This is a genomic window from Halobacterium noricense (genome assembly GCF_021233435.1).
GTDB classification, from domain to species: domain Archaea; phylum Halobacteriota; class Halobacteria; order Halobacteriales; family Halobacteriaceae; genus Halobacterium; species Halobacterium noricense.
Map to the genome: position 1 here is coordinate 1 of NZ_CP089468.1, position 54,414 is coordinate 54,414.

The window sequence follows — 54,414 nt, forward strand, 5'->3', positions numbered from 1 at the left end:
GCCCCGTGGCGGTTACTGACCGGTAATGGACGAGCCGCTGTGGATAGACGCGCACGCGCCGTCGCTGGCCGACCTCCCACAGGCGGAACTTCGGGACCGCCTGCGGGACGCCACCGACGAGCCCGTGAATCTGGTCGTCTACGGCCCCGAGGGCGCGGGGAAGACGGCGGCGGTGCGCGCGCTCGCCGAGCACGCCCACGAGGCCCCCGAGAACGACCTCGTGGAGCTGAACGTGCAGGACTTCTTCGGGATGACGAAAAAGGAGGTCAGCGAGGACCCGCGGTTCTCGCAGTTCATCTCCTCGAAGCGCCGCCGGAACTCCTCGAAGGCGGACCTCATCAACCACGTGCTCAAGGAGTCCGCGAGCTACCCGCCGGTCTCCGGGGAGTACAACACGATTCTGCTCGACAACGCCGAGGCGATTCGGGAGGACTTCCAGCAGGCGCTGCGCCGCGTGATGGAACGCCACCACGAGGCGACCCAGTTCATCATCGCGACCCGCCAGCCGTCGAAGCTCATCCCGCCGATTCGCTCGCGCTGCTTCCCGGTGTCCGTGCGCGCGCCGACGCCCGACGAAATCACCGCCGTGCTCCGCGACATCGTGGACGCCGAGGGCGTGGAGTCCGACGCGGACGGCATCGAGTTCGTCGCGGGGTACGCCGACGGCGACCTCCGGAAGGCCATCCTGGGCGCGCAGACGACCGCCGAGCAGGAGGGCGAAATCACGATGAACACGGCCTACGAGACGCTCCAGGACGTCGGTCCCGACGACCAGATCACGTCGATGCTGGACGACGCGGAGGCCGGCGAGTTCACGGACGCGCGCTCGACGCTCGACGACCTGCTCGTCGACGACGGGCTGAGCGGCGAGGAGGTGCTCGAAGAGATTCTGCGCGTCGGGCGGTCGCGCTACGACGGCGAGGAGCTCGCAGAGATCCACCGGCTCGCGGGCGACGTGGAGTTCGACCTGCACGCGGGGAACAGCGACCGGATTCAGGTCGGGCGGCTGCTCGCGGAACTCGGTCGAGAGACGTAATCGCCGCCCGCCGCGTGTGGTTTCGTGTTCGCCTCGCGGCCGTCAGGCGAACACGAGCAGCCCGACGAACAGGCCGAAGACGAGAACGACCGGGAGCAGCATCCAGAACACGTCGGCCAGGCTCGTCCCGTCGGTCGAGGGGTTATTCGGGGGCGAGCCCAGCCCGATACCTAGGTCGTCACCGTCCTGCACGAATGACTGTTCGAAGCGAGTCGGTAAGTACTCTGTGTCGGTTCTGGAGGCGCGAGCGCGCCGTGGCCGCGGGCACTCCGAAGGAGTAGTTTTTCTACGCGCGGCCACCGAGAGCCACTGTGTCTCTCGCCGACCAGTTCGAGCGCGTCGGAATCGTCGCCGGTGCCGTCCTGTTGGTGGCGCTGCCGCTGTCACTGGCCGTGGACGCACTCGTCGGCCCGGAAACGCCGTGGTGGCAGCTACTCGTCGTGCTCGGCCCCGGGTTCGTCGTCGGGTGGGCGGCGGCCGCCGACGACCTGCCGGTGGCGTACGGGAGCGTCTGGTTCGTCTGCTTCGTCGGCTACCTGCTCTCGGTCGCGACGATTCGCCTGCTCGAACTGGTGCCCGTCCACGAACACACGACGAGCGTGCTGGTCGTGCTCGCGGCGTCGTTCGCGGTTGCCGTCGTCGCCGACAGTTACCGGTAGGCACGACGCGCGTAGACGAGCGCCGGCAAACCCAGCGGGAGCGCGAGGACGCCGAACACGGCTGCGAGGCGGCGGCCGCTCCGTCCGTCCGAGCGCGTGAGTAGGAACGCCACGACGCCGAGCACGGCGACGGCGTACGCGAGGTTGCTCCAGGTGGGAACGTACGACGAACAGTACCCCCAGCAGACGAGGGTGTACGACGGGGCGTTCCACGTCGGTGGGTAGAGTTTCGGCCAGAAGAACCGGCAGTACGTGGTGAGCGCCACCATCAGGTAGGCGGGGAGGCCGACCAGCCACGCGTTCGGCCCGAGTGGCGTTCGGGCGGCGTAGCGGCGGTACACGGCGAGTAACGCGAACGGAAGCGCGGCCACCCACGTCCAGACAGCGAGCGTGTACGTGACCGGCCAGTGCTCGATGCGGGGTTGCGTGACTGGGAGGCGCAGCGACGCGGGCAGCGTCGCCCACGGGAACGACGGGTCCGGGACGGGGTTGGTGAGGAACGCGACCAGCCCGAGGAGTGTGCCAACCGCGAGTGCAGCGACGCCGAGGTCAGCGGCGGCGTCGAAGCAGTCGGGTAGCGGGTCCGGGGCACGCTCCGACATACGTCCCCCTTACGCGGCGGGGATTGATTGCAGTTTCTGCTTCGAATCCGAACTCACCGGCAGTGTGAGCCAGCGGTTTCCGGTCCTCGAACGGGTCTCGGAGTGACGAATCGAAGGTTAGCCCGATGGTTCTCGGTGCTTCCGCGCAGCGACGGCGCCGAGGAACGCCAGCGAGACGAGCGCGCGCTTCGGGCTGATGCCGAGCGCGAGCGGTGAATCGTCGTTCTGTTCGCTGTCGGAGCCGCCGGCGAACGTGACGAGTGCGGAATCTTCCGTCGTGACTGTCGACTCGCTGCTCGCGGCGACAGATTGGACGCCGGCACCCACCAGCAGGCAGACGACGGCAGCGACGGCACAGAGACGCACGGCAGTTTCGGCGTTGATATCGTAGGTTAGCCGATACGTAGCCAAAAAGGTTATCTGATAATCGTTGTCGTGCTAGGCACCACCAGAGCGCGTATATATCGAAATAGTAGGATACGGGGGCTATCTACTCGTCCTGATTGTTACCTTTCGTTGTCACGTCGCTCATGTCAGTCGAGTACGAGGACGTAGCGTGTCAGGGAGCGGTGGACGCGGCGCTCGAAGCGCTCGGCGACCGTCCAGTCGGCGTCGCGCGCGGCGGGCCGCCAGTCGCGGTCGGCGACGAGCACGCAGCGGTCGGTGACGCGCCGGGCTTCTGCGAGCGCGCCGGCGACGAGGTCCGCGAGTTCGTGCGTCTCGACTTTCGACTGGCGGCCGTACGGCGCGTCGAAGATGACCGCGTCGGCGGTGTCGTCCCGGAGTGGGAGCCGGGTGGCGTCGGCACGCGCGACGTCGAAGTCCGGGACGTACGCGGCGAGGTTCCGACGAGCGCCCGCGACCATCTTCTGCTGGGCGTCGGTGCCGACCGGGCGCGCGCCGAGCAAGCCGGCTTCGATGAGCACGCCGCCGGTGCCACACATCGGATCGAGGACGACGTCGCCCGACTTGACGCGCGCGAGGTTGCAGAGCGCGCGTGCCAACAACGGGTCCATGCTGCCCGGCTGGAAGAACGGGCGGTCGGTGGGCTTGCGCTCGCCGAAGTCGCGGACGGACTCGGCGGCGAGCCACGCGAGGAAGCAGGAGTCGTCAGCGAAGAGTGCCCGGAGCTCGTGGTCTGGGTCGTCCAAGTCCACGTCGAAGCCGGCGTCGACGAGCACGCCGCCGAGGTCGCGCTCGGCCTGCTGGGTGTCGACGTCGGTCGTGTTGCGGACGTTGCGCGCACGGACCGCGACCGAGCGCGCGCGCGCGACGTCGGCGTCTCGGAGCGCGTCGACGGCGGCGGCGACGCTGGCGTCGGTTGTGGCGACGTGGTCGCCGGCGCGGTGCGTGTACGCGAGGCTGCGGAAGCGCTCGCGGTCGACGTCGCTGGCGAGACCGATACCGGGGGCCGCGACGCGGACGTCGGTCGCGGCGGCGCGGGCTTCGGCGGCGGCGAAGTCGTCGTCGGCACCGCCGAGTTCGAGGACGTACACGTCGGCAACTGGACGCCCGCGGGCAATCAGCCTGCCGGCATCGCGGGGTACTTGAGGCGTTACTCCCCGGACTACCAACCTTTATAAACCTTAAATACGTGATTTAAACCGTACGATGACCGACCCCAAGGAAACCATCAATATTGAAAACGTGGTCGCCTCCACCGGCATCGGCCAGGAGCTCGACCTCCAGAGCGTCGCGATGGACTTGGAGGGGGCCGACTACGACCCCGAGCAGTTCCCCGGCCTCGTCTACCGCACGCAGGACCCCAAGAGCGCCGCGCTCATCTTCCGGTCCGGCAAAATCGTCTGCACCGGCGCGAAATCGACCGACGACGTCCACGAGAGCCTCCGAATCGTCTTCGACAAGCTCCGCGAACTCTCCATCGAAGTCGAGGAGGAGCCCGAAATCGTCGTCCAGAACATCGTCACCTCCGCGGACCTCGGCCGCCAGCTCAACCTCAACGCCATCGCCATCGGCCTCGGCCTCGAGAACATCGAGTACGAGCCCGAGCAGTTCCCCGGCCTCGTCTACCGCCTCGACGAACCGGAAGTCGTCGCGCTGCTGTTCGGCTCCGGGAAGCTCGTCATCACCGGCGGGAAGAAGCCCGAGGACGCCGAACACGCCGTCGACAAGATCGTCTCCCGGCTCGAAGAGCTCGGCCTCCTCGAATAAGGCGACGTGGTCGTCCTCCAGGTCCAGCCCGCGCCCGGCACGCTCGGCCAGTACGTCGGCACGCTCGTCGGCGGCTGGCTGCTGTTCGCGTTCACCGCGCACGTCGCCGCGACGTACATACTCGGCGACGTCCCGTGGAAGCGCGCGCTGCTCGTCGGCGTCGCGCCCGCGGTCGTCACGGTCGCGCTCGTCCGGTACAATCCGGCCATCATCATCGCCGTCAGCCTCGCCGCCGACTTCGCGGCCGTCCACGCGGTCTACCGCGTGAAGTACCGGACCGCCGCGCTCGTCGTCGTGATGCACTACGTCGTCTCGGTGGCGTTGGTGTTGCTCGCCGCGAACCTGCTGGCGCTGTTGAGCACCGCGCCGGCCTGAGTTGCACGCGCAGAGAACGGCCGTCTCGCTTTTTGGCCCGTCCCGAGTACTCGCAGCCATGAACGGCTACGAGCGGCGCGCCCTCCACGCGAGCGCCCTCGCGCTCGCCGCCGCTGCGCTCGCGTACGCCGCGTCCTACGTCCACGAACCCGGGGCCGACGTCGCCGCCGTCTTCGGCATCGCCGCCGTCCTCCTCGGCGCGTACCACGCGCTCGGCGACCCCGACGCGGCCGCGGGCGCGTGGCTCTCTCCGACCGGCGCTGCGGTCCTCGCAGTCGTCGCGGACGCCGCCCAAGACCTCCGCCTCGCGGCGCTCGCGCTCGCGGGCCTGAGCGTGCTCGGGTTCGTCCTCTACCCGCTCACGGCAGCCGCTGCGCGAGCCGTCGCAGGCGGCGACTTCCTCGGATAGTTACTCGACGAGGCGCTCGATTTCGGTGACGAGGATACCGGTCGCGCCCTCGCGCTTGAGGTCGTTGACCGCCTCGAAGACGTCGCGCTCCTCGACGACCGCGTGCACCGCCACGATGCCGGGTTCGTCGACGTCCAGCACGGTCGGCCCGCCGAGCCCCGGAATCACGCCCTCGATGGCGTCGAGGTTCTCCTCGGGCGCGTTCAACATCAGGTAGCGCTTGCCCGCCGCGGAAAGTACGGACTGCAGCGCGGTCTCGACCTGCTCGACTTTCGGGTCGTCGGTGACGTCCTCGCGGGCGAACAGCCGCACGGAACTCTGGAGCACCTCGTCGACGATTTTCAGGCGGTTCACGCGCAGCGTCGTCCCTGTCGACGTGATGTCCACGATGGCGTCGGCCATCTCCACGTGCGGCGTCAGCTCGGTCGCACCAGACACCTCCACGATGTCCGGGCTAACGGCCTTCCCGTCGAAGTACGCGCGCGTAATCGTCGGGAACTCCGTCGCGACCGTCTTCCCCGCCAAATCATCGGCGGCGTCGATGCTGCCGTCCTCCGGCGCTGCGAGCACCAGCCGGCACGTCCCGTAATCGAGGTCCAGCAATTCTTCGACGTTGTCCGCGCCGGATTCGTGCACCTGGTCGAGGCCCGTGATGCCGAGGTCCGCCGCGCCGTCCGCGACGTACTCCGGGATGTCCGCCGCCCGCGCGTACAACACGGTAATCTCGGGGTCGACGGTGTCGGCGTACAACTGGCGTTCCGCACCGCTCTCCACGCCGATCCCGGCTCTGTCGAGGAGGTCCAGCGTCGGATCGTGGATACGGCCCTTGTTGGGCACGGCAATTCGCATGTGGTCTGCGTAGGTGTGGCACGGGGAACTAGGTTTTCCTTGTGGCAGTGCGAGAATCGCGTTCGATTCTGCGTCGAGGGACGGCGATACGTACTACGACACCCCGAAAGCCCCGGCGGGCTACGGTCGCGCGGCTCGCGGTGCTCGCGTGCTTGCTTCGCCGTGCTTCCCGTAGCCCGCCGCCCCTTTCAGTCCGCCCACTTACCGGCTGACCAACTGGCTACGGGTGGACTGAAAGGGGCGGGCCGGTCGGCTGCTCCCGGACGAAGTAAGCACCGCAGGCCGGCGGCCGAGGAGCACAACGAGTCCCGGAGCACCGAGCGGCCCGGGGCTTTCGAGGTGTTCCCGTCGAGATGACGGCGAGCAGCCGAGGCAACAGCGAATCTACGCGGGAAGAGAGAGCGTGTCGACGCGTTCGCCGTATTCGGCGTCGTAGAGGTAGAGTTCCTCGATGTTCCACGTGACGGGGCCGACGCGGCGGCCGTCGACGTTCTCGACGGCGCGGCGGCCGCGGAAGCCGTCTGCGTCGCGGGCGAGCGTGACGTGGGGGTCGTAGTCGTCACCGCCCTCCATCACGGGCACGGGGTCGAAGACCTCACAGAGGCGCTGGTGGAGGCCGTGGAGGCCGGGGCTCTCGACAGCGAGGTAGACGACGGGACTGGAGCCGTTCGGCGGATTCTCGAACGTGTCGACTTCGGCGACGCGGGCTTCGACGACGGGCGCGCCGGCGAGGGCGTCCTGAGCGGTCTGCCACGCCGTGCGGAGTTGTTTGCGGTCGGCGGCGGGGACGCGTTTGACGAGCAGCGTCTGCTCGCGGCGCTCGCGGACGCGAGCGAACTCCGACAGCGCCGGGCGGAGGTCCGCGGCGACCGCCTTGACCGCGTCCGGCACTGGAGCGTTCACGCTGTACACACGCTCTCGTGGGGGCTGGAGCGGGAAAGCGCTGACGTTACGCTAGATTCGGTCGAGCAGCCACAGCACGAGGAGGACGAGGACGATAGTGCCGACGAGCGGCGGCGCGAGGCCGAGGAGGCCGCTGAGCACGCCGAGAATCCCCTCGAGGATTTCGAGGGCGAGCCAAACGACGACGAGCACCAGCACGATTTTCAGCAGGTCTTCGACGTCGAGTTTGCCGCGGGCCATGGGCACACGTGGGTCGTTCGGGGAGCACGCAGATAAGGATTCAGGAAGTCGTGTGGCGTGTTACCATTAATGGCAAGACCACGGGATGGGAGCAACGTTTAAGCACTCGGGACTGTTCGAGACTGGTAATGACGCAGTCGTCGGCTCACGCCCGCTGCTCGCCCTCGGTGAGCCGCGGGGCCGTCGGCTGTCCGGCGTCCTCCCGTCGCGTGCCGCGACGACCGGGGTCCTTCTGACCCCACTACAGCTACATCCCTCGTTTTCGGTCTCGCACCACTTCCCGACTACCGCGGCACACAACACACACGGAACACAGAATGACAGGAGGAACGGTCGCGCTCGCCTTCTCCGGCGGGCTCGACACGACGGTTTGCGTACCGCTGCTGAAAGAAGAGTACGGCTACGACGACGTCATCGGCGTGACAGTCGACGTCGGCCAGCCCGAGTCAGAGTTCGCCGAAGCCCACGAGACGGCCGACGCGCTCGGCGTCGACCACTACGTCGTGGACGCGAAAGCCGAGTTCGCCGACCTCTGCTTCGAGGCGGTGCAGGCGAACGCCAGCTACCAGGGCTACCCGCTCGGCACGGCGCTCGCGCGCCCGGTCATCGCCGAGGCGATTCTCGGCGTCGCCGAGGAACAAGGCTGCACGGCGCTCGCACACGGCTGCACCGGGAAGGGCAACGACCAACTGCGCTTCGAGGCCGTCTGGCGCGCCAGCGACCTCGACGTCATCGCCCCCGTCCGCGAACTCGGCCTCACGCGCGAGTGGGAAATCGACTACGCCGACGAGAAAGGCCTGCCAGTCGAGGCAGGCAACGAGGGCGAGTGGAGCATCGACACGAACCTCTGGAGCCGCTCCGTGGAGGGCGGCCAGCTCGAAGACCCCGGCTACGAGCCGCCGGCGGACATCTACAACTGGACGGACGCCCCCAGCGACGAGACCGAAACCATCGACATCGAGTTCGAGCAGGGCGTCCCGGTTGCCGTCGACGGCGACGAGATGGAGCCGGTCCCGCTCATCGAGCACCTCAACGACCTCGCCGGGAGCTACGGCGTCGGCCGCACGGACATGATGGAGGACCGCATGCTCGGCCTGAAGGTCCGCGAGAACTACGAGCACCCGGCGGCGACGACGCTGCTGACGGCCCACGAGGCGCTCGAACAGCTCGTCCTGACGAAAGACGAGCGCGACTTCAGCCAGCAGGTCAGCCAGCAGTGGTCCCAGAAGGCCTACGAGGGCCTCGTCGACCACCCGCTGATGGACGCGCTCAACGGCTTCTTCGAGGGCACCCAGCAGAAGGTCACGGGCACGGTCACCATCAAATTCGAGGGCGGGCAGGCCCGTCCGGTCGCCCGCGAGAGCGAGTACGCGGTGTACTCCGCGGACGCCGCGAGCTTCGACACCGAGACCGTCAACGGCATCGAGCAGGGCGACGCGACCGGCGTCGCGAAGTACCACGGCTTCCAGTCCCGCCTCGCGAACGCGAGCAAGCCCGAACTCAAGCCCGACGGCGGCGACGAGGCGCAGAACGCCTCGGGAAGTACGAGCAACGACGGAGCGATCGACGAATGAGCGGGGAGAACGACGGCACGGTGGTGCGCCGCGACCGCTTCAGCGGCGGCCCCGCGCGGTCGTTCCTCTCCTCGATGGACGCCGACCACCGCATCTTCGCGGCGGACCTCGCGGTCGACCGCGCGCACGTCGTGATGCTCGCCGAACAGGGCGTCGTCGACGACGACGAGGCGGCGACGATTCTTTCCGCGCTCGACAGCGTCGAGGACGCCGGCTTCGACGCGCTCCCCGACGGCGAGGACGTCCACGAAGCAATCGAGACCGCGGTCGTCGAACGCGTCGGCCCGGTCGGCGGGAAGATGCACACGGCGCGCTCGCGCAACGACGAGGTCGCCACCTGCATCCGGTGTCGCCTCCGCGAGGACGTGCTGGACGCGCTGAACGTCGTCCTGACGCTCCGCACGGCGCTGGCGGACGTCGCCGAGGCCGAAGCGGAGACCGTGATGCCGGGGTACACGCACCTCCAGCCCGCGCAGCCGACGACGGTCGCGCACTGGGCGCTCTCCTACGAGGAGACGCTCGCGCGCGACACCGGCCGGCTGCTGGACGCGTTCGACCGCACGAACCAGTCGCCACTTGGCGCGGCGGCGTTCGCGGGCACCACGTTCGACGTGGACCGCGAGCGCACCGCCGACCTCCTCGGGTTCGACGGCATCGTGACGAACTCGATGGACGCGTCGGCGAGCCGCGACTTCCTCCTCGAAACGGTGGCGGCGCTGTCCTCGGTCGCGGTGACGTGCTCGGGGCTCGCGGAGGATATTGTCCTGTTCGCCAACCGCGGGTTCGTGGAGTTGAGCGACGACTACTCCTCGACGTCCTCGATTATGCCCCAGAAGAAGAACCCGGACACGCTGGAACTCGTGCGCGCGACCGCGGGCGACGCGGTGGGCGCGTACACGAGTCTCGCGACGACGCTGAAGGGGCTGCCGCGGGCGTACAACCGCGACCTCCAGCGCGCCACGCCGCACGCGTGGGAGGTCGTCGACGACGTGACGGACGCCGTGGAGGTGGCCGCGGGCGCAGTCGCAACGGCCGAGTGGCCCGCCGAGGAACTCGAGGCCGCAGCAGGCGAGCGGTTCTCGACGGCGACCGGCGTGGCGGACGCGCTCGCGGCGGCGGGGATGCCGTTCCGCACCGCCCACGAAATCGTCGCGCTCGCGGCCGAACACGGCGAGGCGGCGGACGCGACGAACTCGGTTCCGGAGAGCCACGCCAGCGACGGCGTCAGCGGCATCGCCGGCGAGCACAGCGCGGATCTCGTCGCGGTGGACGCGGCGGCCCGCGAAGTGACCGGGAAGCCGCTGTCGGAACTCGCGGACCCGGAGGTCGTGGCCGCGGCGCTGGACCCCGTGACGAACGTCGCACAGCGCGACTCCACGGGCGGTCCCGCGCCCGAGGCCGTCCGGGACGCGCTCGACGACGTGCGGGTCGCGCTCGCAGCGGACGAGGCAGCGGTCGCGGACCACGAGGAAGCGCTGGCCGCGGCGGCCGACGACCTCGCCGCGGAGGTGGCGACGTATGAGTGAGGCGGCCGCTGCCACAGCCGGCGACGAGCAGCCGGCGAGCACGCCAGCCGGCCTGCGACGAGAGCGACCGCCCCTCCGTGGGCAAATAGACAACATACTTACTACGTATCTGGTTCCGATTGCTCGCTCGGTTCGCGCGCTTTCGCGCCGTTAGCTGCTTCTCCAGCTAGTAAAAGAAGTTTGACAAGTCCGATTAGCTTAAGTGCTATCAGTGAGAACGTGGGAGTGCTATGAGCACATGTCCCGAATGCGGGTCCGACGTGGCCCTGCACGACGACCTCGAAGTCGGCGAAATCGTCGACTGCGACACCTGTGGCACCGAACTGGAAGTCGTCGACACCGCCCCGCCGGTCCTCGATCGAGCGCCCGAGCTCTCCGAGGATTGGGGGGAGTAAGTTGCGCGTCGGCATCCTGTACTCCCGGATTCGGAAGGACGAGAAACTGCTGCTCGCCGAGCTGCGCGAGCGCGGCCACGCCGTCGAGAAAATCGACGTCCGCAAGCACGGGTTCGGCCTCGACGGCACCGACGCCGCCCTCGCGGACTGCGACCTCGTGGTGGACCGCTGCCTGGCGACCAGCCGCAGCAAGTACGCCACGGAGTTCTGCGAGCACTACGACGTCCCCGTCGTGAACAGCCCCGACACCGCGGCCGTCTGCGCGGACAAAGTGCGGACGAGCCTCGCGCTCGACGACGCGGGACTCCCCACGCCCGACACCACGGTCGCGTTCACCACCGAGAGCGCGCTGGAGGCCGTCGAGTCGTACGGCTACCCCTGCGTGCTGAAGCCCGTCGTGGGCTCGTGGGGGCGCTTGATGGCGAAGCTGGACTCGCGGAACGCCGCGGAGGCGGTCCTCGAACACAAGGCGACGCTGGGGCACTACGAGCACAAGGTGTTCTACATCCAGGACTTCGTCGAGAAGCCGGGGCGCGACATCCGCGTGCTGGCGACCGACGGCGAGCCCGTCGCCGCGATGACGCGCTCGGGCGACCACTGGCTGACCAACGCCGCGAAGGGCGCGGAGACGAACTCCTTCGAGGTCGACGAGGAGGTCGCCGACCTCGTCGAGACCGCCAGCGACGCGGTCGGCGGCGGCCTGCTGGGTGTGGACCTGATGGAGACCGGCGACGGCTACACCGTGCACGAAGTCAACCACACCGTGGAGTTCAAGGCGCTGAACGATGCCAGCGATGTCGACGTCCCGGCTGCGGTCGTCGACTGGCTGGAGGACCGCGCGGCCGCGGAAGTGGAGGTGACGCCCTGATGGCGGCCACCGGCGGCACGACCGCGACGGTCGTCGGCGGGAGCGGGTTCGCGGGCGGCGAACTCCTCCGCCTGCTCGCCGGCCACCCCGGCTTCGAGGTGGCGCAGGCGACCAGCCGCGAGTACACGAACAAGACTGTCGGGAGCGTCCACCCGAACCTCCGCGACCTCGACCTGCGCTTCACGCCGCCGACGGACCTCGAATCCGTCGACGTGCTGTTCGCGGCAGCACCGCACGGCGTCGCGATGGACCACCTCGACGAGTGGCAGGCCGCCGCGGACACCGTGGTCGACCTGAGCGCGGACTTCCGCCTCGAAACCGAAGCGCAGTACAGCGAGTGGTACGACGGCCACAGTGCGCCCGAACACCTCGACGACGCGGTGTACGCGCTCCCCGAATTGAGTCGGGGCGACCTGCCGGGCGCGAACCTGATTGCGGGCGGCGGTTGCAACGCCACCGCGACGATTCTCGGCCTGCTCCCCCTGCAGGAGGCCGGCCTCCTCGACGACGCGCACGTCGTCGTGGACGTGAAAGTCGGCTCCTCGGAGGGTGGCGCGGGCGGCGGCCCCGCCTCCTCGCACCCCGAGCGCTCGGGCGTCGTGCGCCCGTACGCGCCCACGAGCCACCGCCACGAGGCCGAAATCGAGCAGGAACTCGGGCTCTCGGTCTCCTTTACCGCGCACGCCGTGGACATGGTCCGCGGCGCGAGCGCGACCTGCCACGTGTTCCCCGCGAACGGAGTGAGCGGGGGCTCGGAAGACTCGTCTTCCGGTGTCTCCACGGGCGACCTCTGGAGCGCGTACCGTGGGACGTACGAGCACGAACCGTTCGTGGACGTCGTCGCGGGCGGCAGCGGCGTCTACCGCTACCCCGAGCCGAAGGCCGTCGCCGGCACGAACGGCGCGGAGGTCGGCTTCGAACTGGACGAGGACAACGACCGCATCGTGGCGTTCTCGGCCATCGACAACATGATGAAAGGCTCCGCCGGGCAGGCCGTCCACGCGGCGAACGTCGCGCTCGGCTTCGAGGAGGCCGCGGGCCTCGACCAACTCGGGTTGCACCCGGTGGGGAGTCCATGACGGTAGTAGTGAAAATCGGCGGCGCGCGCGCCGTCGACCCGGCGGGCGCGGTGACCGACGTCGCACACCTCACGGTGAACGACGAGGACGTCGTGGTCGTCCACGGCGGGTCGACGGCGGTCGACGACGCGCTCGACCAGATGGGCAAGGAGCCCGAGTACGTGGAGTCGCCGTCGGGCGTCACCGGCCGGTTCACGGACGAGGAGACGATGGACGTCTTCGAGATGGCGATGGGGAAGGTCAACACCGACCTCGTCGCGGCGTTCGAGAACGCGGGCGTGCCCGCGGTCGGCCTCAACGGCGTCGACGGGAAACTGCTGACGGGGCCGCGGAAGTCCGCGGTGCGCGTCGTCGAGGACGGCAAGCAAAAAATTCGCCGCGGCGAGCACTCCGGCACCATCGAGGAAGTCAACACTGACTTGCTGGAGACTCAGTTGAACGCGGGCTACGTGCCCGTGGTGTCGGTGCCGATGTTCGCGAAGGAGAGCGACGACGAGGAGGAGTGGACGCCCGTGAACGCGGACGCGGACCGCGCGGCAGCGGCCGTCGCGGGCGCGCTCGACGCGACGCTGGTCGTGCTGACCGACGTCGAGGGCGTCTACGCCGACCGCGACGACCCGACTTCGCTCATCGAGGAGGTGTTGACTCCCGCGGACCTCGACGGCGCGAAAGCGGCCGCGGAGGGGTTCATGACGAAGAAGGTGCTGGCGGCGACCGAAGCGCTGGAGGGCGGCGCGGAGGCGGTCGTGGTGTCGGACGCGAACCGCCGCGACCCCATCGTCGCCGCGCTCGAAGGTGCTGGGACGCGCTTCAGCCCGGAGGCCCTCTCATGAGCGGCTTCGTCTTCGGGGAGAAGCCCATCCAAATCGAATCCGGCGAGGGGCCGTACGTCTACGACGACGACGGGAACGAGTACCTCGACATGGGCGCGTCGTACGCGTGCGCGCCGGCCGGCCACTGCCACCCCGACGTGGTCGACGCCGTCGAGTCGCAGGCCAGCGACCTGCTGTTCGTGCAGGGCTCGTACCCCACGGAGACCCGGACCGCGCTCTACGACCGCCTCGGCGACCTCGCGCCCGGCGAGCTGGACAACGTCTGGCTCTGTAACTCCGGGACGGAAGCCAACGAGGCGGCGCTGAAGTTCGCGCGCCACGCGACCGGCCGCGAGAAGGTCGTCGCGGCCAAGCGCGCGTTCCACGGCCGCACGCTCGGCGCGCTGGCGGCGACGTGGAAGCAGCAGTACCGCGAGGGGTTCGCGGTCCCCGAGAACGTGGAGTTCGTCGACTACGGGGACAGTGACGCGCTCGCCGAGGCCGTCGACGACGAGACGGCGGCTGTCATTCTCGAGCCGATTCAGGGCGAGGGTGGCGTCCACTCCGCGCCCGAGGGCTACCTGCAGGCCGCGCGCGACGCCTGCGACGAGACGGGTGCGGCGCTCGTCTTCGACGAGATTCAGACCGGGCTCGGGCGCACGGGCTCGCTGTGGGCGTGCGAGCAGGCCGGCGTCGTGCCGGACGCGCTCACCGTCGCGAAGGGGCTGGGCAGCGGCCTCCCCATCGGCGCGACGCTGGTCGCGGACTGGCTCGCGGAGGACAGCGGCAACCACGGCTCGACGTTCTCCGGCGGCCCCGTGCCGTGCGCGGCGGCGCTCGCGACGATCGACGTTCTGGAGGACGACGACCTCGCGGCGAACGCGGCGAGCGTCGGCGACTACCTCCGAGAGCAACTCGCGGAGCTGCCGGTACGTGACGTGCGCGGCGACGGCCTGCTGATTGGCGTCGAGGTGAAACGGGGGGCGAATCGGGCGCTTCGCGCGCTCGCGATGAACCACGGGATTCTCGCGCTCCCCGCGGGTCGCACCGTGGTACGCCTCTTACCGCCGTTAACTGTCACCGAGTCCCACGCCGATCGCGTGGTCGACGCGCTCGCCGAGGAGCTATGACCCCACGGGACCTCCTCCGCGACCTCGTCTCGACCCCCTCTGTTTCGGGTGCGGAATCCGAGGCTGCGGGGGTACTCGTCGACTACTTCGAGCGCCACGGCCGCGAGGCGTGGACCGACGACGCCGGCAACGTCCGCGCGCCCGGCGACGACAGCGTGCTCCTCACGAGCCACATCGACACCGTTCCCGGCTACATCGACGTGCGCGTCGAGGACGGGGAGACGTCGAAGACGTCTCAGGCAGACGGCGAACTCTGGGGCCGGGGCAGCGTGGACGCGACCGGGCCGCTGGCCGCGATGGCCGCGGCGAGCGTCGAGACCGGCGCGTCGTTCGCGGGCGTCGTCGAGGAGGAGACGACCTCGGCGGGCGCGCGTCACCTCGTCGAGGACCGCGCGGAGCCCGACGCCGTCGTGAACGGCGAACCGTCGGGCTGGGACGCGTTGACGCTGGGCTATCGCGGGCTCGTCGCGGGCACCTACGAGGTCGCCACCGAGAGCGGTCACTCCTCGCGCCCCGAGCCCAACGCTGTCCAGATTGCGACCGCGTGGACCGAGCGCGTGCGCGCGGCGTTCCCCGACGACGACACCGTCTTCGAGTCGGTGACCGTCAAGCCCGTCTCCTTCGACGGCGGCCTCGCCGAGGACGGCACCGCCGTCGAGGCGACCGTGGAGATGCAGTTCCGGCTGCCGCCCGGCACCACCGCCGACGACGTCTACGAGACGGTCGCGGACTGCACGGAGGCTGGCTCGGTGACGTGGACGGAGTCGATTCCGCCTGTCATGGCGAGCCCGCGGACGCCCGTCTCGGGCGCGCTCCGCGCGGGCATCCGCGAGGCGGGCGGCGACCCCACGCACCTCCGGAAGACCGGCACGAGCGACGCGAATATCTACGCCGGCGCGTGGGACTGCCCCGTCGCCACCTACGGCCCCGGGGACTCCAATTTGGACCACGCGCCCGACGAACGCATCGACCTCGCCGCCTTCGACCGCGGCGTCGACGTACTCACCACCGCAGCAGACAGGCTATGCACTTCCTGACAATCGACGACCTCACGACCGACGAACTGGCCGGCGTCGTAGACGACGCGGCCGCGTTGAAGCGCGCGCAAGCCGACGGCATGCCCCACGAGGCCCTCCCCGGGCGCTCGCTGGCGATGCTGTTCGAGAAGCCGTCGACGCGAACCCGCGTGAGCTTCGAGGTCGGAATGACCCAGCTCGGCGGCCACGGCGTCTTCCTCGGCGACGACGACATCCAACTGGGCCGCGGCGAACCCGTCGCGGACACCGCCCGCGCGCTCGGCCGGTACGTCGACGCGGTGATGGCGCGCGTCTTCGACCACGACGACCTCGAGGAGATTGCCGCGCACGCCGACGCGCCGGTCGTGAACGGCCTCACCGACGACGCCCACCCGTGTCAGGCGCTCGCGGACCTCCTGACGCTCCGCGAAGTCGTCGGCGACTCCGGGACGGTGGCGTGGGTCGGCGACGGCAACAACGTCGCGGCGTCGTTCACCGTCGGCGCGGCGATGATGGGCTACGACGTGCAGGTGGCGACGCCCGAGGGCTACGGCCTCGACGACTCCGTCATCGCGCGCGCCGAGGAGCACGGCGACGTGACCGTGACCACGGACCCCGAGGCTGCCACCGCGGCCGCCGAAGTCGTCTACACGGACGTCTGGGTGAGCATGGGCCAAGAGAGCGAGCGCGAACAGCGCCTCGACGCCTTCGAGGGGTTCCAGGTCGACGACGACCTGCTCGGGGACGCCGCGTTCATGCACTGCCTGCCCGCGAACCGCGGCGAGGAAGTCACCGCCGACGTCATCGACGGCCCGCAGTCCGTCGTCTGGCAGCAGGCCGAGAACCGCCTGCACGCCCAGAAGGCGCTGCTCGTCGAACTCGTGGACTGAACACCCACCGCCAGCTTTTCCGTCGCCGCCCGCGAGCGTGAGCGTGATGACCGACAGCGCCCTCCAGAAACACGTCGACGTCGCGCTCGTCCTCCTCGCCGCCAACTTCCTGTTGTTGTTCGCGCTCGCGCTCGAATTCGTTCCCGGCGCCGCACTCGGCGTCGCCGTCCTCGCCGGGCTCGTCGGCTACGGGGTACTCCGGTCGGACTGAGCGCTGGCAAAAGCCGCAACACCCGCCCCGTATTTGTGTCTCCGTCACCGAGACGTGACCATGACTGACCTCTCGCTGGGCGGCCCGACGCCCGACGTCGCCGACGACGGCGTCTGGCTGGCGTGCGTCGAGTGCGGCGACACCATCGCGCCGTTCGACGACGTGGTGTACGAGTGCCCGGACTGCGGTGGCCTGCTGGAAGCCCAGTACGACGACTACCCGGCGTTCGACGAGTTCTCCGGCGACGGCGTCTGGCGGTACTCCGCGGCGCTCCCCTTCGACGAGGGCGTCTCGATCCGCGAGGGGAACACGCCGCTGTACGACGTCCCCGCAATCGAGGCCGAAGCGGACGTCGCGGACCTCCGCGTGAAACACGAGGGCGCGAACCCGACTGGCAGTTTCAAGGACCGCGGGATGACCGTCGGCGTGAAGGTCGCCGACCGGCTCGGCGTCGACCGACTCGCGTGCGCGTCCACGGGGAACACGTCCGCGGCGCTGGCGGCGTACGGCGCTCGCGCGAACACGCCCGTGCTCGTCCTCCTTCCCGCCGGCAAGGTCGCCGCGGGGAAGGTCGCGCAGGCGGCGCTGCACGGTGCGCGCATCTGCGAGGTGGACGGCAACTTCGACGACTGCCTCGACGTCGTCGCGGAGCTTGCGGACCGCGGGGAGGCGTACCTCCTGAACAGCCTCAACCCGTTCCGCCTGGAGGGCCAGAAGACCATCGGCCTCGAAATCCTAGAGCAGTCCCGGGACGCCCACGGGCACTTCCCGGACCGCATCGTGCTGCCGGTCGGGAACGCGGGGAACACGGCGGCGCTGTACAAGTGCTTCCGCGAACTCGTCGAAGCGGGCGAACTCGAGGAGTCCGAGATGCCGAAGCTCACGGGCGTGCAGGCCGAGGGCGCGGCCCCGATGGTCGAGGCCGTCGAGAAGGGCCGCGACTACGTCGAGCGCTGGAACGACGTGGAGACGCGGGCGACCGCCATCCGCATCGGCAACCCCGTGAACGCGCCGAAGGCGCTGCCCGGCATCTACGACACGGGTGGGACGGCCGTCGCCGTCTCCGACGAGAAGATTACCGAGGCCCAGCGCATGCTCGCGGAGGACGGCGTCGGCGTGGAGCCGGCGTCCGCCGCGAGCGTCGCCGGCCTCCTGAAACTCCGCGAGCGCGGCGACATCGACGCCGACGAGCGCGTCGTCTGCCTCACCACGGGCCACCTCCTGAAGGACCCCGAGGCGGCCGCCGAAGCCGGCGGCGACACGACGCCCGTCCCCGCGGACGCGGACGGCGTGCTGGACGCGCTGTAACTGTTCTCAGTCGGTCCCTTCGCTGGCGAGCGCTTCCTGTTCGAGCCGGCGGTCGCGGTCGGTTTCGACGGTCAGTTCGGGCACTGTCGTGGGTTTCATCGCCTCGTCGACGGCGACGAACACGAAGTGCGAACTCGTCGTCTGCTCGGTCTCCCCGGTCCGGGGGTCCTCGCGGAACGCCCGTAAGCGGACGTGCACGCTGCTCGCGGGTCACTCTACTCGCGGCTCCCGAGGGTCACCGCTCGGCATTCCGCGCTCTCCTCCGTCGAGCGTGCGCTCCCCGCTCGCTGTAACGTGGCTCGCTTCGCCCACCACGCTGCTCGTCCCGGCGTCGTAGGCGTACGACTCGATGGCGCAGATGTCGCCCTGCGGAATCGGGCGCTCGAAGTCGAGGCCGTTGATGCGCGCGGTGACGCACGTCGACCCCGCGAGCCGCATCGCGGACATCGCGCCCACCTCGTCCATCCACTTCACGACGTTGCCGTCCTCAGAACGCACAGCGTTCTGACGGGCTGCGAAAATCGCTCCGCGATTTTCGAACACCGTGCGCTGACGCGTAGTTGTTCGTGTCGTCGGGCTGGACGCGCACGCGGTTCTCGATGTACGTCTCCGAAACTGTCGGCACGAACGAACGGGCGGGCCGACGGGAGAAAAGCGTTACTCGCCGTTCAGCTCGATGTTGTGGACGTCGATGATGCGCTCGTCCGCGAGCAGTTCGTCGAGGGCTGCCTCGGGGACCGTGGAGTCGAGGTTGTAGACGGTGAGCGCCTCGCCGCCGATGGTCTCGCGGGCGTTGAACATCCCCGCGATGTTGACGCCGTTATCGCCGAGCACGGTGCCGATGAAGCCGATGACGCCGGGCTCGTCATCGTTGCGCGCGGCGAGCATGTGGCCGTGTGGGACGGCGTCGACGCGGTAGCCGTCGATTTTCACGAGGCGCGGGTCGTCGCCCGCGAACAGCGTGCCGGAGACGGCGAGCGCCTCGTCGCTGTTCCCGACCGTGACCGAGACGAGGCTCTGGAAGTCCTCGCTCTGGCGGGTCTTCGACTCGGTGACGTCGATGCCGCGCTCCTCGGCGACGCGGGGCGCGTTGACGGCGTTGACCTGCCACTCCAGCGGGTCGAAGACGCCCTTCTGCGCGCTCGCGGTGACGAGGTCGAGGTCCTCCTCGGCGATGTCGCCCTCGTAGCTGACTTCGACGCGCTCGATGCGGCCGTCGAACAGCTGGGCGGCGACCTTCCCGGCGGTCTCGGCGAGGCCGATGTACGGCTCGATGCGGCCGAACGAGCTCTCGTCGACGCTCGGCGCGTTCAGCGCGTTCAGCACGGGTTCGTCGTTCAGCGCGGCGACGGCCTGGTCGGCGGTCGAGGTGGCGACGTGCTCCTGGGCGGCCTGCGTGGACGCGCCGAGGTGCGGCGTCACGACGATGTCCTCGACGTCCAGCAGCGGCGAATCCTGGGAGAGCGGCTCCTCGGCGAACACGTCGAGCGCCGCGCCCGCGAGCACGCCGTCCTCGACCGCGTCGGCGAGCGCATCCTCGTCGACGACGCCGCCGCGCGCGACGTTGACGACGTAGCCGTCTTCGAGCTGCGCGAACTCGTCCTCGCCGAGCAGACCCTCCGTCTCGTCCGTGAGCGGGACGTGGACGGTGACGAAGTCCGCGCGCTCGATGCACTCGTCGAACTCCACGAGGTCGGCGCCGAGCTGTTCGGCGCGCTCCTCGCCGATGTAGGGGTCGTAGGCGACGAGGTCCATGCCGAGGCCGCCGAGGCGCTTGGCGACCTCCTGGCCGACGCGACCGAGGCCGACGACGCCCAGCGTCTTTCCGTTGAGCTCCGTGCCGAGGAACTCTCCTTTCGCCCACTCGCCGTCCTTGAGGCGGTCGTGGGCCTGCGGGATGGAGCGCGCGGCGGCGAACGCCATCGCGACGCTGTGCTCGGCGGCGGCGCGGACGTTCCCCTCGGGCGCGTTGGCGACGATGACGCCGTGCTCGGTGGCGGCGTCGATGTCGATGTTGTCCACGCCGATGCCGGCGCGACCGACGATGACGAGGTCGTCGGCGGCGTCGAACAGTTCCTCGGTGACTTCCGTGCCGGAACGGACGATGAGGCCGTGGGCGTCGCTGACGGCGTCGATGAGCGCGTCGTCCTCCACGTCGTAGTCGGTTTCGACGTCGTGGCCCGCCTCGCGGAGTCGGTCGAGGCCGGCGTCCGCGATGGGGTCCGTGACGAGTACCTTCATGCGAAGTCGGTCGGTTCACTCGCGGATAAGCGTTTCCGCACGTGCACGAATTGTCGGTGGTTCACGCACCACCAGAATACGCAAGTTCGTGTATCTTCCCGCTTCGGGGAGTGGACGTTTGCCCACGCCCGCGTCCCTATCCGGCGGAGCTTGCCGGACTCGACCGATTCAGTGGCGTCCCGGTTGGCGCCCGCGAGTAACGTCTGCCAGAGGAGCGACGCTTTTCCCTGCCCGTCGCCTAGGCGGCGCTAATGACGCTCGTCGCGTTCGACTTCGACGGCACGCTCGCGGACTCGGAGATGATGGACCGCCTCGCCGCCCATCACGGCGTCGGCGACGAAGTGTCCAGTATCACCGAGCGCGCGATGCGCGGCGAACTCTCCTACGCCGAGAGCCTCCGCGAGCGCGCCAGCCTCGTCGCCGGCCTCCCCACGACGGACGCCGCCGACGTGTACAGTGACGTCCGCCTGCGGGACGGCGCGGGCGAACTGCTCGGGAAACTCTCGGACGACGGCGTCCGCGTCGTCGTGCTCACTGGCGGGTTCGGCCCCGGCGTGGAGACCGCACTCGACGCCGCGGGCGTGACCGTCGACCGCGTCGTCGCCAACAGCCTGCCGGAGGCCGACGGCGAACTCACGGGCGACGTAGAGGGCCCGCTCATCGAGGGGACGAAAGACGACGCGCTCGTGGACGTCTGCACGGAGTTCGGCGTGGACGTGGCGGACTCCGTGGCCGTCGGTGACGGTGCCAACGACGCGCCGATGCTCGACGAGGCCGGCTGCGGCGTCGGCTTCCAGCCGAAACCCGGCGTGGAGGAGCACTGCGACACGGTCGTCGCGTCGATGGCCGAATTAGAAGCGCTGCTGCGCGAGCGGAACATTCTGTAAGGGATAGAACCCCCGTAGCCGTGCGGGCGACGGGGTTCTGCGTTCCTTGTTGAAGCGTGTGACGAGAAACCCGCGACGGGTGGAGCCGCGGGGTTTCCCGGGCCGGACGGCCAGGGCACACTGAGCGATGCCGACCCGGGCGACTTCCGCTACACCCCTCTCACTCTTGCTTAATTGGTCGTTAAGGTCGCTTTCCTCACGTAATTGGGTGGCGTGTCGGCAACGGAAGGTTGATTGGCTGAAACGACAAATCGTGGGGTAGTGGCGGCCGACAAACCGGACGCGGACGAACTCCCCGAAACCGACATCCACGACGTCCTCCGCAACGACCGACGGCGCATGGTCATCGAGCTGCTCGGCGACGCCGAGGAGCCGGTGACCGCGCGGGAGCTCTCGGAAGTCATCGCGGCGCGGGAGACCGGCGAAGAGCCGCCGCCTCGCAACGTCCGACAGAGTGTCTACATCTCGCTCCAGCAGACCCACCTGCCGAAGCTCGCGGAGTTGGGCATCGTGGAGTACGACGAACAGACGAAGGAGGTCCGGCCCGCGGAGAACGCGCCCGCGCTCGGCGTCTACATGGAGGTCGTCCCGAAGTACGGCCTCTCGTACGCCGAGTACTACGCCGCGCTGGGCGTGCTCGGCGCACTCCTCGTGACTGCGGCCGAAATCGGCGTCCCTGGCGTGAGCGCGGTGAGCGCGAGCGTGTGGGCCGTCGCCGTCTTCGGCGTGCTCGTGGCCTCCGCGGCGTACCAGACGTACAGCCAGCGGAGCACGCTCGTCCACCGGCTGCGGGACTGACTACCGCGAGGCCTCCTCGATGGCGGCTTCGAGGTCCGCGACCACGTCCGCGGGGTTCTCGATGCCGACGCTCAGCCGCACGAGGTCGTCGCGGACGCCCGCGGCTTCCTTCTCCTCGTCGGTGAGCTGCTGGTGGGTGGTGCTGGCGGGGTGGATGATGAGCGTCTTCGCGTCACCGACGTTCGCCAGCAGGCTCGCGAGGTCGGTGTTCTCGGTGGTCTCCTTGGCGGCCTCGTAGCCGGCTTCCAATCCGAAGGTAATCATTCCGCCGTAGCCGCCGTCCAGGTACTCCGTGGCGTTGTCGTGGGTCGGGTGGTCCTCGAGGCCCGGATACGTGACCCACGCGACGTCCTCGTGGTCGACGAGGTACTCGGCGACCTTCTGGGCGTTCTCGCAGTGTTTCTCCATGCGCAGCGGCAGCGACTCCAGCTTCTCGAGGGTCTGCCACGCGTCGAACGGCGACTGCTGGTTGCCGAGGTCGCGCAGGCCGCGCGCGATGGCGGTGTACGTGAACGCCGCGTCCCCGAACCGCTCCGCGAAATTCACGCCGTGGTAGGCGGGGTTGTCCTTCGCGACTTCCGGGAACTTGTCCGCGTACTCCTCCCACGGGAAGTCGCCGCCGTCGACGAGCGCGCCGCCGACGGTGGTGCCGGCCCCGTGAATCCACTTCGTGGTGGAGTGCCAGACGATGTCCGCGCCGTGGTCGAGGGGGTTGCAGAGGTACGGCGTCGCGAACGTGTTGTCCACAATCAGGGGGACGCCCGCTTCGTCCGTGATTTCGCCGAGGCGCTCGAAGTCCGGCGTCGTCAGGCTCGGGTTGCCGATGGTCTCGACGAGCACGTACGCGGTGTCCTCGTCGATGGCCGCCTCGTAGGCGTCGTAGTCGAGGGCGTCCACGAACTCCGTCTCGACGCCGCGGCGCTCGACGCTGTGCGTGAGGTACGTGTACGTCCCGCCGTAGAGGTCGCTGGACGCGACGATGTTGTCGCCCGCGCTCGCGAGCACGAACGTCGCGAGGTCCAGACTCGCCATCCCCGAGGAGGTCGCGATAGCGCCGATGCCGCCCTCCAGCGCCGCGAGGCGCTCCTGGAGCGTCTCGACGGTCGGGTTCATCAGCCGCGAGTAGATGTACCCCGGCTTCTCCAGGGCGAACTGCGCGGCGGCGTCGTCGCTGTCCTCGAAGACGTACGACGTGGTCTGGTAGATGGGTGGGGCGCGCGCCCCCGTCTCATCGACTTCCTGGCCCGCGTGGACGCTGTTCGTGTCGAACCCGTAGTCGTCTCCGTCTCCCATGCCTGGTACTGCGTGCCCCGGGGTCGTTAAGCCGGGGGGTCGCCCGCAGTTCCTGCCGCGTACGGTGACGCTCGCTCGACGGCGAATGTTCCGAAAGAGGTTCGCTATCCCGAGAAGAGGCTGTTGTGGACGGGGGCGTACAGCGTCCGACGGTCGTCGTCGTGGTCGACAGTGTCGGTGACGGCGCGGCCGGCGACGCCGTTCGCGAGGAAGTCCCGGACGGGCGGGCCGACGGACTCGGGTTCGACGAGGAACGCGTCGTGGCCGTGGTCGGACTCGACGACGTGGTGCGAGACCGGGACCTCCTGCTCGCGGAACGCCTGCGCGAGGCCCTCGCTCTGGTCGACCGTGAAGTGCCAGTCGCCCGTGAACGACACCAGGAGGGATTCGCCGGCGAACGCGCCGACGGCGCTGGCGTCGGAGTCGTAGCCTTCCGCGAGGTCGTAGTCGTCCATCGCGCGCGTCAGGTAGAGGTAGCTGTTCGCGTCGAAGCGGTCGGTGAACTTCTCGGCCTGGTAATCGAGGTACGACTCGACGTCCCGGTACGGGAAGAACGCGCCCGCGTCGTCGACGGGGAACGCGTCGCTGCCGGCCTCGCGGCCCGCGGTGCGGCGGCCGAACTTCCGCTCCATGGAGTCCTTCGAGAGGTACATCAGGTGGCCGAGCTGGCGCGCGAGCGCGAGCCCCTGCTCGGGGAATCCCCCATTATAGTAGTCGCCGCCGTTCCAGTTCGGGTCGCCGCGGATGGCGCGCCGGGCGACCGCGTTCAGGCCGAGGCACTGCGCGTCGAGCCGGGGAGCGGCGGCGATGGCGGCGACGCGGCGGGCGTCGTCGGGGAAGCGGCGCGCCCAGTCGAGGGCGTTCATGCCGCCGACGCTGCCGCCGAGGACGGCGTGCAGGCGGCCGACGCCGAGGTCGTCGAGCAGGCGGCGCTGGCTGCGCGTCCAGTCACCGACCGTGACAGGTGGGAAGTCCGTGCCCCACGGTTCGCCGTCCGGTCCCTCGCTGGCGGGGCCGTCCGTGCCGTAGCACGACCCGGGGACGTTCGCGCAGACGACGTAGTACTCGTTCGTGTCGATGGCCTTCCCAGGGCCGACGACGTCGTGCCACCAGCCGCGGCCCTGGCCGTCGCCGCGGCCGCGGACGTGCTGGCTGCCCGTGAGCGCGTGGCAGACGAGGACCGCGTTGTCGCCCGTGAATTCGCCGTACGTCTCGTAGGCGACGGTAAAGTCCTCGACCGTCTGCCCGCTCTCGAACTCGAACTCGTCGAAGGTGGTCGTGGGCATCAGTGGGCGTCCTCCAGCGCTCGGTCGAAGTCCGCGAGCACGTCCGCGGTGTCCTCGATGCCCACGGAGACGCGAATCATATCGGGACGGACGCCGGCGGCGCGCTGTTCGTCCTCGGAGAGCTGTGCGTGCGTGGTGCTGGCGGGGTGGATGACGAGCGTCTTCGCGTCCCCGACGTTCGCCGCGAACGAGGCGAGTTCGACGCCCTCGCAGACGGCCTTCGCGGCGCCGAAGCCGCCCTCGGGGCCGAACGTGAGCATCCCGCCGTAGCCGCCGGCAGACGAGTCTGCCGAGGTGCCACTCGCTCCGCGCGCGGCACCGCCATCGAGGTACTCGCTGGCGGCGTCGTGCGTGGGGTGGTTCTCGTGGCCCGGATAGGAGACCCACGCGACGTCCTCGTGGTCCGCGAGGAACGCCGCGAGCGCGGCGGCGTTCTCGCAGTGGCGGTCCATCCGCAGCGGCAGCGTCTCGACGCCCTGCATGGTCTGCCACGCGTCGAAGGGCGTCTGGCCGGTGCCGGTGGCGCGGACGGCGCGCTGGCGGACGGCCGCGGCGAGCGCGCGGTCGCCGAAGCGCTCCGTGAAGTCGAAGCCGTACGCGGGGTTCTCGCCGGAGAGTTCGGGGAAGTCGGCGTCCGGGTGGTCCCACGGGAACGTCCCGCCGTCCACGACGACGCCGCCGAGCGTAGTGCCCGCGCCGTGGAGCCACTTGGTCGTGGACTCCCAGACGACGTCCGCGCCGTGCTCGATTGGGCGACAGAGGTGCGGGGTGGCGAACGTGTTGTCCACGACGAGCGGGACGGCGTGGTCGTGGGCGACATCCGCGATGGCCTCGAAGTCGGGTGTGACGAGCGACGGGTTCGCGATGGTTTCGACGTGGACGAACGCGGTGTCCTCGTCGATGGCGGCCTCGACGGCTGCGGGGTCGAGCGCGTCGACGGTCCGGGTGTCGACGCCGCGCTTGCCGGCGATGTGCGAGAAGTACGTGCCGGTGCCGCCGTACATGTCCTCGCTGGCGACGATGTTCCGGCCGGCTTCGGCGAGCACGGTGGTGATGCCGTCGATGGCACCCATGCCGGCGTTGGTGGCGACGGCGGCGACGCCGCCTTCGAGGCTCGCGAGGCGGTCCTCGAGCGTCGATACCGTGGGGTTGGAGATGCGCGAGTAGACGTCTGCCTCGGACTCTAAGGCGTACCGTTCGGCGGCGTCGTCGGCGTCCGGGAAAACGTACGACGTGGTCTGGTAGATGGGTGGGGCGCGCGCCCCTGTCTCGTCGGGCTCCTGGCCCGCGTGGACGCTACGGGTGTGTCGCCCGCCGCTCGAGTCAGTCATGTACTGAAGTAATATAGCCCGAAAAGAATATGCATGGCAGTTACGGCAACGCTTGCCCAGGCGAGGACGGTCGACGGTTCGGCCGGCCAACGCGACAACTCAGGCCCCGTAGCCGATTCCGGCGCGTTCTTGACGGCGCGTACGCAAGCACGGGTATGGTTCGACGCGAACGCGCGGCGCTCGCGGGCGTCGTGTTCGCGGTGCTGTTCGCGCAAGTCCTCCTCTACCCGGGCGCGGCTGACCTCGTCGCGGCGTTCGGTGCCGACGACCCGGACACCGGGAGCCGCTGGTTCCTCGCCGCGGAGTTCGCCGCGTTCGTCGCGTTCGCGGGCGTCTGGGGCGTCGCCAGCGACCGCGCCGGCCGCCGCGTCCCGTTCATCGCCGCCGGCGCGCTCGTCGGGAGCCTCGGCTACGCCGCGCTCGCCGTCCTCGACGTCGACTTCGGCACCGTGCTCGTGCTCCGTGCGGCACAGGGCGCCGCCACCATCGGCGCGTTCTCGCTGGCGATGACGATGCTGATGGACCTCTCCGACGACCACGGCAAGGACATGGGCGCCGCCGGCATCGCCATCGGCTCCGGCACGGCGCTCGGCGCGCCCGTCGGCGGGCGCCTCACCGAACTCGACCCGAAACTCCCGCTCGTCGTCGGCTGCGCCGCGCTCGCTGTCGCCGGCGTCACCGCGCTCCGCGTCCCCGACCGCGCGCCCAGCGGCCACGGAGACTCACTGCGCGCGGGCCTCCGCGTCCTCCGCGACCGGCCGACGCTGGGCGTCCCGTTCGCGTTCGGGTTCATCGACCGGTTCACCGCCGGCTTCTTCGCGCTCGTCGGCTCGCTGTACTTCCGACAGGTGTTCGGTCTCGACGCCGGCGCGGTCGGCCTCACGCTCGCGCTCTTCTTCGCGCCGTTCGCGCTCCTCCAGTACCCCTTCGGCCGGCTCTCCGACCGCATCGGCCGCACGATTCCCATCGCGGCCGGCTCCGCGACCTACGGGCTCGCCGTCCTCGCCATCGGGCTCGCGCCCCACGTCCGCCTCGCGCAGGGCGGCATGGTCGTCGTCGGCGTGCTCGGCGCGCTCATGTCCCCCGCGACGATGGCGCTCGTCACCGACATCGCGGGCGAGGACGAGCGCGGCGTCAGCATGGGCGGGTTCAACGTCGCGGGCTCGCTGGGCTTCCTCACGGGCATCGTGGGCGGCGGCTGGGTCGCCGAACAGTACGACTTCACCACCGCGTTCGTGCTCGCGGGCGGCGCCGAACTCCTGCTCGCGGCGCTCGCGCTCCCCGCGCTGCTGCGACTCGACGAGGCGTAACGCCCCAACCGCTTACCACCCGGGACGTCGTACGCCGCCGTATGGCCGACGCGGACGTGCTCGAAGACGCGCCCGAGGACAACCCCTACATCCGAGACCCCGACACCGACTTCGCGCCCGTCGACGACATCGACGAGGACGAGGCCGAGGAACAGGTGGAACTGCTCCGGGAGGCCGTCCGCTACCACGACTACCGCTACTACGTCGAGAACGACCCCGTCATCTCCGACCACGCCTACGACCGGCTGTTCGACCGCCTCCAACAGTTAGAGGACGCGTTCGACCTCCAAACGGAGGACAGCCCCACGCAACGCGTCGGCGGCGAACCCGTCGAGGAGCTGGGGACCGTCGACCACGTCGCGCCGATGCTCTCCATCGACTCCAGCGGCGAGGAGGCCGACGTCCGGGGGTTCGCCGAGCGCGTCGAACGCGAAGCCGGCGACGTGCGCTTCGTCTGCGAGCCGAAGTTCGACGGGCTCTCCGTGGAAGTCGTCTACGAGGAGGGCCGGTACGTGCACGCCGCCACGCGTGGCGACGGCGAGACTGGCGAGGACGTCACGGAGAACGTCCGCACCATCGAGAGCGTCCCCCAGCGCCTGCGCGGCGACCCGCCGGAGTTCCTCGCAGTGCGCGGCGAGGTGTACATCCCTCGGGAGGCGTTCCAGAAGTACAACGCCGACCGCGTCGAACGCGGGGAGGAGCCGTTCGCCAACCCACGCAACGCCGCGGCGGGGACGCTACGCCAACTCGACCCGAGCGTCACCGCCGAACGACCGCTCGACTGCTTCTTCTACGACGTCCTCGCGGCTCGGAACGAGCCCGAGGGCTCGGAAGACTCGTCTTCCGGTGTGCCCGCGGCCGGCGAGTCCTGGGACGCGATAGAGACGGGGCCGTCCCGCGGCGGCCTCGACGCCGGCCTCGACACACACTGGAAAGAACACGAAGCACTCCCCGGCTGGGGGCTGAAGGTCAACGAGCGCACCGAGCGCGTCGACGACGTCGACGCAGCCATCGAGTTCCGGCACGGCCTCGCGGACGTGCGCGAGGACCTGAACTACGAAATCGACGGCGTCGTCCTCAAAGTCGACGACCGCCAGGCGTGCGTGGACCTCGGCGTCACGTCCCGCCACTACCGGTGGGCGTACGCGTACAAGTTCCCGCCGCGCGCGGAAGTCACGGAAGTCACGGACGTCGTCGTGCAGGTCGGCCGGACGGGCCGCCTGACGCCGGTCGCGCTGCTCGAACCCGTCGAAGTCGGCGGCGTCACCGTGTCGCGCGCGAGCCTCCACAACCAGGAGGAAATCGCGGAGTTGGGCGTCGACGTCGGCGACGAGGTGCGCGTCGAGCGCGCGGGCGATGTGATTCCGTACGTCGACGAGGTGGTCGAATCGCACGCGGAGGGCCACTTCCAGATGCCCGACGAGTGCCCGCGCTGCGGGAGCGACGTGGAGTACGACGGTCCCATCGCGTACTGCACGGGCGGGCTGGCGTGTCCCGCACAGCTCGTGCGCGCGGTCGGCTACTTCGCGGCCGTCCTCGACATCGAAGGCATCGGCGAGGAGGCCGCCGAGCAGTTCGTCGAGGCGGGCCTCGTCGAGGCGGACGTCGCGGACCTCTACGAACTCACGGAAGAGGACCTCACGGAACTGGAGGGGTGGGGCGAGAAGAGCGCGCGGAACCTGCTCGCGGAGTTGGACGCCGCGCGCCACCCGCCACTGGGAGAATTCCTCGCGGCCATCGGCATCCCCGAAGTCGGCCCGACGGTCGCGCGCGACCTCGCCGAACACTTCGAGACGCTTGACGCGCTGCTGGACGTTCGAAAGAGCGAAGCTCCTTCGAGCCAGTCAGAATCGACTGATTCTGACGACGTCGACGAGCGCGACCTCACCGACGTGGAGGGCATCGGCGAGGTGGTCGCGGGCCACGTCCGGGAGTTCCTCGACAACGAGCGCAACCGCCGGGTCATCGAGCGCCTCCGCGACGAGGACTGCCTCGGCGAGCCCGAATCCCCCTCGGAAGCCCGGGGCGACGAACTCGAAGACCTCACCATCGTCTTCACGGGGAGCATCGAGGGCTGGACGCGAGGCGACCTACAGGACCTCGTCGTGCGACACGGCGGCGACGCGCCCTCCTCCGTCTCGGGGAACACCGACTACCTCGTCGTCGGTGACGACCCCGGCGAGCGCAAGGGCGAGGCCGCCGACCGCCACGACGTCCCGGAACGCTCGCCCGACGAGTTCTTCGAGTTGCTCGACGAACGCGGCGTGAGCGTGGACCGGTAGGCATCCTCGGGCTACCGCGCCCAAACCAATACGTGTCGTCGCGTGCAGCACTGTGCTATGTCCGATCCCTCCCAGCTCGCGTCGCGGCGCGCAGTACTCGCGGCCGGTGTGGCATCGTTGGCGTCGGTCGCGGGTTGTAGCGCGCTCCCGTCGCGGTCTGCGACACTCGACGTGACCTTGTTCAACCACACGGACAGCCCGTACACGGTCGAACTGAGCCTGTTCCGCGTGGGGAAGGACCTGTCGCGGAGCGACGCGAGAGCCGACTCCGAGTCCATCGACGTCGAACCGCAGGGTGAAACACGGCGCGAGGACGTCGCAGTCGCTCGGCAGTACGTCGTCCAGTACGAGGTGTACGAGAACAACCGGGACCCGACCGACGAGGACCACGTGCACTTCTACCCGAGCGACGACGGAGACGACGCGCTCGCGTTCGACGTCCACGCACCGGGCGTGCTGACTCGCCGGTGACGACCGCTCGAACGAGGACGTTGCTGATGTCACTCGGTGTGTGAAGAATTCGCCGTTCGGCCGCGTCGCTACGCGACGAAAGAGCGGGAAAATACCGCCGTTAGTTCAGCAATCCGGAGTTACGCGCGGACGACGTTCGTCGCACGGGGACCCTTGGGAGCCTGCTCGATGTCGAATTCGATGCTCGTCCAGCGACCGAGCGTGGTTCGAGAGACGCCTGCGGCGTCTCTCGTCACTGAGCGAATCGAAGATTCGCGAGAGCAGGCGAACGCAAAGCGTTCGCCTGCTCTCGAAAGAGCGCTGTGCGCTCTTTCGGCGACAGCAAAAAGTGCGAGTTAGTCGGACTGAATCCGCGGCGCGAGCATGTAGGTGACGTGGCCCTGCGCTTCGGCGATGTCGAAGTGAATCTTGACCGGGTACTCGTCGCCGAGTTCGAGTTCGACCTCGGCGTCTTTCGGGATGGCCTTGTTCATGTCCTTGAGGTAGTCGAGGCTGAACAGGCTGTGGGCGTCGCCCGCTTCGAGGTCGATGAGGTCGTCGCGGGTGAGTTCGAGGTGGACGTCGTCGGTGTCGCCCTCCGCGTCGACGTAGAACAGTTCGTCGGCGGCGTCGACGCCGAGCGCGATGTGGTCCGAAACCATGTCGGCGGCGCGGACGGAGCGGTCGATGTCCGCGCCCTCGATGACGACGTTCGCGGAGAGGTCGAGGTCCGGGATGTCGGGTTCCTGGCGGATAGAGTCGGGGTCGATGAGCGCGAGCGTGTATTCGAGGCCGTCAATCTGGATGTGGAGCTTGCGGGTCTCCTCGTCGAGTTCGAGTTGGACGAGCTGGTCGGTGTCGGCCATGCCGGCGATGTCCTCCAGTCGCGAGAGGTTGACGCCGATGATGCCGCCGTCGGCTTCGTAGGATTCGAACGCGGCCGCCCCGAGGTCGAGGTCGACCATGCCGACGTTCGCGGGGTCGACAGCACGGATGGAGAAGCCGTCTTCGTCGAGGTGGATTTTGCATTCGTCCACCAGCACGCTCACGGAGTCGAGCGTTTCCCGGAGCGTGTCGGCGCTCACAATCGCCTTGAACATATGCAAACTGCTACGCAATCAGGGACTAAAAAGCCCTCCGTTCCGCGTGCGCGCGGGAATCGCACGACTGCGGCGCGGTCGTTGCGAGACGGGCGGTACTCCCGGAATGTGTGGCTCGGGGCGCGCGACGAGCAGCCCGACCGACTCGACTCGTCGTTAACCCGGGTTAATCCGGGTTAATCCGACCGCTGACCGCCTTTACGGCTTAGTCCCTTTAGGTGCGTGTGGCCCGTGGGGTCGAACGCACATGAAACGCACCGCAGCCAGCCTCCTCGTGGCCGCGCTCGTGCTGCTCGCCGGATGCGCCGGCGGCATCGCGGGCCCGAACGGGGCACAGACGGCCGACAGCGAGAACGGGACCGTCCAGTTCTACGTGAGCGACGAACAGAACGCCATCAGCCAGTTCGAGCACCTGAACGTGACGGTGACGAGCGTCGGGTTCGCGCAGACCTCGGCGGCGGACGCGAACGCGTCCACGGACGGCGAGGCTGAGACGAACGAAACCACGACGAACACGACTGACGAGGCGGCCGACGAGACGGAAACTGCCGCCGAGAACGAGACTGAGACCGAGTCCGAGACGGAGACCGAGTCTGAGGACGACGGCGAGGGCGACGCCGAGTGGGTCGAGCGCAACGTCGGCTCGCAGACTGTGGACCTGACCGAGCTACAGGGCGCGAACGCGACGTTCCTGGGGAACATGAGCGTCCCCGCGGGCGAGTACGAGAAAGTGTTCGTCCACGTTAGCGACGTCAACGGGACGCTGAAGACCGGCGAGCAGGTGAACGTGAATCTCCCGAGTCAGAAGCTCCACCTCAACGAGGACTTCACTGTGAACCAGAGCAGTGACGTCGAGTTCGTCTTCGACATCACGGTGTTCGAAGCCGGCAACAGCGGGAAGTACATCCTGAAGCCGGTCGCCAGCGAATCCGGGACCGACGTCCCCATCGAGCGCGTGGACGTCGAGGGCGAAGCCGAACTCGAAGCCAACTTCGTCGGGAACGTGACCGCCGGCGAGAACGCCACCGTGCAGGTCACGCAGGACGGCGAACCCGTCGAGAACGCGACGGTCACCGTGAACGAGGACGTCGTCGTGACGACCGACGCGAACGGGACGGCCTCGGTGAGCGTGCCCGCGGACGCCGAGGAGTTCACGCTCGAAGCCTCGACCAGCGAGGACAGCGCGTACGGCGAAGCCGAAGCCGAACTCGAGTTCGAACTCGGCGAGTCAGGGAGTGACGACGGCGACGACAGTGACGCCGAGAACGAGACCGACAACGAGAACGAGACTGACAGCGAGGCCGAACTCGGCGCGGTCCTCGAGGGCAGTCTCGCGCCCGGCGAGAACGCCACCGTCGTCGTGACCGACGGCGAGGGCGACGCCGTCGAGGACGCCGCGGTCGCCGTGGACGGCGAGGTCGTCGGGGAGACGAACGCGGACGGCGAACTGACGTTCGTGGTGCCCGAGGACGTCAGCGTCGACACCGAGGTGACGGTGACTTCGGATGGCGAGACCATCACGCTGGATTCGGCGACGGCGGCGGCCGCGAACTGACGGCCTACCGCTGCTGACTGCGGGCGACTCTTCTGCGGTTTTTCGCGCCGACGTGCCGTAGCACCCGGAGCGACGTGGTTTTCAGTCCGGCCGCCGTAGTTCTCGTAACTAACCATGGGGAACGGGAAAGACCACTACTACAACAAGTCCAAGCAGGAGGGCTATCGGACGCGGGCGGCGTACAAGCTCCAGCAGATCGACGACGAGTTCGACGTACTCTTCGGCGGCGCGACGGTCGTCGACCTCGGCGCAGCGCCGGGCGGCTGGCTGCAGGTCGCCGCCGAGGAGACCGGCGCGCGCGGGAAGGTCGTCGGCGTGGACTTCCAGCGCATCGACGAAATCGAGGACGCCGAGGCTGGCATCCAGACCATCAAGGGCGACATGACCGAGGCGGACACCCGCGAGGACATCGAGCGCGCCGCGCCGGGCGGCATCGACGTCGTCATCTCGGACATGGCCCCGAACATGACCGGCGAGTACAACCTCGACCACGCGCGCTCCGTGCACCTCGCGCGGATGGCGCTGGACACCGCCCGCGAGTTACTGAACGACGGCGGGCACTTCGTCGCGAAGGTCTTCGACGGGCAGGACTATCAGGACTACCTCGCGGACGTCGAGGAGGAGTTCGCGTTTACGCGGACGTACACGCCGGACGCGTCGCGCGACTCCTCTTCGGAGCTGTACGTGGTGGCGAAGAACCGCGTGAACGCGCCAATCGAGAAAGGCGACACCATCGAGGTCGACATCGTCGACGAGGGCGACGAGGGCGACGGCGTCGCGAAGGCTGACGGCTACACGCTGTTCGTCGCGGACGCCAACGAGGGCGAGACTATCGAGGTGGAAGTGACGGACGTGAAGCCGAACTTCGGGTTCGCCGAGCGCCGCGACTAGCGGTCGGCGAGCAGCCGCCGGACGCCGTAGACGAACGGCGTGTCGGCGACCGCAATGCCGAGTTTGAGGACGTACTGCCCGACGATGAGCGCGAGAATCTGGTTCTGTCCGTAGACCGGCCCGACGCCGAGCACCTGCGGTGCCGCCCAGAACGCGACGGTGACGAAGATGACGGTGTCGATGACCTGGCTGGTGGCCGTGGAGCCGACGTTGCGCAGCCAGAGGTACGCGCCGTCGGTGCGCCGGCGGATGGCGTGGAACGCGAGCACGTCCCAGTTCTGGCTGATTACGTACGCCAGCAGGCTGCCGGTGACGATGTTCGCCGACGACCAGAGCACGCCGGCGAACTCCGACTGGCCGACGCCGGAGAACGGCGCGATGGGCGCAACGATTGTGGTGTAGACGAGCGCGAGCATCACGAGCGTCATCGCGAACCCGACGTTCACGAGCACCTGGGCGGCGCGGCGGCCGTACAGCTCGGAGTAGCAGTCCGACGCGAAGAACGTCAGCGCGTACGCCAGCGCCGCGCCCGGCATCACCAGCGACGACCCGGTGAACGGCAGCGAGAACGGAATCTGGATCAACAGCAGTTTCGACGCCGTGAGCTGGGCGGTGACGAGTGCGGTGACGAACAGTCCGACGAGCGCGACCTGCCCGGCGACGAGGCGGTCCTCACTCCGCATCGTCGTCGAGCCTCCCGTGGCGGCCGTCGATTTCGTCGAGGATGTCGAGGTTCTTCCGGATGGACGCGCGCACGGCGTCGCTGCGGTTCACGAACTTGCCGTCGTCGCCGACGTGGCCGTCGAGGTCCTCCAGGAGCTCCTCGGGAATCTCGACGCTTATCTTGGGCATACCCCGAGAATATCACGGGAATATCTTAAGCCGTTCGTGTCGACGCGGAGCCGCCGCGGCGGCCGCCGAGAGTCACGATGGCGAGGATGGCGAGCCCGACGAGGTACATGAGCGCGATGGGCAACGCGATGAGCAGCATCGTGTAGAGGCTGTCGGGCGTGACGAGCGCGCTGAACGCGAACGCAGTGATGACCGGCACGCGCCAGCGCCGCCGCATCGTCTGGTAGGAGACGATGCCGCCGGCGTGGAACAGCACCATCGTCACCGGGATGTCGACGAGGATTCCGATGCCCACGGTCAGCAGGAACACCATCCACGCGAACGTGCTGACGGTGAAACTGATTATCATGCCGGCGTCGAGCGCGTCGTAGACGAGGAACGAGATGGCTTCGGGCGCGACGAACGAGTACCCGAGGTAGCTCCCGACCGCGAGGCCGCCGACGAGTCCGCCGCCCCAGACGGCGATGACGCGGCGGTCGCCGGTCACCCAGCCGCGGTCCGAGAGCGCGGGCCAGATGTAGTAGATGATGACCGGGAGCGTGCCGATGGCGGCCAACACCACGGAAATCTTCACTTGGAAGACGAGTGCCTCGACGGGGTGGAGCGTGATGGGCCACTCGCCGCCGGTCGCCAGCGGCCGGACGTCCGCCGGGATGCGCGCGATGAAGTTGTCCCGGAGCTCCCGGAACCCGCCGTAGTAGAGCCACCCGAAGATGCCGACCATCAGCGCCATGAACGTCCCGACGATGCGGAACGCCCGCGAGCGCAGGCTGGAGAACACGAACCGGATGTCGTAGTAGTAGCCGCCGATGTCGTCCTCGGTGGTCTCCTCCTCGGTGAACGCGTCCATCATCCCCGCGGCAGTGCTCTGGACGGTGTCGGACTCTTCCTCGGACGCCTGCTCCGCTTGGACCGCTTCTTCGTCGATGTCGGCGTGAACTTCGTCGAACCGGTCGAGAATCGCCTGCGCCTTCTCGTCGTCGTCGGCGTCGAGCGCGCGGTTGGCCGTCGAGAGCGCTTCGTCCTCGGTCAGCGACGCGAACGCTTCCGGGGGCGCGGCCCGCACGCCGGCGGCGTCGAGTTCGTCGAGGTCGATGTCGCCGGGGTTCTCGGGTTGACCGAGACGGGATTGTGCGACCTGCTGGGCGGCGCGGTCGATGGCGACGTACGTGTAGTACAGCGCCGCCGCGGTGAGGGCAACGACCGCGAACGCCGCGCCGAGCACCAGATAGCCGGTCGCGGGGGCGACGCCGAGTGCGTCGGCGACGGTCGGCACGCGGACCTGCGACCCGATGAATTCGAGGCCAGCGTTGAACGCCGCGACGCCGCCGTACTGGCCGGTCGCGTAGCCCGCGGCGAACCCGAGCACGCCGACGCCGAGCACGCGGTTCCAGCGCTCGCGGAACACGCCGCGGACGTCGACGTGCTCGCGGCCGCGCTTCATCGTCACGACGACTTTCGCGCAGTACAGCGAGAGGCCGTACAGCATGATGAGCGGGGACGCCCACAGAATCTGGGTGAACGGGTCCGGCGGCGAGAAGAACGCGCCGAACGCGAAGATGCCGACGACCGCGTACTTCCACTTGTCGCGGAACGTCTCGTAGGGGATGATGCCGGAGTACGAGAACGCCGACACCGCCAGCGGGAGCTGGGCCGCCAGCGCAAAGGAGAGCGCGAGGAAGAGGATGAACTCCGTCCACTTCACGATGGAGTACTTCGGCGCGAGCCCCGCGCCCACGGCGTTGCTCGCGAGGAAGTCGAACATCAGCGGGAAGAACAGGAAGTACGCGTACGCGACGCCGGCCGATGCCAGCCCCGCACAGACGAGCGCGACGAGCGCGACGTTGAGCCGGGAGACGGAGACGTCGGGGATGATTTCGCGCTCCACGAGCGGCTCGCGGGCGTGGTAGAGGAGGACCGGGATGGCGAGCGCAGCCCCCGTGAACAGGCCGATTTTCACCTGCATCAGGATGACGTCGAACGGCGTCTGCGCGATGACGTTGGCGGTCTCGACGAGGAGGTCTTCCTCGAGCTTCGGCCAGACGTACAGCCGCATCGCCATGATGCCGCCGACGAGCCCGACGACGAACGCGATGAAGACGTGCTGGAGCTTCGACTGGGCGGTCCGGAGCATCACACCGAGCGTCTGCCGGCCGGACTCGATGGTGCGGGCCGTACTGGGGTCTATCGGGCCCGAACCGGAGCTACTCATTAAGTCGGGCTAACCCACTCGCAATTATCAATCTTCCCGTCCGCGCCCAAAAGAAAGCCTATAACGCCCCCGTCGCCAAAGCACGGACACGAATGGCCGAGGAACCGGACGGCGGGCGCGACCGCAACCACGACTGGGAGGGGCTCGCGCCAGCCGTCCGTCCCGTCGATAGCGCGGACAGCGGGCACAGCGAGTGGGGCGACCTCTCGCCCGCAGTCCGCCGCGTCGACGGCGCTGACGGCTACGCAGGCCCGCGGGTCACCCGCGACGACGAGTGGTGCGACCTCACGCCCGCCGTCGAACGCGTCGAAACCGACGACGGCGACGAGTGGGACTGGGACGACGACGCCATCGCGGCCGCGGGCGACAAGAGCGCCGACCCCGCGTCGGGCGGCGAACCCGAACTGCTCGCCGACGACGACCACCAGGCCGACGACCCCGACGAGGACGCCGCGCTCGACCCGCGCGAGAACTCCGTCGTCGACGCCGAGGAGAACCCGGCACCGCCGGACGACGGTATCGGCTTGGACGCCCCCGAGTCCGACGTCGAAGAGCCGCTGGCCGTCCACGTCGAGGAGATGGTCAAGCGGCTCGCCATCGTCATCGCCGTCGCCGCGCTCGTCAGCGTCGTCGTCTTCCCGCTCACGGAGGGCCTCATCACCACCATCTGGAACTACGTCCTCCCCGGCGGCGAAGCCGTCGACCCCCGCGTCTACCAGCCCCTCGAACTCGTCATCACGCAGGTGAAGGTTGCGAGCCTCGCGGGCCTCGTCATCGCGTTGCCCGTGTTCGTCTACGAGTCCTACGCGTTCATGCGCCCCGGCCTCTACCGCCACGAGCGCCGCTACTACCTCGCCGCCGTCCCGACGAGCCTCGTGCTCGCCGTGCTCGGCGTCCTCTTCGCGTACCTGCTCGTGCTCCCGTACACGATGAACTACTTCCAGGGCTACACCGAAGGGACCGCCGACGTCGCGTTCGCCCTGGGCTCGACGTTCAACCTCATCCTCATGGTGATGGGCTACCTCGCGGTGGTCTTCCAGATTCCGCTGTTCATCATGCTCGCCATCATGCTCGGCGTCACCACCCGCCAGTGGCTCGAAGACCGCCGCCTCCTCTTCTGGGCGGCGTTCGCCGGCATCTCGTTCACGTTCGGCGCTATCGACCCGACCGGCGTGGTCCCCATCATCGTCGCCCTCACGATGATTGCCCTCTTCGAAGGGACGCTCGCGCTGCTGCGGTGGACGGGTAACTAAAAGCCCACTTTTTGCGCTGCGGGGGTGCGCCTTCGGCGCACCCCGCTCGGCAAAAACTTGCGGAAAAAGCACTCCTCGCTCCTGCCGCGCCCTGCGGGCGCGTTAGTCGGTCGTCGGCCTGCGCTCCCTTCGGTCGCGCAGTGAACCGCGAGCGCCATACGGCGCTCGCGGATGCCGCGCCTCGTCATCCGGTCCGCTGCTCTCGCCGAGCGCGTGGGTTTTTGGTCGGCGGTCGACCACGCTACGGGTATGAAGAACACGGGCGGCAGCGACGCGGCGAAGCGGCGCGCGGGCGAGGCGGCGGCCGACGACGTCGAGCACGGGATGGTCGTCGGGCTCGGGACGGGGAGCACGGCGGCGCACGCGATTCGCGCCATCGGCGAGCGCGACCTCGACGTCGAGGGCGTGCCGACCTCCTACCAGTCCCGCCGACTCGCCATCGAGGCGGGGATTCCGTTGACGACGCTGGAGGAGGCGTCCGTCGACCTCGCCATCGATGGAGCCGACCAGGTCGCGGGCACGGACCTCGTGAAGGGCGGCGGCGCGGCGCACGCCCGCGAGAAGTACGTGGACGCCAGTGCGGACCGCTTCGTCGTCGTCGCGGACCCCTCGAAGGAGGTGGACGCGCTGGACTACCCCGTGCCAGTCGAAGTGCTGCCGGACGCGCAGCCGGTCGTCGCCGAGCGCGTGCGCGGACTCGGTGGGGAGCCCGAACTCCGCGCCGCCGAGCGGAAGGACGGCCCCGTGGTGACGGACAACGGAAACCTCGTGCTGGACTGCGAGTTCGGCGCGCTTGACGACCCCGGCGAGGTGGCGGCGGCGCTGTCGGAACTCCCGGGCGTCGTCGAACACGGGCTGTTCGTCGGGCTGGCCGACGCTGTCTACGTGGGGACTGACGACGGCGTACGGGTCACGGACGCGTAGCTACGGGGCGTGGCGTCGCAAAAAACGGAAGGGTCGAACCTGGTTACAGGTCGCGCGGCTGGACGGTCTTGCGACCGTTGGACTCGGCGCGTGCCGCGGCGTCTTCGAGGAGCTCCGACACTTCTTCGTCGAGCGCCTCGTAGAAGTCGGAGGCAACGTTCTTGTCGTCGAGTTCTTCCTTCACAGCGGCCTTGACGATGAGGTCTGCCATACGACCTGGTTTTTTCCTCGCCTCCTTATAAGGCTTCCCATAAGACGCGGCCGTAGCGGCCACTCACGCCTTCCTACAGGCGCACGCGCGGTGAATCCTGTCGGTGAGCGCTGGCAATCGCTCGCGTACAGCCGGGAACGAGAACTCAGATTTGAATTCGGCCAAATTTTGTTCGAAATTGGGAAAACCCACTTGTTTGGGTGTGGTGTATCCTCACATACTGGCCACTCGCGCCAGGGACCACGATAATGCCCCGCTGTGACCACTGCGACGCCCACGTCTCCGAGAACTTCGCGCGCGTGTTCGCCGACGAGGCCGGCCGCCTCCACGCGTGCCCGAACTGTGCGGCGAACGTCGGCATCGCCGAAGTGTCGAAAGACCGCGCCCGCCGGGCCTGACCGAAACGCAGTCCTTTCCGTACGCCCTCGCTTCAGGCGTGCATTACGTCTATCTGTTGGAGTGCAGCGACGACACCTACTACACGGGCTACACGACGGACGTCGAGCGCCGCGTCGCCGAACACGACGCCGGCGACGGCGCGAAGTACACGCGCGGCCGCACCCCCGTCACCCTCCAGTACGTCGAGCCCTTCGAGACGAAGTCCACGGCGATGAGCCGGGAGTACGAACTCAAACAGCGCTCGCGCGGACAGAAGGAGAAACTCGTGGCCGAGCAAGACGACCCGTGGCCGGCCTGAACTGGCGAGTGCGACCGCGTGGACCGCAGGGATTTTGACGCGACGCAGCGACGCTCCGGGCATGGACGGCATCTCCTTCGGGACGGACGGCTGGCGGGCGACGCTGGACGTGTTCACGAGCGGGCGCGTCCGCTCGGTCGCACAGGCTACCGCGGACTACCTCGCCAGCGAAGGCCACACCGGCGAAACCGTCGCGGTCGGCTACGACGCCCGCGAGACGTCGGAAGGGTTCGCCGAGGACATCGCGGACGTACTCACGGCGAACGGCTTCGACGTGCTGTTGCCCGAGCGCGACTGCCCGACGCCGCTGGTCGCACACGCCATCGTGGAGCGCGACCTCGCGGGCGCGCTCGTCGTCACGGCCTCGCACAACCCACCGGAGTACAACGGCGTGAAGTTCATTCCCGAGGACGGCGCGCCAGCGCTCCCCGAGGTCACCGAGGCCATCGAGGCAAACCTCCGCGAACCCGTGGAGGGCGCAGCGCAGGGCGACGTCCGCGAGGTCGACCTCGTGACGCCGCACGCCGAGCACTGTCGCGACCTGATAGACGCGGACCTCTCCGGGCTGACGGTCGTGTACGATGCGATGCACGGGAGCGGCCGTGGCGTCACCGACGACCTACTGGAAGCCGCCGGCGCGGAAGTGATTCGGGAGCGCTGCGACCGCGACCCCGAGTTCGGCGGTACGCCGCCCGAGCCCGACGAGGCGAACCTGCAGGGGCTCGCGCTCGCCGTCGACGAACACGACGCTGACTTCGGCGTCGCCAACGACGGGGACGCCGACCGCGTCGCCGTCGTCACACCCGAACGCGGCGTCCTCGACGGGAACCGGTTCTACGCGCTCGCCTACGACTACCTCCTCAAATCCGACGCGGGTCCCGCAGTCCGCACGGTGTCGACGACGTTCCTCGTGGACCGCCTCGCCGACGCCCACGGCTGCGAGGTCGTGGAGACGCCGGTCGGCTTCAAGTGGGTCGCGGACGCGATGGGCGAGCACGACGCCCTGTTCGGCGGCGAGGAGTCCGGCGGGTACACGATGCGCGGGCACGTCCGCGAGAAGGACGGCATCCTGATGGCGCTGCTGGCGGCCGCCGCGGCCAGCGAACGCCCGCTCGACGACCGCCTCGACGCCATCGCCGACGAGTACGGCGACATCCACCAGGACAAGGTGAGCGTCGACTGCCCGGACGACCGCAAGGTCGCGGTTCTGGACGAACTCGAGGACCGCCTCCCCGACGAGGTCGCCGGCGTCCCAGTCGAGCGCGTCAACGACACGGACGGCTTCAAAATCCTGCTCGCGGACGGCTCGTGGCTGCTCGTTCGACCCTCGGGCACGGAGCCGAAGATGCGGGTGTACGCGGAGGGCGACAGCCCCGAGCGCGTCGCGGACCTCCTCGCGGCGGGCCGCGACCTCGTCGAACCGCTAGTCTAGAATTCCCCGATACCGGTCGCCTCGTTTCTCGCAGTCGAAACCTAATGAATCGTAGAACGGCTTCACGCCCGGGTCGAAGTCCGCCGTCAGCGGCGTCCACTCGCCGGCGGCGTGTTCGACGAGCGCGGTGCCGATGCCGTCCGCGCGCCGCCGGCGGCGCACGGCGATGGCCTCGATGTGGACGCCTTCCTCCCGCCGGGTAGCGACGAGCGCGCCGACGATGCGGTTGTCGTCGTCCGCCACGACGACCCTGCCGGCGTCGATGCGTCGCTGTGCGGTCTCACTGGAGAGTTCGAGGTTCGCGCCGTCGAGCACGCGCATCACGCCGAGGTGGTCGCGGGCCGACGCCCGGCGAACCACGACACCGCGCGGTCCGGGTGTCGGCACGTTACCCACCCCGGATGAGCCGCAGCACGCGCACGTGCTCGGCATCGACGGGCTGGTCCTCGGGAACGGGCGTCCCGTCGACCATCACCGAGACCTCGTGCGGGCTGACCTCAATTGATTCGAGGAGGTCGGCGTACGTCTCGTCGGTCACGTCGAACTCGTGGGTGTCCTCGCCGACCACCTCGACGGTCACGCGCATGACTGCTGGTAGCCGGCGGGCGGCCTTAGGGGCCGCGATTGCGACGGTCAGGCCGTCGATTCAGTGTCGCCGCCGCGCCGGTGGCGGACGTGCTGGTAGCCCGCGACGGTGAGGCCGCCGAGCCCGAACAGCAGCACGACGAGCTCGATGAGGTCGCCGAGGAACGGCGCGTAGCTGACGACGTGGACCGCGAGCACGCCGGCGACGAGTGCGAGCCAGCGACTCTCGCGGTCGGCGAGTCCGAGTATCCACTCGCCGACGGCGTACGCACCCCAGACGTACGAGAGCACGAGCACGAGCGCGTAGAGGACCATTCCGACGACGGCTATCGGGACGCCGACGATGGTGAACAACAGCAGGACGAAGACGAACGGTGCGCCGACGAGTGTGAGGAAGCCCGCGCCGAGCGTGCGTAGCGGCGAGTTCGCGGTGGCGTCGGCGACGGTCGCGGAGACGCCGGGGAGCGCGACCAGCAGGAGCGCGCCGACGAACAGCGTGAGCGCGAGGACGTACAGCGTCACGAGCCACCCCGCGATGTTGGGGAGCACGGAGACCTGCATCGAGCCGAGGTCGGAGTCGTGGCGGACCTCGCCGCCGACGGTGGCGCCGTCGGCCTGCGTGAATTCGCCGTCGTAGACGAAGTCGCCGCCGACCGAGGCGGTCGAGGTCAGCGTGACGCTCCCAGCGCCGACCCGCACGCTCCCGTTGACCGTGCCGGCGTGGGTGAACGAGCCCGCGCCGGCTTTCACGTCACCGCGGACGACGCCGGTCTCGGTGATGTCGATGCTGCCGCCGGCGGCGTCGACGCTGCCCTCGACGGTGCCGGCGATGCGAATCGACCCGGCGGCTCCCCCGAGGTTGCCGGTGACGGTGCCGGACTCGGTGACGTCGACGGTGCCGGCGAACGCTTCGAGGTCGCCTTGGACGGTGCCGCGGATGACGACCGTGCCGCCGGTCGCCTGCAGGCCGTCGGTGACAGTCTGGCCTTCCTCGACGACAATTGTGCCGCCGGCCTGGTCGTCGGCGGCGGCAGCGGCGACGCCGGCGAACGTCGAGACCGCGAGGACGGCAGCGAGGGCGAACGCGAGCGCACGGCGGGGAGTGGAGGGACGCATGGTCGATCTGTCACCCCTCACGGACTTAACTTTAGGTGTGCGTCGGGCCGTAGACCACCCGTTTCGCGGGCGTAGCGGGATACAGCGCGCAGTCGTCGAGGCGGCTGCTCGCCGTCTCGCGGCCTTTAAGGCCGGGTAGGGCCTGAGTGTGCGTATGGCAGACGCCGCCGGCGGTCGGCAGGAAATCTGGGTGGAGAAGTACCGACCACAGAGGCTCGAAGACGTCGTCGGGCACCCCTCGATTACCGAGCGCCTCCGGAGCTACGTCGACCGCGACGACCTCCCGCACCTCCTCTTTGCGGGGCCCGCGGGCACCGGGAAAACTACCGCCAGCTTGGCCATCGCGAAAGAAATCTACGGCGACGACTGGCAGGACAACTTCCTCGAGCTGAACGCCAGCGACGAGCGCGGCATCGACGTGGTCCGGGACCGCATCAAGGACTTCGCGCGCACGTCGTTCGGCGGCTACGACCACCGCATCATCTTCCTCGACGAGGCCGACGCGCTCACCGACGACGCACAATCAGCGCTGCGCCGCACGATGGAGCAGTTCTCCGAGAATACGCGGTTCATCCTCTCGTGTAACTACTCCTCGAAGATTATCGACCCGATTCAGTCCCGCTGTGCGGTGTTCCGGTTCTCCCCTATTGACGACGACGCGGTCGCCGCCCACCTCCGCGACCTCGCGGACCGCGAGGACCTCGAATACACGGACGACGGCATCGACGCGCTCGTCTACGCCGCGGACGGCGACATGCGCCGCGCCATCAACGCCCTGCAGGCGGCGTCGGCGACCGGCGACGTGGTCGACGAGGAGACCGTCTTCGCCATCACGGCGACCGCCCGCCCCGAGGAAATCGAGGACATGGTCACCGAAGCCATCGCGGGCGACTTCACGGCCGCGCGCTCGACGCTCGACGACCTCATCTCGAACCGCGGGCTCGCCGGCGGCGACATCATCGACCAGGTCCACCGCTCGGTCTGGGAGTTCGACGTCGAGGAGGCGGCCGCAGTCCGGCTGCTCGACCGCCTCGGCGAAGCCGACTACCGCATCGCGGAGGGAGCCAACGAGCGCGTCCAACTCGAAGCGCTGCTGGCCTCGGTGGCGCTGAACGCTCGGGAGTAACCGCGAGCGCGGCGAACGGGTGTTTCTGCGGGCGCGAACGATAGGACTCTTCCCGACGCATCCGCACGAACGTGTAATGGCAGACCTCCCCGAGTACCAGGAGCAGGTCATCGAGACGATTTCGACGCTGGACGACGTGCCGATGGCGCTGCTGTACTACGCGCCCAACGGCCCCGAAATGTTCCTCCAGAACGACCACCGGAACCGCGACGACGTCTCCCCACACGTCGGCCTGCTGGCGGCGTACACCATCCAGGTCGCGCAGGACAGCGGCAACGACACCAGCGAGATTCTGCACGCAGTCGACGAGAAGATTCACAAGTGGGCCGACGATGGCGTCGCCATCACCGCCGAGGAGCGCGGCGGCCCGGACTTCGACGGCGACGAGGAGTAGCCGCTACTGCTGGAGGTCCGCGGGCGGGCCGCCCGGCAGGTCGTCGCGGTCGTGGGGCGCGAAGAAGTCCGGGTTCGGGCCCGTGGGGACGAGGCGCTTGGGGTTGAGGTGGCCGTGGCTGCGGTAGTAGTGCTGCTTGACGTGGTTCATGTCGAGCGTGTCCGCGACGCCGGGGGACTCACGGGTCGCTTCGCTCCCCGTTCGTTCGTTCGGCGTCCCCTCACCCCGTTCGGCGACGCCCGTCTGGCAGAGGTCGCGGAGGTACGGCCAGAGGTTGTCGTAGTCGACGATGCGGTTGCGGTTGCACTTGAAGTGCGTGTGGTAGACCTCGTCGAAGCGATAGAGGGTGGTGAACATCGCGACGTCGGCTTCGGTGAGCACGTCACCTGCGAGATAGCGCTGGTCGGCCAGGAGGTCGTCGTAGTGCGCGAGCGCCTCGAAGAGGTCGTCGGCGGCGTTGTCGTACGCGCGCTGGCTGTCCGCGAACCCCGCGCGGTAGACGCCGTTGTTGATGGGGTCGTAGATGTCCTCGATGAGGCGGTCGACCTCGTCCTGGTAGCCCTCGGGGTAGAGGTCGACGTCGCGGGTGGCGACCTCGTCGAAGGCGACGTCGAGCATCCGCATGATCTCCTCGCTCTCGTTGTTCACGATGGTGTCCGCGTCCGTGTCGTAGAGCACGGGCACGGTGACGCGGCCGGTGTACTCGGGGTCGGCCTGCGCGTACACCTCGCGGAGGTAGTCGGAGCCGAAGCGGTGGTCGGGGGTCGCGCCGGGCTTGTCGGGGTCGAACTCCCAGCCCTGGTCGTAGCGCACGGGGTCGACGACGCTGACGGAGACGGCGTCTTCGAGGCCCTTGAGCGCGCGCGTGAGCAGCGTGCGGTGCGCCCACGGACAGGCGTAGGAGACGTAGAGGTGGTAGCGCCCGGACTCGGCGGGGACGTCCTCGCCGACCCAGTCGCGGAACGTCGTCTCCTCGCGCTCGAACTCGCCGCTCTCGCCGTGCTCTATCATCTCCTCCTCGGTGCGCCACTCGCCGTCCACCATGCGTCCCATGGACGGGGGAATGTGCGCCGGCGGTTTAGCGGTTGAGGGCGCGGCCCGTCTCGCCGGCTACACGAACGCGCGCACGGAGTTGTCGTACATCGCGCCGGCCTCGTCCTTGATGCAGATGCCGGCGTACAGCACGTCGTCGACGACGATGGGCGCGCCGTACGTGAGGTGGAAGACGTCCTCCGTGAGTTCGAACTGGATGTCTCCCGTTTCGGAGTCGAGCGCGAACAGCGGTTCGCCGCCGACGTACAGCGTCCCGCCGCCGACCGCCATCCCCGTCAACTGGGTGCGGTCGCTGGCCGCACGCCAGTCCTCGTCGCCGGCGTCGTCGTAGGCCACGATGTCGTCGACGGTGAGGACGAACAGCCGGCCGTTCGCGTGCGCCGGGCGGGTGTACACTTTCGTGCCGGCGTCCGCCGACCAGCCGCGCTTGCCGTCCGTGGAGACAGTTTGTACGGTGCCGTCGCGCGCGACGACGTGGATGCGCTCGTCCGCGACGATGGGCGCGAACGGGAGCGCGGCCTCGGTGGACAGCGACCACGACGGGTCGCCCGTCTCCGGGTCGAGCGCGTACAGCGCGCCCGAGGTCGTGCCGTCGTCGGCGAGGTGCGTGGCGGTGACGTAGAGCGTGTCGTCGGCGGACGCGGGCGTGCCGAGCACGTAGCTCCGTGGGGCGTCCGGCACGTCGAAGCGCCAGCCGCGCTCGCCACTTTCCGGGTCGAGCGCCTGCACGTAGCCGCGGTCGTCCGCCTTCGCGGCGACGTAGAGGCGGTCGCCGTCGTGGGCGACCGTGGACGTCACCGAGAGGTCGGTGCGCCACTGCTGGCTGCCGTCCGCGGGGTCGAGCGCACGCACGGAACCGGGGAGGTCGGTGTTGACCCCGCCAGACTCCTTGGCGGCGACGAACAGGGAGCCGTCGCGGTGCGTGGGCGGGTACTGGTGGGGGAGCGCGCCGAGGTCGGTGTCCCACTCGGATTCGCCGGTAGCGGCGTCGAACGCCCACATGGACTCGCCGCTCCCGACGAACAGCCGGCCGTCCGCGACCGCGGGCTCGCGGAGGGTGTAGATGCCGTCGACGAACCCCTCCCAGACCTGCGTCGGGTCGCCGGCGACGCCGCTGGCGTTCGGGTTGTGGCCGGTGTGGGCCGGCGTGTAGCCGTACGTCGTCCAACTGGCGTCGCTCGCCAGCGAGATTTCGCGCTCCGATGCGGTGGTGGACTGGTCGGGCTGGGAGGACTCGGGGGCGTCCGCGGGCGCGGTGCAGCCGGCGGTCGCGGTCGCCGCCGCGCCGAGCGCGCCGAGCAGGGCGCGCCGCGAGAACCGACGGTTGGGCATGGTAGCGCGATTACGGGGCGGCAGCCGTAAGCCTGACGCTCCCCCGAGAACGGCGGGCTCGGGGCCACGAGTCAGCCCCGGAACTGTTTTACTCGTCGGTCGGCCACCATACTGGTAATGAGCGACCTCGAGTCGGCGTACCGCCTCGACTACTTCGAGGAGGAGGACTTCGAGCGACGGGAGTGCACGGAGTGTGGGGCGCACTTCTGGACGCGCGACCCGGACCGTGAGACGTGCGGCGAACCACCCTGCGAGGACTACCAGTTCATCGACGACCCGGGGTTCGACGACGAGTACACCCTCGAAGAGATGCGCGAGCGGTTCCTCTCCTTCTTCGAGGCCCACGACCACGAACGCATCGACCCGTACCCGGTCGCGGCGAACCGGTGGCGCGACGACGTGCTGCTGACGCAGGCCTCCATCTACGACTTCCAGCCGCTGGTGACCTCGGGGCAGACGCCGCCGCCGGCGAACCCCCTCACCATCAGCCAGCCCTGCATCCGGATGCAGGACATCGACAACGTCGGAAAGACGGGTCGGCACACGATGGCGTTCGAGATGATGTCGCACACGGCGTTCAACGCCCGCGAGGACGCCGAGGAGGAGTACGCCTACGAGGGTGAGGTCTACTGGAAGGAGGAGACAGTCGCCTACTGCGACGAGTTCTTCGTCGACATGGGTGCGGACCCGGAGGAGATCACGTACATCGAGGACCCGTGGGTCGGCGGCGGGAACGCCGGGCCGGCGTTCGAGGTCATCTACAAGGGCGCGGAGCTCGGGACGCTCGTCTTCATGTCGATGGAGCAGGACCCCGAGGGCGACTACGAGATGAAGGACGGCAACCGCTACAGCCCGATGGACACGTACATCGTGGACACGGGCTACGGGCTGGAGCGCTGGACGTGGGTGAGCCAGGGCACACCCACCGTCTACGAGGCCATCTACCCCGAGGCCATCGAGTTCCTGAAAGCACAGGCGGGTATCGAGCACACCGAGGCGGAAGAGCAGCTCGTCCACCGCGCGGCGAGGCTCGCGGGCCACCTCGACATCGACGAGGCCGAGGACATCGAGGCGGCGCGGGACAACATCGCCGACCAGCTCGGCGTCGAGACCGAGCGGCTCCTCGACCTGCTGCGCCCGCTCGAGGACATCTACGCTATCGCGGACCACTCCCGGACGCTGGCGTACATGTTCGGTGACGGCATCGTGCCGTCGAACGTCGGCACGGGCTACCTCGCGCGCATGGTGCTGCGCCGCACGAAGCGCCTCGTGGACAACGTCGGCGCGGACGTGCCACTGGACGAACTCGTGGACATGCAGGCCGAGCGCCTCGACTACGAGAACCGCGACACCGTCCGCAGCATCGTCCGCAGCGAGGTCGAGAAGTACGCCGAGACGCTGGAACGCGGCGGCCGGAAGGTCCGCCAACTCGCCGAGGAGTACGCCGAGCGCGGCGAGGCGATTCCGACCAGCGAACTCATCGAACTGTACGACTCCCACGGCATCCAGCCGGACATGGTCGAGGACATCGCCAGCGAGGTCGGCGCGAGCGTGGACGCTCCCGACGACTTCTACTCGCTGGTCGCCGAGCGCCACGACTCCGCGGAGCCGCTCGAAACCGAGGAGAGCGAGGACGAGCGCCTCGACGACCTCCCGGAGACGGAGGCGCTGTACTACGACGACCCCTACCGCTCGGAGTTCGAGGCGGTCGTGCTCGACGTCTTCGAGCGCGAGGAGGACGGCGAGGAGGTGTACGACGTGGTGCTCGACCAGACGATGTTCTACCCCGAGGGCGGCGGCCAGCCGGCCGACCACGGCACGCTGGCGACGGACGACCAGTCCGTCGACGTCGTGGACGTCCAGAAGCGCGACGGCGTGGTGCTCCACCGCACTACGGACGACCCCGGGAAGGGCGAGTTCGTGCGCGGCCAAATCGACATGGAGCGCCGCCAGCGCCTGATGGCCCACCACACCGCGACGCACGTGGTCGTCCACGCCGCCCGCGAGGTGCTCGGCGAGCACGTCCGGCAGGCGGGCGCGCAGAAGGGCACGGAGAGTTCGCGCATCGACGTCCGGCACTACGAGCGCATCGAGCGCGAGACGGCCAAGCGCATCGAGCGCGTCGCCAACGACATCGTGCGCGAGAACACGAGCGTGCAGCGCGAGTGGCCCCACCGCCACGAGGCCGAGGAGAAGTACGGCTTCGACCTCTACCAGGGCGGGATTCCGGCGGGCGAGAACATCCGCCTGATTCACGTCGCCGAGGACGTCCAGGCCTGCGGCGGGACGCACGTCAACCGCACCGGCGAAATCGGGGCCATCAAACTGCTGAACACCGAGCGCGTGCAGGACGGCGTCGAGCGGCTGACGTTCGCCGCGGGCGACGCCGCCGTCGAGCACGTCCAGGAACTGGAGGACGACCTGCTGGCGGCCGCGGAGACGTTCGACGTGGCACCGAGCGAGGTGCCCGAGACCGCCGAGCGATTCTTCACGGAGTGGAAGGAGCGCGGGAAGACCATCGAGGACCTCAAAGAACAGGTCGCGGAGGCCCGCGCCTCGGGCGGCGCTGGCGGCGAGGAGGTCGAGGTCGCGGACGCGACGGCGGTCCTCCAGCGCCTCGACGGCGACATGGACGAACTCCAGGCGACGGCGAACGCGCTCGTCGCCGAGGGCAAGATAGCAGTCGTCGGCTCCGGGCAGGACGGCGCGCAGTTCGTCGTCGCGGTGCCGGAGGGCGTGTCTGTGAACGCGGGCGACGTGGTCGGCGAACTCGCGAGCATGGTCGGCGGCGGCGGCGGCGGCCCGCCGGACTTCGCGCAGGGCGGCGGCCCCGACACGGAGAAACTCGACGAGGCGCTGGAAGCCGCGCCGGAGATTCTGCGGGAAGTCGCGAGCGCGTAGGCGAACGTCTTCGGGAGACGGCTCATTCTGTCGGCGGCGGTAGGCCCAGTGGATGCAGGCGCACACGAGACTCGAAGACGGCGACGTGGTATCGTCCGTCGACGAACTGGTCGGCGAGACGCCGCTGCTCCGACTAGACGCGTTCGCACAGAACCTCCTCGGGAAGGTCGAGGCCGCGAACCCGTATTCGGTGAAAGACCGCATCGCCCGCGAGATGCTGGACGCCGCTGAGGACGCCGGCGACCTCGAACCCGGCGGGACGGTCGTGGAGTCCACGAGCGGGAACACGGGCATCGGGCTGGCGTCGGTCGCGGCCGCCCGGGGCTACGATTGCGTGTTGACGATGCCCGAGTCGATGTCCGAGGAGCGGCGCGCGCTGCTCGGCGCGCTCGGCGCGGACCTCGAACTGACGCCCGCCGACGAGGGGATGGGCGGCGCGAACGAGCGTGCCGCGGAGCTCGCCGCGGAGCGCGAGAACGCGATACTGGCGCGGCAGTTCGAGAACCCCGCGAACGCCCGCGCCCACCGCCGGACCACCGGCCCGGAAATCTACGAAGACACCGGCGGCGCGGTCGACGCGGTCGTCGCCGGCGTCGGCACGGGCGGCACCATCACGGGCGTCGGCCGCTACCTCACCGAGGACGAGAGTGCGGACGTGACGATGGTCGGGGTCGAACCCGACGCGTCGCCGACGCTTTCCGAGCGCAGTGACGCGAGCCACGCCATCCAGGGTATCGGCCCGGGCTTCCTCCCGGACGTACTGGACACGGACGTCGTCGACGAGGTGCGCAGCGTCGAAGACGAGGCGGCGAAGGCGGCGGCGCGGCGGGTCGGCCGCGAGGCCGGCCTGCTCGTCGGCATCTCCGCGGGCGCGGCGGTCGCGGCGGCCGCGGAGTACGCCCGCGAGCACCCCGACGAGGTGATCGTTGCCGTGCTCCCGGACGGCGGCGAACGCTACCTCTCGACGGACCTCTACGAGGCCTGACTACTGTTCTGACGTGTCGCCGACGCCGTCGAGGCCGAGCACGTGCTCGGCGGCGGCGGCGACTTCGGGGACGTGCTCGTCGGGCGCGTAGACGCCGAAGCGCCACTGCACGCGCTGGGATTCCTGTAAGCCCTGCACGAGCGGGGACTGCTGGTCGAGCGGGCGGACGTCGTCCCCGACGACGACGCGCACGGAGGATTCGGGCATCGACGGGTGGCCGGGGTTGTCCACGACGACCTCGCTGTCGGGGACGCCGGCGGTGTCGGCAATCTCGCGCTCGAACTCACGGACGGCCGCGTAGTCGGCGTCCACGACGTCGCCGGGGACGTCGCCGCGTTCGGCCCAGACGGCGCGCTTGTAGAGGTCGCGCTCGGTGATGCGGCGGGCGGCGTCGGCGGTGGCGTCGTGCTCGCGGAGCGCGCCGAGGAGTTCGGCGTCGGTCATGCGCGCGAACGACTCGGGGTCGATGGCGGCAGTGTCGAGGAGGCGTTCGCCCGCGCGATCGAGCATCGACCCCGCGATGCGGGAGACGTGGTGGCGGTAGACGGTCGCGTTCATCAGCGCGCGCCCGACCAGCAGGGATTCGGCGGTCGCGACGTTGCCTTCCGCGAGCACGAGGTCGTCGCCGCGGAAGGTGAGCGCGCGCAGCAGCCGGCCGTAGTCGATGGTGCCGTAGGGGACGCCGGAGTGGTGGGCGTCCCGCACGAGGTAGTCCATCCGGTCCACGTCCAGTTCGCCCGCGACGAGCTGGCCGAGTTTGCCGTCGCCGCGGACGGTCGCGGCGACCCGGTCGGGGTCGAGGCCGTGGTCGCGGAGCACAGCCCCAATATCGCCGTCCACGAGGAGGTGGGCGACGTCGTCGTGGTGGCGGCCGAGGTGGCGCTGAATGATGCCCTCGGTCTGGTGGCCGTAGGGACCGTGGCCGACGTCGTGGAGGAGCGCGGCGGCGCGGACGGTGTCGGCGCGCGCGCCGGTGACGTCGAGGTTGGCGAGCGCGCGGTCGGCGAGGTGGTAGACGCCCAGCGAGTGCTCGAAGCGCGTGTGGTTCGCCGAGGGGTAGACCAGCCGAATCGTCGAGAGCTGCTTGATGTGGCGCAGGCGCTGGACGGGCGGCGTGTCCAGCAGGGCTTCGGCGACGCCGTCGACCTCCACCCAGTCGTGAACGCTGTCCTTGATGGCGCGCATCCTACGTCAGAGGAGGGAGCGAGCGCACCAAAGGTGGTTCGGAGACGTCGCGAACGTTTGCGTCGTTCCGTAGAGTTATGTTCTAGTACGTTAGTCGTTACCACGCAGCGCATCGGATAGTCCGACTACCGACGGGAGAGGCGGAGACGGCCTGTCATCCCCGTCTCCGACACCGCGACAGGACGTGTGGGTGCCGAAACGCCTTTTGACTGTGGTCGACTTCGAACTGCCATGAACCGGCCACGCGTCGCGTTGCTGAACGCGGCCCACGACCCGACCGACACCACGCGGAACTTCCGCCGCGAACTCGACGCGGAGCTCGTGGAGTTCCACGCCGCCGACGGCGACCTCCCCGACAGCCACGATTACGACGGAGTCCCCGGGAGCGACGCGACCGGGGGCTCGTCGAACGAGCGATGCGAGTTCGACGGCGTCGTCGTCACGGGGTCGCGGTCGTCGGTGTACTGGGACGAGGACTGGATCGACCCGCTCGTGGCGTACGTCGCGGACTGCCACGACGCGGGCGTCCCCGTCCTCGGGGTCTGTTTCGGCCACCAGGTCGTCGCGGCGGCGCTCGGCGGTCGTGTCGACGACATGGGCGAGTACGAAATCGGCTACCGGCGCGTCGAGCGCGTCGCCGACGACCCGCTGTTCGACGGCATCGACGAGACGTTCACCGCGTTCACCACGCACTCGGACGCGGTCGTGGACCTGCCGCCGGGCGCGCAGTTGCTCGCGGAGAACGACTACGGCGTCCACGCGTTCCGGCTCGGCGAGTCGGTGGGCGTCCAGTTCCACCCCGAGTACGACACCGAGACCGCCGCGGACGTCACCACGCGGAAGGACGACCTCGGCGACGAGCGCAAACAGGACGTGCTGGACGGCATCACGCCCGAGAACTACGCGGCGGCCTGCGAGGCCAAGCAGCTGTTTGCGAACTTCACGCAGTCGCTGGTCCGGCCGAAGGCCGCAGACTGATTCTGCCGAGACGCAGCGGGCACACCTCGCGACAAGACACTTACCGGCGCCGCGGGAACGCCGGCGCATGGTCTCCCGCAGAGACGCCCTCCGAGCCGGCGGTGCGGCGCTGCTCGCCGTCGTCGCGGGCTGTGCGAGCGGTGCCGACGCATCGCCCGAGACGACGGAACCGACTTCGGTGGGCACGACAGCCGACAGCACCTCTCTCGGCGAGCGTGTTCTCGCCGGCGAAGCAGTCCCCGCCTCGAACGTTCCCGACGGTTCGCCGGTCGCCGTCGCGTCGCCCGCGCTCCACGAACTCGTCGCGGACGCCGCGAGCGCGGACGGGCGCGTCGACCTCCTCGCGAGCCGCGAAGTCGAGCCCGAGACGCTCGCGCTCGGCCAGTTCGAGTATCTGGAGTTCCGCGGCGAGACGTACGAGCCGACGGCGACGTTCACGGGATTCGCCGGGGAGGCGACCTACGACTACAGCCTCGTGAGCGCGAACGACAACGCGGGCGACGGCGAGGTACTCGACTACGAGTCGCTGAACGATAGCGAGCGTGCTATCGCCGACGAGATGCTGGAGAACGGCTCCTACGACGTAGGACCCCACGAGGAGCGACGCGACGCCGCACGTACGTTCGAGCCGCAGTCGCACCTCCGGGTCGACGGCGAGACGTACCGCATCCGCGTGGCGGTCGGCGACTACGGTCGGCACCACATGCTCCGACTGGACACCGCAGACCCCGACGAGGACGCACAAGTCGTAACTGTCCGGACCGCGCGCCCGACGAGAGCTGGGTAGAGGCGCTGCGTGAGGCAGTCGAAACAGGGAGCGGCGACGTGGCGGACATCGAGAACGGCGACGGACTTGGCGAGTACGTCGAGCGCGCGGACTACGTCGCGACGACGCGCGCCGTCGCGGAGGTCGGCGCCGTCGAGAACTCGCGGACTGACTACTGGCGGGCGGGCGGCTCGTCGCGGACGATTTTCCCGAGGAGGTCGCGGTTGTTCGCGCCCCAGCGGTAGAGGTGCTCGCGGAGGTTTTCGTAGCCCGGCACCTCGCGCAGCACCGCGAAGACGGGCGCGAGCGCCGAGAAGTCGTGCGCGAGCGTGTGCTCGATGGCGGCACCCCCGGAGTAGACGGCGTCGTCGGTGAGCAGGTGCGCGGAGCGCTCGTAGTCGGCGGGGAGCCGCGCGAGTTGGTCGGGGGAGAGCTCGGAGAACCCCACGATTTCGACGTCGCCGTGGCGCTCGGCGAAGTGCACACACCACGTGCAGAACCCGCAGTCGTCGTCGAAGACCAGCCGCGGCGGATGCTCGGACATACCTCTACCTACGGTCGGGGGGGACAAGAAATCCGTCGGCCGCGTCAGTCGAAGCGCCCGGTGACCGCGCCGCAGGCCTCGCAGACGGCGCGAATCTCGGAGTGGTCGTCGGCGAGTTCGATTGTCTGGGTGGTGGTCTCGCCGCAGTCCTCGCACTCGCGGAGAATCTCGGTGTCGCCGGCCTCCTGTGGCGCGCCGATGGCGAGCGCGCGGACGCGCTCGTCGCCGCGGTTGACGCCGCGCTGGAACTCGCCGGGGCCGAAGCGCACGAGTTCGCCCGCGCCGACTTCCACTTCCTCGGTGCTGGCGGGCTCGTCGTCGGGCGTGGCGGACTGCTGGACGTCGAGCGTCTCGAAGGTGACCGTGCCGGCGAGCACGTGGAAAATCTCC

58 protein-coding genes and 3 pseudogenes (1 of these 61 only partly in view) are annotated in these 54,414 nt (G+C 69.2%); 34 read left to right on the plus strand and 27 right to left on the minus strand.

The features are described 5' to 3' along the window. Positions 1–25: 25 nt before the first annotated feature. Positions 26–1,036 (plus strand): AAA family ATPase, encoded by a 1,011-nt coding sequence (locus tag LT974_RS00005; RefSeq protein ID WP_232588512.1) that lies wholly within the window; start codon positions 26–28, stop codon positions 1,034–1,036. 42 nt (positions 1,037–1,078) lie between these two features. On the opposite strand, the gene LT974_RS00010 is transcribed toward LT974_RS00005, so the two are convergent. Beyond that, positions 1,079–1,228, minus strand: coding sequence for a hypothetical protein (locus LT974_RS00010; RefSeq protein WP_232588513.1), 150 nt, complete (start codon positions 1,226–1,228; stop codon positions 1,079–1,081). 119 nt (positions 1,229–1,347) lie between these two features. Between LT974_RS00010 and LT974_RS00015 the strand changes: the two genes are divergently transcribed. Then, positions 1,348–1,695, plus strand: a complete 348-nt coding sequence (locus LT974_RS00015) for a hypothetical protein (RefSeq protein ID WP_232588514.1) — start codon at positions 1,348–1,350, stop codon at positions 1,693–1,695. On the opposite strand, the gene LT974_RS00020 is transcribed toward LT974_RS00015, so the two are convergent. The 3 genes from LT974_RS00020 to LT974_RS00030 form a co-directional block, all read right to left on the minus strand. Continuing rightward, positions 1,686–2,297, minus strand: a complete 612-nt coding sequence (locus LT974_RS00020) for a hypothetical protein (RefSeq protein WP_232588515.1) — start codon at positions 2,295–2,297, stop codon at positions 1,686–1,688. The genes LT974_RS00015 and LT974_RS00020 overlap by 10 nt on opposite strands. A gap of 117 nt (positions 2,298–2,414) precedes the next feature. Further along, positions 2,415–2,663 (minus strand): hypothetical protein, encoded by a 249-nt coding sequence (locus tag LT974_RS00025; RefSeq protein WP_232588516.1) that lies wholly within the window; start codon positions 2,661–2,663, stop codon positions 2,415–2,417. A 167-nt stretch (positions 2,664–2,830) separates the two neighbouring features. Continuing rightward, positions 2,831–3,793 carry a TIGR01177 family methyltransferase gene (locus tag LT974_RS00030; protein ID WP_232588517.1) on the minus strand — a complete coding sequence of 321 codons (963 nt, stop codon included), beginning with the start codon at positions 3,791–3,793 and terminating at the stop codon, positions 2,831–2,833. Between the two features lie 115 nt (positions 3,794–3,908). Between LT974_RS00030 and LT974_RS00035 the strand changes: the two genes are divergently transcribed. From LT974_RS00035 to LT974_RS00045, 3 genes are read left to right on the plus strand one after another with little or no spacing between them, the layout of a single operon-like run. Further along, positions 3,909–4,469, plus strand: coding sequence for a TATA-box-binding protein (locus tag LT974_RS00035; RefSeq protein ID WP_058984403.1), 561 nt, complete (start codon positions 3,909–3,911; stop codon positions 4,467–4,469). Positions 4,470–4,475: 6 nt separating this feature from the next. Then, on the plus strand, positions 4,476–4,844 hold the full coding sequence (locus LT974_RS00040) for a DUF7473 family protein (RefSeq protein WP_230889738.1): 369 nt from the start codon (positions 4,476–4,478) through the stop codon (positions 4,842–4,844). Positions 4,845–4,902: 58 nt separating this feature from the next. Continuing rightward, a complete protein-coding gene (locus LT974_RS00045) occupies positions 4,903–5,253 on the plus strand; it encodes a hypothetical protein (RefSeq protein ID WP_232588518.1) in 351 nt (116 codons plus the stop codon). On the opposite strand, the gene hisG is transcribed toward LT974_RS00045, so the two are convergent. From hisG to LT974_RS00060, 3 genes are all read right to left on the minus strand, one after another. After that, positions 5,254–6,102, minus strand: coding sequence for an ATP phosphoribosyltransferase (gene hisG, locus LT974_RS00050; RefSeq protein ID WP_232588519.1), 849 nt, complete (start codon positions 6,100–6,102; stop codon positions 5,254–5,256). Positions 6,103–6,486: 384 nt separating this feature from the next. Then, entirely contained in the window at positions 6,487–7,014 is a 528-nt protein-coding gene (locus LT974_RS00055) for a 2'-5' RNA ligase family protein (protein ID WP_232588520.1), read from the minus strand. A 42-nt stretch (positions 7,015–7,056) separates the two neighbouring features. Beyond that, positions 7,057–7,245, minus strand: a complete 189-nt coding sequence (locus LT974_RS00060; RefSeq protein WP_232590285.1) for a DUF7554 family protein — start codon at positions 7,243–7,245, stop codon at positions 7,057–7,059. 317 nt (positions 7,246–7,562) lie between these two features. On the opposite strand from LT974_RS00060, the gene LT974_RS00065 reads away from it, so the two are divergent. The 11 genes from LT974_RS00065 (at position 7,563) to thrC (ending at position 18,054) form a co-directional block, all read left to right on the plus strand. Further along, positions 7,563–8,819, plus strand: a complete 1,257-nt coding sequence (locus LT974_RS00065; RefSeq protein ID WP_232588521.1) for an argininosuccinate synthase — start codon at positions 7,563–7,565, stop codon at positions 8,817–8,819. Next, positions 8,816–10,345 (plus strand): argininosuccinate lyase, encoded by a 1,530-nt coding sequence (argH, locus tag LT974_RS00070; RefSeq protein ID WP_232588522.1) that lies wholly within the window; start codon positions 8,816–8,818, stop codon positions 10,343–10,345. The genes LT974_RS00065 and argH overlap by 4 nt, the downstream gene beginning before the upstream one ends. Positions 10,346–10,575: 230 nt before the next feature. Continuing rightward, positions 10,576–10,740 (plus strand): lysine biosynthesis protein LysW, encoded by a 165-nt coding sequence (gene lysW, locus LT974_RS00075; protein ID WP_058984487.1) that lies wholly within the window; start codon positions 10,576–10,578, stop codon positions 10,738–10,740. 1 nt (position 10,741) lies between these two features. Then, positions 10,742–11,608 (plus strand): lysine biosynthesis protein LysX, encoded by an 867-nt coding sequence (lysX, locus tag LT974_RS00080; RefSeq protein WP_232588523.1) that lies wholly within the window; start codon positions 10,742–10,744, stop codon positions 11,606–11,608. Continuing rightward, the gene (gene argC, locus LT974_RS00085; RefSeq protein ID WP_232588524.1) at positions 11,608–12,687 is read left to right on the plus strand and encodes an N-acetyl-gamma-glutamyl-phosphate reductase; all 1,080 of its coding nucleotides are present in this window, start codon (positions 11,608–11,610) and stop codon (positions 12,685–12,687) included. Before lysX ends, argC begins: the two co-directional genes overlap by 1 nt. Then, positions 12,684–13,520, plus strand: coding sequence for an acetylglutamate/acetylaminoadipate kinase (locus tag LT974_RS00090; RefSeq protein WP_232588525.1), 837 nt, complete (start codon positions 12,684–12,686; stop codon positions 13,518–13,520). Before argC ends, LT974_RS00090 begins: the two co-directional genes overlap by 4 nt. Next, a complete protein-coding gene (locus LT974_RS00095; protein WP_232588526.1) occupies positions 13,517–14,629 on the plus strand; it encodes an aspartate aminotransferase family protein in 1,113 nt (370 codons plus the stop codon). Before LT974_RS00090 ends, LT974_RS00095 begins: the two co-directional genes overlap by 4 nt. Next, a complete protein-coding gene (locus tag LT974_RS00100) occupies positions 14,626–15,666 on the plus strand; it encodes a [LysW]-lysine hydrolase (RefSeq protein WP_232588527.1) in 1,041 nt (346 codons plus the stop codon). Before LT974_RS00095 ends, LT974_RS00100 begins: the two co-directional genes overlap by 4 nt. Next, positions 15,654–16,535: an ornithine carbamoyltransferase gene (gene argF / locus LT974_RS00105; RefSeq protein ID WP_232588528.1), complete on the plus strand. Its 882-nt coding sequence runs from the start codon at positions 15,654–15,656 to the stop codon at positions 16,533–16,535. The genes LT974_RS00100 and argF overlap by 13 nt, the downstream gene beginning before the upstream one ends. 46 nt (positions 16,536–16,581) lie before the next feature. Continuing rightward, positions 16,582–16,746: a hypothetical protein gene (locus LT974_RS00110; protein WP_232588529.1), complete on the plus strand. Its 165-nt coding sequence runs from the start codon at positions 16,582–16,584 to the stop codon at positions 16,744–16,746. Positions 16,747–16,806: 60 nt separating this feature from the next. After that, entirely contained in the window at positions 16,807–18,054 is a 1,248-nt protein-coding gene (gene thrC, locus LT974_RS00115; RefSeq protein WP_232588530.1) for a threonine synthase, read from the plus strand. A 6-nt stretch (positions 18,055–18,060) separates the two neighbouring features. Here thrC and LT974_RS00120 read toward each other — a convergent pair. From LT974_RS00120 to serA, 3 genes and pseudogenes are all read right to left on the minus strand, one after another. Continuing rightward, positions 18,061–18,246: pseudogene (locus LT974_RS00120) on the minus strand (acyl-CoA thioesterase); the annotation flags it as partial. 132 nt (positions 18,247–18,378) lie between these two features. After that, positions 18,379–18,679: pseudogene (locus tag LT974_RS00125) on the minus strand (acyl-CoA thioesterase); the annotation flags it as partial. A gap of 32 nt (positions 18,680–18,711) precedes the next feature. Further along, the gene (gene serA / locus LT974_RS00130; RefSeq protein ID WP_232588531.1) at positions 18,712–20,295 is read right to left on the minus strand and encodes a phosphoglycerate dehydrogenase; all 1,584 of its coding nucleotides are present in this window, start codon (positions 20,293–20,295) and stop codon (positions 18,712–18,714) included. 251 nt (positions 20,296–20,546) lie between these two features. Between serA and serB the strand changes: the two genes are divergently transcribed. Continuing rightward, on the plus strand, positions 20,547–21,182 hold the full coding sequence (gene serB, locus LT974_RS00135; RefSeq protein ID WP_232588532.1) for a phosphoserine phosphatase SerB: 636 nt from the start codon (positions 20,547–20,549) through the stop codon (positions 21,180–21,182). Between the two features lie 261 nt (positions 21,183–21,443). Next, complete coding sequence (locus LT974_RS00140; RefSeq protein WP_232588533.1) at positions 21,444–21,980, plus strand: DUF7344 domain-containing protein; 537 nt, start codon at positions 21,444–21,446, stop codon at positions 21,978–21,980. Here the strand turns inward: LT974_RS00140 and LT974_RS00145 are convergent, their stop codons facing one another. From LT974_RS00145 to LT974_RS00155, 3 genes are all read right to left on the minus strand, one after another. Beyond that, complete coding sequence (locus LT974_RS00145; RefSeq protein ID WP_232588534.1) at positions 21,981–23,273, minus strand: O-acetylhomoserine aminocarboxypropyltransferase/cysteine synthase family protein; 1,293 nt, start codon at positions 23,271–23,273, stop codon at positions 21,981–21,983. It abuts the gene before it with no gap. Positions 23,274–23,377: 104 nt separating this feature from the next. Then, the gene (gene metX / locus LT974_RS00150; protein ID WP_232588535.1) at positions 23,378–24,559 is read right to left on the minus strand and encodes a homoserine O-acetyltransferase MetX; all 1,182 of its coding nucleotides are present in this window, start codon (positions 24,557–24,559) and stop codon (positions 23,378–23,380) included. Beyond that, positions 24,559–25,890, minus strand: coding sequence for an O-acetylhomoserine aminocarboxypropyltransferase/cysteine synthase family protein (locus LT974_RS00155; RefSeq protein WP_232588536.1), 1,332 nt, complete (start codon positions 25,888–25,890; stop codon positions 24,559–24,561). Before LT974_RS00155 ends, metX begins: the two co-directional genes overlap by 1 nt. A gap of 155 nt (positions 25,891–26,045) precedes the next feature. Between LT974_RS00155 and LT974_RS00160 the strand changes: the two genes are divergently transcribed. Genes LT974_RS00160 through LT974_RS00170 form a run of 3 tightly spaced genes read left to right on the plus strand, consistent with a single transcriptional unit; the run spans position 26,046 to position 29,953 of the window. Further along, complete coding sequence (locus LT974_RS00160) at positions 26,046–27,200, plus strand: MFS transporter (RefSeq protein WP_232588537.1); 1,155 nt, start codon at positions 26,046–26,048, stop codon at positions 27,198–27,200. A 41-nt stretch (positions 27,201–27,241) separates the two neighbouring features. Continuing rightward, positions 27,242–29,482, plus strand: coding sequence for an NAD-dependent DNA ligase LigA (gene ligA / locus LT974_RS00165; protein ID WP_232588538.1), 2,241 nt, complete (start codon positions 27,242–27,244; stop codon positions 29,480–29,482). Positions 29,483–29,539: 57 nt separating this feature from the next. After that, positions 29,540–29,953 (plus strand): hypothetical protein, encoded by a 414-nt coding sequence (locus LT974_RS00170; RefSeq protein WP_232588539.1) that lies wholly within the window; start codon positions 29,540–29,542, stop codon positions 29,951–29,953. Positions 29,954–30,072: 119 nt separating this feature from the next. On the opposite strand, the pseudogene LT974_RS00175 reads toward LT974_RS00170, so the two are convergent. Continuing rightward, a pseudogene (locus tag LT974_RS00175) lies at positions 30,073–30,141 on the minus strand (cold-shock protein); the annotation flags it as partial. Between the two features lie 147 nt (positions 30,142–30,288). Beyond that, positions 30,289–31,032 (minus strand): DNA polymerase sliding clamp, encoded by a 744-nt coding sequence (locus tag LT974_RS00180; protein WP_232588540.1) that lies wholly within the window; start codon positions 31,030–31,032, stop codon positions 30,289–30,291. Between the two features lie 247 nt (positions 31,033–31,279). Between LT974_RS00180 and LT974_RS00185 the strand changes: the two genes are divergently transcribed. Then, a complete protein-coding gene (locus LT974_RS00185) occupies positions 31,280–32,587 on the plus strand; it encodes a DUF4382 domain-containing protein (RefSeq protein ID WP_232588541.1) in 1,308 nt (435 codons plus the stop codon). Positions 32,588–32,701: 114 nt separating this feature from the next. After that, entirely contained in the window at positions 32,702–33,478 is a 777-nt protein-coding gene (locus LT974_RS00190) for a 23S rRNA (uridine(2552)-2'-O)-methyltransferase (RefSeq protein WP_232588542.1), read from the plus strand. On the opposite strand, the gene LT974_RS00195 is transcribed toward LT974_RS00190, so the two are convergent. From LT974_RS00195 to LT974_RS00205, 3 genes are read right to left on the minus strand one after another with little or no spacing between them, the layout of a single operon-like run. After that, positions 33,475–34,161 carry a queuosine precursor transporter gene (locus LT974_RS00195; protein ID WP_232588543.1) on the minus strand — a complete coding sequence of 229 codons (687 nt, stop codon included), beginning with the start codon at positions 34,159–34,161 and terminating at the stop codon, positions 33,475–33,477. The genes LT974_RS00190 and LT974_RS00195 overlap by 4 nt on opposite strands. Next, positions 34,151–34,330: a ribbon-helix-helix domain-containing protein gene (locus LT974_RS00200; RefSeq protein WP_232588544.1), complete on the minus strand. Its 180-nt coding sequence runs from the start codon at positions 34,328–34,330 to the stop codon at positions 34,151–34,153. Before LT974_RS00200 ends, LT974_RS00195 begins: the two co-directional genes overlap by 11 nt. A 25-nt stretch (positions 34,331–34,355) precedes the next feature. Next, complete coding sequence (locus tag LT974_RS00205) at positions 34,356–36,542, minus strand: twin-arginine translocase subunit TatC (protein WP_232588545.1); 2,187 nt, start codon at positions 36,540–36,542, stop codon at positions 34,356–34,358. A 92-nt stretch (positions 36,543–36,634) separates the two neighbouring features. On the opposite strand from LT974_RS00205, the gene tatC reads away from it, so the two are divergent. Together tatC and rpiA are read left to right on the plus strand one after the other, a co-directional pair. Continuing rightward, complete coding sequence (gene tatC / locus LT974_RS17705; RefSeq protein ID WP_269785417.1) at positions 36,635–37,795, plus strand: twin-arginine translocase subunit TatC; 1,161 nt, start codon at positions 36,635–36,637, stop codon at positions 37,793–37,795. Between the two features lie 249 nt (positions 37,796–38,044). Next, on the plus strand, positions 38,045–38,719 hold the full coding sequence (gene rpiA / locus LT974_RS00215; protein ID WP_232588546.1) for a ribose-5-phosphate isomerase RpiA: 675 nt from the start codon (positions 38,045–38,047) through the stop codon (positions 38,717–38,719). A 43-nt stretch (positions 38,720–38,762) separates the two neighbouring features. On the opposite strand, the gene LT974_RS00220 is transcribed toward rpiA, so the two are convergent. Next, entirely contained in the window at positions 38,763–38,930 is a 168-nt protein-coding gene (locus LT974_RS00220) for a DUF1931 family protein (protein ID WP_058984427.1), read from the minus strand. Positions 38,931–39,178: 248 nt separating this feature from the next. On the opposite strand from LT974_RS00220, the gene LT974_RS00225 reads away from it, so the two are divergent. The 3 genes from LT974_RS00225 (at position 39,179) to LT974_RS00235 (ending at position 41,059) form a co-directional block, all read left to right on the plus strand. Then, complete coding sequence (locus tag LT974_RS00225) at positions 39,179–39,328, plus strand: DUF7563 family protein (protein WP_232588547.1); 150 nt, start codon at positions 39,179–39,181, stop codon at positions 39,326–39,328. Between the two features lie 38 nt (positions 39,329–39,366). Continuing rightward, complete coding sequence (locus tag LT974_RS00230) at positions 39,367–39,627, plus strand: GIY-YIG nuclease family protein (RefSeq protein WP_232588548.1); 261 nt, start codon at positions 39,367–39,369, stop codon at positions 39,625–39,627. Positions 39,628–39,688: 61 nt separating this feature from the next. After that, the gene (locus tag LT974_RS00235) at positions 39,689–41,059 is read left to right on the plus strand and encodes a phosphoglucomutase/phosphomannomutase family protein (RefSeq protein WP_232588549.1); all 1,371 of its coding nucleotides are present in this window, start codon (positions 39,689–39,691) and stop codon (positions 41,057–41,059) included. Here LT974_RS00235 and LT974_RS00240 read toward each other — a convergent pair. From LT974_RS00240 to LT974_RS00250, 3 genes are read right to left on the minus strand one after another with little or no spacing between them, the layout of a single operon-like run. Then, positions 41,051–41,419: a GNAT family N-acetyltransferase gene (locus tag LT974_RS00240; RefSeq protein WP_332840545.1), complete on the minus strand. Its 369-nt coding sequence runs from the start codon at positions 41,417–41,419 to the stop codon at positions 41,051–41,053. The genes LT974_RS00235 and LT974_RS00240 overlap by 9 nt on opposite strands. 28 nt (positions 41,420–41,447) lie before the next feature. Continuing rightward, the gene (gene samp2, locus LT974_RS00245; RefSeq protein WP_232588550.1) at positions 41,448–41,645 is read right to left on the minus strand and encodes a ubiquitin-like small modifier protein SAMP2; all 198 of its coding nucleotides are present in this window, start codon (positions 41,643–41,645) and stop codon (positions 41,448–41,450) included. Positions 41,646–41,692: 47 nt separating this feature from the next. Then, positions 41,693–42,760, minus strand: a complete 1,068-nt coding sequence (locus tag LT974_RS00250; RefSeq protein ID WP_232588551.1) for a bactofilin family protein — start codon at positions 42,758–42,760, stop codon at positions 41,693–41,695. A 154-nt stretch (positions 42,761–42,914) separates the two neighbouring features. Between LT974_RS00250 and LT974_RS00255 the strand changes: the two genes are divergently transcribed. Both LT974_RS00255 and LT974_RS00260 read left to right on the plus strand, forming a co-directional pair. After that, positions 42,915–43,886: a replication factor C small subunit gene (locus tag LT974_RS00255; RefSeq protein WP_232588552.1), complete on the plus strand. Its 972-nt coding sequence runs from the start codon at positions 42,915–42,917 to the stop codon at positions 43,884–43,886. A gap of 76 nt (positions 43,887–43,962) precedes the next feature. Next, positions 43,963–44,280: a hypothetical protein gene (locus tag LT974_RS00260; protein ID WP_232588553.1), complete on the plus strand. Its 318-nt coding sequence runs from the start codon at positions 43,963–43,965 to the stop codon at positions 44,278–44,280. Positions 44,281–44,283: 3 nt separating this feature from the next. Here LT974_RS00260 and LT974_RS00265 read toward each other — a convergent pair whose 3' ends face one another. Beyond that, complete coding sequence (locus LT974_RS00265; RefSeq protein ID WP_269785418.1) at positions 44,284–45,333, minus strand: glutathione S-transferase family protein; 1,050 nt, start codon at positions 45,331–45,333, stop codon at positions 44,284–44,286. 57 nt (positions 45,334–45,390) lie between these two features. Then, a complete protein-coding gene (locus tag LT974_RS00270; protein ID WP_232588554.1) occupies positions 45,391–46,665 on the minus strand; it encodes an outer membrane protein assembly factor BamB family protein in 1,275 nt (424 codons plus the stop codon). A gap of 117 nt (positions 46,666–46,782) precedes the next feature. On the opposite strand from LT974_RS00270, the gene alaS reads away from it, so the two are divergent. Both alaS and cysK read left to right on the plus strand, forming a co-directional pair. Next, positions 46,783–49,566, plus strand: a complete 2,784-nt coding sequence (gene alaS, locus LT974_RS00275) for an alanine--tRNA ligase (RefSeq protein WP_232588555.1) — start codon at positions 46,783–46,785, stop codon at positions 49,564–49,566. Positions 49,567–49,618: 52 nt separating this feature from the next. Continuing rightward, positions 49,619–50,551, plus strand: coding sequence for a cysteine synthase A (cysK, locus tag LT974_RS00280; RefSeq protein WP_232588556.1), 933 nt, complete (start codon positions 49,619–49,621; stop codon positions 50,549–50,551). Here the strand turns inward: cysK and LT974_RS00285 are convergent, their stop codons facing one another. Further along, positions 50,552–51,736: an HD domain-containing protein gene (locus LT974_RS00285; RefSeq protein ID WP_232588557.1), complete on the minus strand. Its 1,185-nt coding sequence runs from the start codon at positions 51,734–51,736 to the stop codon at positions 50,552–50,554. A gap of 231 nt (positions 51,737–51,967) precedes the next feature. Between LT974_RS00285 and LT974_RS00290 the strand changes: the two genes are divergently transcribed. Both LT974_RS00290 and LT974_RS00295 read left to right on the plus strand, forming a co-directional pair. Further along, entirely contained in the window at positions 51,968–52,714 is a 747-nt protein-coding gene (locus LT974_RS00290) for a type 1 glutamine amidotransferase (protein ID WP_232588558.1), read from the plus strand. Positions 52,715–52,781: 67 nt separating this feature from the next. Then, a complete protein-coding gene (locus LT974_RS00295) occupies positions 52,782–53,501 on the plus strand; it encodes a hypothetical protein (protein ID WP_232588559.1) in 720 nt (239 codons plus the stop codon). Between the two features lie 151 nt (positions 53,502–53,652). On the opposite strand, the gene LT974_RS00300 is transcribed toward LT974_RS00295, so the two are convergent. Further along, on the minus strand, positions 53,653–54,024 hold the full coding sequence (locus LT974_RS00300; RefSeq protein ID WP_232588560.1) for a thiol-disulfide oxidoreductase DCC family protein: 372 nt from the start codon (positions 54,022–54,024) through the stop codon (positions 53,653–53,655). A 44-nt stretch (positions 54,025–54,068) separates the two neighbouring features. Next, positions 54,069–54,414: the 3' portion of a cupin domain-containing protein gene (locus LT974_RS00305; protein ID WP_232588561.1), read on the minus strand. The gene runs 164 nt beyond the window's last position; only the last 346 of its 510 coding nucleotides appear in the window; its start codon lies off the right edge, out of view — the gene reads right to left on this strand; the stop codon is at positions 54,069–54,071.

Bases quoted from the DNA above. Each gene is read 5' to 3' on its own strand.
- LT974_RS00005 (WP_232588512.1), top strand. From the start codon at position 26: ATGGACGAGCCGCTGTGGATAGACGCGCACGCGCCGTCGCTGGCCGAC.
- LT974_RS00020 (WP_232588515.1), bottom strand. From the start codon at position 2,297: ATGTCGGAGCGTGCCCCGGACCCGCTACCCGACTGCTTCGACGCCGCC.
- LT974_RS00035 (WP_058984403.1), top strand. From the start codon at position 3,909: ATGACCGACCCCAAGGAAACCATCAATATTGAAAACGTGGTCGCCTCC.
- LT974_RS00045 (WP_232588518.1), top strand. From the start codon at position 4,903: ATGAACGGCTACGAGCGGCGCGCCCTCCACGCGAGCGCCCTCGCGCTC.
- hisG (WP_232588519.1), bottom strand. From the start codon at position 6,102: ATGCGAATTGCCGTGCCCAACAAGGGCCGTATCCACGATCCGACGCTG.
- LT974_RS00060 (WP_232590285.1), bottom strand. From the start codon at position 7,245: ATGGCCCGCGGCAAACTCGACGTCGAAGACCTGCTGAAAATCGTGCTG.
- LT974_RS00065 (WP_232588521.1), top strand. From the start codon at position 7,563: ATGACAGGAGGAACGGTCGCGCTCGCCTTCTCCGGCGGGCTCGACACG.
- argH (WP_232588522.1), top strand. From the start codon at position 8,816: ATGAGCGGGGAGAACGACGGCACGGTGGTGCGCCGCGACCGCTTCAGC.
- lysW (WP_058984487.1), top strand. From the start codon at position 10,576: ATGAGCACATGTCCCGAATGCGGGTCCGACGTGGCCCTGCACGACGAC.
- argC (WP_232588524.1), top strand. From the start codon at position 11,608: ATGGCGGCCACCGGCGGCACGACCGCGACGGTCGTCGGCGGGAGCGGG.
- LT974_RS00090 (WP_232588525.1), top strand. From the start codon at position 12,684: ATGACGGTAGTAGTGAAAATCGGCGGCGCGCGCGCCGTCGACCCGGCG.
- LT974_RS00095 (WP_232588526.1), top strand. From the start codon at position 13,517: ATGAGCGGCTTCGTCTTCGGGGAGAAGCCCATCCAAATCGAATCCGGC.
- LT974_RS00100 (WP_232588527.1), top strand. From the start codon at position 14,626: ATGACCCCACGGGACCTCCTCCGCGACCTCGTCTCGACCCCCTCTGTT.
- argF (WP_232588528.1), top strand. From the start codon at position 15,654: ATGCACTTCCTGACAATCGACGACCTCACGACCGACGAACTGGCCGGC.
- LT974_RS00110 (WP_232588529.1), top strand. From the start codon at position 16,582: ATGACCGACAGCGCCCTCCAGAAACACGTCGACGTCGCGCTCGTCCTC.
- thrC (WP_232588530.1), top strand. From the start codon at position 16,807: ATGACTGACCTCTCGCTGGGCGGCCCGACGCCCGACGTCGCCGACGAC.
- serA (WP_232588531.1), bottom strand. From the start codon at position 20,295: ATGAAGGTACTCGTCACGGACCCCATCGCGGACGCCGGCCTCGACCGA.
- serB (WP_232588532.1), top strand. From the start codon at position 20,547: ATGACGCTCGTCGCGTTCGACTTCGACGGCACGCTCGCGGACTCGGAG.
- LT974_RS00145 (WP_232588534.1), bottom strand. From the start codon at position 23,273: ATGGGAGACGGAGACGACTACGGGTTCGACACGAACAGCGTCCACGCG.
- metX (WP_232588535.1), bottom strand. From the start codon at position 24,559: ATGCCCACGACCACCTTCGACGAGTTCGAGTTCGAGAGCGGGCAGACG.
- LT974_RS00155 (WP_232588536.1), bottom strand. From the start codon at position 25,890: ATGACTGACTCGAGCGGCGGGCGACACACCCGTAGCGTCCACGCGGGC.
- LT974_RS00160 (WP_232588537.1), top strand. From the start codon at position 26,046: ATGGTTCGACGCGAACGCGCGGCGCTCGCGGGCGTCGTGTTCGCGGTG.
- ligA (WP_232588538.1), top strand. From the start codon at position 27,242: ATGGCCGACGCGGACGTGCTCGAAGACGCGCCCGAGGACAACCCCTAC.
- LT974_RS00170 (WP_232588539.1), top strand. From the start codon at position 29,540: ATGTCCGATCCCTCCCAGCTCGCGTCGCGGCGCGCAGTACTCGCGGCC.
- LT974_RS00180 (WP_232588540.1), bottom strand. From the start codon at position 31,032: ATGTTCAAGGCGATTGTGAGCGCCGACACGCTCCGGGAAACGCTCGAC.
- LT974_RS00185 (WP_232588541.1), top strand. From the start codon at position 31,280: ATGAAACGCACCGCAGCCAGCCTCCTCGTGGCCGCGCTCGTGCTGCTC.
- LT974_RS00190 (WP_232588542.1), top strand. From the start codon at position 32,702: ATGGGGAACGGGAAAGACCACTACTACAACAAGTCCAAGCAGGAGGGC.
- LT974_RS00195 (WP_232588543.1), bottom strand. From the start codon at position 34,161: ATGCGGAGTGAGGACCGCCTCGTCGCCGGGCAGGTCGCGCTCGTCGGA.
- LT974_RS00200 (WP_232588544.1), bottom strand. From the start codon at position 34,330: ATGCCCAAGATAAGCGTCGAGATTCCCGAGGAGCTCCTGGAGGACCTC.
- LT974_RS00205 (WP_232588545.1), bottom strand. From the start codon at position 36,542: ATGAGTAGCTCCGGTTCGGGCCCGATAGACCCCAGTACGGCCCGCACC.
- tatC (WP_269785417.1), top strand. From the start codon at position 36,635: ATGGCCGAGGAACCGGACGGCGGGCGCGACCGCAACCACGACTGGGAG.
- rpiA (WP_232588546.1), top strand. From the start codon at position 38,045: ATGAAGAACACGGGCGGCAGCGACGCGGCGAAGCGGCGCGCGGGCGAG.
- LT974_RS00220 (WP_058984427.1), bottom strand. From the start codon at position 38,930: ATGGCAGACCTCATCGTCAAGGCCGCTGTGAAGGAAGAACTCGACGAC.
- LT974_RS00225 (WP_232588547.1), top strand. From the start codon at position 39,179: ATGCCCCGCTGTGACCACTGCGACGCCCACGTCTCCGAGAACTTCGCG.
- LT974_RS00235 (WP_232588549.1), top strand. From the start codon at position 39,689: ATGGACGGCATCTCCTTCGGGACGGACGGCTGGCGGGCGACGCTGGAC.
- samp2 (WP_232588550.1), bottom strand. From the start codon at position 41,645: ATGCGCGTGACCGTCGAGGTGGTCGGCGAGGACACCCACGAGTTCGAC.
- LT974_RS00250 (WP_232588551.1), bottom strand. From the start codon at position 42,760: ATGCGTCCCTCCACTCCCCGCCGTGCGCTCGCGTTCGCCCTCGCTGCC.
- LT974_RS00255 (WP_232588552.1), top strand. From the start codon at position 42,915: ATGGCAGACGCCGCCGGCGGTCGGCAGGAAATCTGGGTGGAGAAGTAC.
- LT974_RS00260 (WP_232588553.1), top strand. From the start codon at position 43,963: ATGGCAGACCTCCCCGAGTACCAGGAGCAGGTCATCGAGACGATTTCG.
- LT974_RS00265 (WP_269785418.1), bottom strand. From the start codon at position 45,333: ATGGGACGCATGGTGGACGGCGAGTGGCGCACCGAGGAGGAGATGATA.
- LT974_RS00270 (WP_232588554.1), bottom strand. From the start codon at position 46,665: ATGCCCAACCGTCGGTTCTCGCGGCGCGCCCTGCTCGGCGCGCTCGGC.
- alaS (WP_232588555.1), top strand. From the start codon at position 46,783: ATGAGCGACCTCGAGTCGGCGTACCGCCTCGACTACTTCGAGGAGGAG.
- cysK (WP_232588556.1), top strand. From the start codon at position 49,619: ATGCAGGCGCACACGAGACTCGAAGACGGCGACGTGGTATCGTCCGTC.
- LT974_RS00285 (WP_232588557.1), bottom strand. From the start codon at position 51,736: ATGCGCGCCATCAAGGACAGCGTTCACGACTGGGTGGAGGTCGACGGC.
- LT974_RS00290 (WP_232588558.1), top strand. From the start codon at position 51,968: ATGAACCGGCCACGCGTCGCGTTGCTGAACGCGGCCCACGACCCGACC.
- LT974_RS00295 (WP_232588559.1), top strand. From the start codon at position 52,782: ATGGTCTCCCGCAGAGACGCCCTCCGAGCCGGCGGTGCGGCGCTGCTC.
- LT974_RS00300 (WP_232588560.1), bottom strand. From the start codon at position 54,024: ATGTCCGAGCATCCGCCGCGGCTGGTCTTCGACGACGACTGCGGGTTC.